Genomic DNA, 57671 nt, shown 5'->3' with positions numbered 1-57671 from the left:
GGTCACCCGTCAGCTTGCGCTGCAGCTGGGCATCGAGCTGGTGCGCTTCGACATGTCCGAGTACATGGAGTCACATTCGGTCAGCCGCCTGATCGGCGCGCCCCCGGGTTACGTGGGCTTCGACCAGGGCGGTCTGCTGACCGAGAAGATCGTCAAGACGCCGCACTGCGTGCTGCTGCTGGACGAGGTGGAGAAGGCCCACCCGGACATCTTCAACATTCTGCTGCAGGTGATGGATCGCGGCGTGCTGACCGACACCAACGGGCGCGAGGCCAATTTCCGCAATGTGATCCTGGTGATGACCACGAACGCCGGCGCGGCCCAGGCTGCGCGGCGGACGATTGGTTTCACCCAGCAGGACCACAGTACGGACGCGATGGAGGTGATCCGCAAGAGCTTCACCCCGGAATTCCGCAACCGCCTGGACGCGATCGTGCAGTTCCAGCCGCTGGCCTTCGACCATATCCTGCGGGTGGTGGACAAGTTCCTGATCGAGCTGGAGAGCCAGCTGCAGGAGAAGGATGTCACCGTTACCGCCACGGCCGAGGCGCGCGAATGGCTGGCCAGGCACGGCTTCGACCCGCAGATGGGCGCGCGGCCGATGGCGCGGATCATCCAGGACAGGATCAAGCGTCCGCTGGCCGACGAGCTGCTGTTCGGCAAGCTGGTGAAGGGCGGCCGGGTCAGCGTGCAGGTGAAGGACGACGAGCTGGTGGTCGAGTCCTGGCCGGAGCAGGAGAAGCTGCTTCCCGCTGCTGTCGACTGAGCCTTCGGCGGGCACGCCCGCAAAGGGCGGATCCGCGAACGGCAGGCACACAAAGAAGGCGGCCAATGGCCGCCTTCTTTGTTTCCGGCGCGCCTGGGCGCTGCTCGGTTACTTCATCCGGTAGGTGATACGGCCCTTGGTCAGGTCGTAGGGAGTCATCTCCACCTTGACCCGGTCACCGGTGAGGATGCGGATGTAGTGCTTGCGCATCCGCCCGGAGATGTGGGCAATGATCTCGTGCCCGTTTTCCAGCTTGACCCGGAACATGGTGTTCGGGAGGGTCTCGGAAACGGTGCCTTCAAATTCAATGACGTCGTCTTTCGCCATGCGTCCTGTGTCGGTTGGCGGGCCGTAGGTCGGCCCATGAAAACAGTCAAACATTATGCCATATGAGCACGGCTCGCGGCAAAGCGGGTTCAGCTGGAGGCAGGGATGGACGGGGCCAGGGCGGCTGCGGGGAGCCGTCCGAACGGCTCACGCCAGTTTCCCACCAGGCCAGGCTCGGCAGCCAGACGCTGCACTTCGTCCTGAAAGCGCGACCTTGGCCAGCGCTCGGCCCCCATGCTGAGCAGGTGCGCGTTCTCCACCTGGGCATCCAGCAGCGGACAGCCGTTGCCGTGCAGCCAGTGGGCAAGCCCGGCCAGGGCCGCCTTCGATCCGCCGGATTCGGCGCTGAACATGCTTTCGCCAAAGAACATCCGGCCGACGGCGACTCCGTAGATGCCGCCCACCAGGCGCTCGCCGTCATAGACCTCCACGCTGTGCGCGTGGCCCAGTTCGTGCAGCTGTTGATAGGCCTGGAGGATCTGGGGGGTGATCCAGGTACCTGCCTGGCCCGGGCGCGGTGCCTGGGCGCAGGCCTTGATTACTTCGGCGAACGCGCAGTCCGCGCGCAGCTCCCAGCCACTGCCACGCAGGGTGCGACGAAAGCGGGAGGTCAGGCGCACGCCATCGGTGTGGAACACCATGCGCGGATCCGGACTCCACCACAGGATCGGCTGGCCCTGCGAATACCAGGGAAAGATGCCGTGGCGATAGGCATTCAGCAGCCGCGCCGGAGACAGGCAGCCGCCGATTGCCAGCAGTCCGTCCGGCTCCCGCAGAGCGGACTCCACCGGCGGAAACGGCGCATCCGGATCGGCAGACAGCAGGGGCGGACGAAAATGCATGCCTCCGATTCTAAGACGCGAAGCCCCTGTCTGTAGGAGCGCGCCATGCGCGCGAAGCCGCGTGAATCATGGCGGCGCCGAATGGCGTCGGATCCCGCGTCGGATCCCGTGTCGTGTCCGAAGGGCTGTGGCGAGGCGATGCGTCACGCGGTTTCGCGCGCATGGCGCGCTCCTACTGCGTGAAGGGCGATCTGGCGTCGAGGAGCGCCTTGTAGCGGTGCACGGAGGCGGTCTCTTCGGCGCACCAGCGGCGCAGTGGTTCGGCAAAGGCGGGATCAGCGATCCAGTGTCGGCTGCGCACGTACGTCGGCAGGAAGCCGCGTGCGATCTTGTGCTCGCCCTGGGCCCCCGGCTCGAACACGCGCAGCCCCTCGCGCAGGCAGTATTCGATGCCCTGGTAGTAGCAGGTCTCGAAATGCAGTCCGGGCACTTCCCGTTCCGCGCCCCAGTAGCGCCCGTAGAGAGTGTCGCCGCCGCGCAGACACAGGGCGCCGGCGATGGGCTCGCCACCTTGCTCCGCCAGCACGATGACCAGGGCACGCGGCATGGTCCGGGCCAGATGCTGCAGGAACCCGAGGGTCAGCGCCGGCGAGTTGCCGTAATCGGCAAAGGTGGCCAGATAGAACCCGTACATCGCTTCCAGGTCCTGCTCGCTGGCTTCATCACCATGCACCACGCGAAAGGTGATCCCGGCGCGGGCCACCTTGGCGCGCTCCTGGCGGATGTTCTTGCGTCGGCGCCGATCCAGCGCTGCCAGAAACGCCTCGAAATCGGTCCAGCCCGCATCGTTATGCCAGTGGTATTGCACGTCGGTGCGCTGCAGCCAGGCGGGGCTGAAGTTGGTGTCCTCGGGCGTGGTATGGAAGTTGATGTGCGCCGATGACAGGCCGAGCTTGCTGGCTGTGGATTCAATGGCCTTGAGCAGGGCCGGCCGGTACTGCGGGTCGCCAAGAAGGCGGGGACCGGTGACGGGAGAGTAGGGCACCGCTCCCAGCCACTTGGGAAAGTAATCGCGCCCGTACTGGGCGTAGGCGTGTGCCCAGGCGTGGTCAAAAACGAACTCCCCGTGGGAGTTCGTTTTCAGGTAGCCGGGCACCGCGGAAACCAGGGTCTCCCCCTGCCACAGGGTCACGTGATGCGGCGTCCAGCCCCATTCGCCGCGCAGGCAGCCGTGGCGCTCCATGCCTTCCAGGAAGGCATGGGTGACAAAGGGGTTGGCACCGTCGTGCAGCGCGTCCCATTCGGTCCGGGAGACGTCCGCAAGTGATTCAACGATGCGAGTAGTCAGCATTGGGACGGAAGGATTGTCCGGACGCGCAGTTACTCGCCCTTGTCCAGGAACTTCTCCGCATCCAGCGCCGCCATGCAGCCGAAACCGGCCGAGGTGATGGCCTGGCGATAGTGCTGGTCGGCCACGTCGCCCGCGGCGAACACGCCCGGCACCGAGGTGCCGGTGGCGCCGCCGGAAAGACCGGAACGGATTTCGATGTAACCGTCATTCATGGCCAGCTGGCCTTCAAACAGCCCGGTGTTGGGCGTATGCCCGATGGCCACGAAGAAGCCGTGTACGGGGATTTCCCGCGTCGACTCGTCAAGCGTCGATTTCACCCGCAGACCGGTCACGCCGGCGTCGTCGCCCAGCACCTCGTCCACCACGTGGTTCCAGACCGGCACGATCTTGCCCGCTTCGATCTTGGCAAACAGCTTGTCCTGCATGATCTTCTCCGCACGCAGGCTGTCGCGGCGGTGGACCAGATAGACCTTGCTGGCCAGGTTGGACAGGTACAGGGCTTCCTCGACGGCGGTATTGCCACCGCCGACCACGGCCACTTCCTTGTCCTTGTAGAAGAACCCGTCGCAGGTGGCGCAGGCGGACACGCCGCGACCCTTGAACTTTTCTTCCGACTCCAGACCCAGGTACTTGGCGGTGGCGCCGGTACAGATGATCAGCGCATCGGCGGTGTACTCGCCGTTGTCGCCCTTGAGCCGGAACGGTCGCTTGGACAGGTCGGCGGTGTGGATGTGGTCAAACACCGTCTCGGTATCGAAGCGCTCGGCATGCGCCTGCATGCGCGCCATCAGGTCCGGTCCCATCAGCCCGTGGGCATCGCCCGGCCAGTTGTCGACCTCGGTGGTGGTCATCAGCTGACCGCCCATTTCTAGGCCGGTCACGACCACCGGTTTGAGGTTGGCGCGGGCGGCATAAACGGCGGCGGTCCAGCCGGCAGGACCGGAGCCGAGGATCAGCAGGGGACAGTGTTTGGGGGTGCTCACATGTATACTCGCGACAGCGGAAAGACGACCTTTCGGGCCATATAGCTTGAGGGCCGGACCAGCGCAAAACAAGGCGAGCAGCAGGCTGCCAGCGCGACACAGCGTCCGCATCCACAGGTATGCAGGGCTGCTCCCGACTGCTGTTGCCAACAGGGAGACGATCTTGCGAATCGGCGTACCGAAAGAAACCAAACCGGCCGAGGGACGTGTGGCCCTGGTGCCCGCTGCCGCCGGCGACCTGGTGAGGTTCGGCCACGAAGTCTGGGTGGAACAGGGCGCGGGCGAGCGTTCCGGCCACGCCGATCAGGCCTATGCCAATCTCGGGGTGCAGATTGCTCCCGATGCTGCCGCGCTCTACGAAAAGGGCCAGTTGATCGTCAAGGTCAAGGAGCCTGTTGGCGCCGAAATCGACTACCTGCGCAGCGACCACCTCTTGTTCTGTTATCTGCACCTGGCGGCCGAACCTGCGTTGACCCGCCGGTTGCTGGAAGTCGGGCTGACTGCGGTCGCTTTCGAGACGGTGGAACTTGAGAGTGGAGCACTGCCGCTGCTGGCGCCGATGTCGGAGATCGCCGGCAAGCTCGCCGTACAGGTGGGCGCCACCCTCATGCACTCCACCAACGGCGGCAAGGGCCGCCTGCTCGGCGGCGTGCCCGCGGCCTCGCGCGGCAAGGCCGTGGTGTTCGGCGCTGGCCAGGCGGGTGGGTCGGCCGCTGCCGCACTCGCAGCCATGGGCACGAACGTGGTGGTGTTTGAAAAGCGCGTGGAGCGGATGGACGCGATGATGCGCCTGGGCGCCAACGTCACCGCCCTGTATCCCTATCAGGAATCGATCGCCAAAGAGGTCGCAGAGGCGGATCTTGTGATCGGCGCGGTGCTGATCCCAGGCGCGCGGGCGCCCCGGATGCTGAGCCGGGAAATGCTTCGCAGCATGGAGCCCGGCAGTGCGCTGGTGGACATTTCGATCGACCAGGGCGGCTGCTTTGAAACATCGCGCCCAACCAGCTGGGACGACCCCACCTATGTGGTCGAGGAAGTGACCCACTTCTGCGTCGGCAATATGCCAGGGGCAGTGCCACAGACTGCGTCGCAGGCAATCTGCGCGGCCATCGCACCCTGGGTGGACGCGCTGGCCAGCGTCAACTGGCGCGACAACCGTGCGCTGATGCGCGGGATCAACCTGGAAGCCGGCAAGCTGGTACATCCTGCGCTGCAGGACCCCGCCTGAGCGGGTTGCACCATCGGCGCGCATCGGATTCGCCGGGTACCCACAGTTGATTTAAGATCAACCGCATAGCCGACACTTTTAAGGTAATGGGCACGGTGGCGAAAGCGCTTACAGAACGGGGCAAGCGGCAACGCGGGGCCGCCCGCAAGACTGCAGGGGACAATCCGCGCCGGCAGCGGCTGTGGCGCGATATCGCGCTGATCCTGATCGCGCCGCTGCTGTTGTATCTGTTCGCCAGCCTGATCACCTACTCGCCAAGCGATCCCGCCTGGTCGAGTCATTCCGGAAATGTGACCGAGCCGCTTCACAACGTGGGCGGGCCGGTGGGTGCCTGGCTGGCCGATGTGCTGCGCTATCTGTTTGGCTATGTGGCGTTCCTGCTGCCGCTGGTGCTGGGAGCGATTGCCTGGATCGCGCTGTTCGGAATGGACAGCGACGGCGATGGCAAGGCCGACCTGGGGCCGGCGCTGCGCCTGGTGGGGCTGTGCGGCTTCCTGATTTCCTCCTGCGGACTGCTGGCACTGGGCGCGTCGAACGCGGCTGATTTCTCGGCCGGTGGCGGCGGCATTCTGGGTCGGCTGGTGGGCAATTCGCTGTATGCGGCGTTTGGCGGCGTGGGCGGCAATTTGTTTCTGCTGGCCTTGCTGCTGACCTCGATCACTCTTGCCACCGGGCTGTCCTGGCTGGCAGTGATGGACAGGCTGGGTGGCTGGGTGATGAAGCTCCCGGAGCTGCTCAAACGCAGCAGCAAGCAGGCCGGTGAATGGAAGCGGGCACGCGACCTGCGCGAGGAGCGCGTGGAAGTACGCAAGGCCGATACGCAGAAGCGGGTGCGCCGCGAACCGGTCAGGATCGAGCCGCCGGCCGCGCCGCAGGTGGAAAAGAGTGAGCGGGCCAAGCGTGAGCAGCAGATCCCATTGTTCACCGGCACGGGCGGCGGTGATTCGGGCCTGCCGCCGCTGTCGCTGCTGGACGAGCCCAAGCCGCAGCCGAAGGGCTACGACGAAGAAACGCTGGAAACCCTGTCGCGGCAGATCGAATTCAAGCTCAAGGATTTCCGCATTGATGTGCAGGTGACCGAGGCCCAGCCGGGGCCGGTGATCACCCGCTTCGAAATGGAGCCGGCGCCGGGTATCAAGGTCAGCCAGATCAGTTCGCTGGACAAGGACATCGCCCGCGGCCTGAGCGTGAAATCCGTGCGCGTGGTGGATGTGATCCCGGGTAAATCGGTGATCGGCCTGGAAATCCCGAACACGCGCCGGGAGATGATCTACCTGTCCGAGCTGCTGCGCTCCAAGGAATACGACAAGTCGACCAGCCCGCTTACCCTGGCGCTGGGCAAGGACATCGGCGGGCGCTCATCCGTTGCCGACCTGGCGCGCATGCCGCACCTGCTGGTGGCTGGTACCACCGGCTCGGGCAAGTCGGTGGCGGTCAACGCCATGGTGCTGAGCCTGCTGTTCAAGGCCACGCCCGACCAGCTGCGGCTGCTGATGATCGACCCGAAGATGCTTGAGCTGAGCGTCTACGAAGGCATCCCGCACCTGCTGGCGCCGGTGGTCACCGACATGAAGGAGGCCGCCAACGGCCTGCGCTGGTGCGTGGCCGAGATGGAGCGGCGCTACAAGCTGATGAGCGCGGTGGGCGTGCGCAACCTGGCCGGCTTCAACAAAAAGGTGAAGGAAGCGCAGGACAGCGGCCAGCCGCTGCTGGACCCGCTGTTCCGACCGGATCCGGAATCGGACGCGGTGGCCGAGCCGCTGGAGACGCTGCCCTACATCGTCGTGATCATCGACGAGTTTGCCGACATGATGATGATCGTCGGCAAGAAGGTGGAGGAACTCATTGCCCGCCTGGCACAGAAGGCACGTGCGGCCGGCATCCACCTGATCCTGGCCACCCAGCGCCCGTCGGTGGACGTGATCACCGGCCTGATCAAGGCCAACATTCCCACCCGCATCGCGTTCCAGGTCAGCTCCAAGATCGACTCGCGCACCATCCTTGACCAGTCCGGTGCCGAAACCCTGCTCGGCCACGGCGACATGCTGTACATGCCGCCAGGTACGGCCATGCCCGAGCGCGTGCACGGCGCCTTCGTGTCCGATGAAGAGGTGCATCGCGTGGTTGAGCAGCTCAAGCAGGCGGGCGGCGCCAAGTACATTGATGGCGTGCTGGAAGAAGTGCAGACCATGGGCGACGGCGTGGTGGTGGGTGCCACCGGGCTGCCTGAAGCCGATGGCGGCGATGAGAGCGACCCGCTGTACGACGAGGCGGTGAAGATCGTCACCGAGACCCGGCGCGGCTCGATCTCCGGCGTGCAGCGGCGGCTGAAGATCGGCTACAACCGCGCCGCGCGCCTGATCGAAGCCATGGAGGCGGCCGGGGTGGTGACCCCGCCTGAAAACAACGGCGATCGCACGGTGCTGGCGCCTCCGCCTCCCAAGTAGTCCGGCTCGTATTCAGCCACGCCTGTGCACACTTTGCGCAACCCGATTGATTCCCGGAGTTCCAATGAACCGCATCCTCAGCGTCATGCTTGTCCTGTTTGCGGCGGCCTTTGCCGGGAGCGCGCATGCCGATGCGCGCGCCAGCTTGGACAGCTTTACCAGCGACCTGCGCGGACTGCAGGGCGACTTCTCCCAGCAGGTGTTTGATGGCAGCGGCCGGCTGCGTGAGAGCTCCAGCGGCAGCGTGGCCCTTTCGGCGCCGCGGCTGTTCCGCTGGGAATACGAGAACCCGTATCCGCAGCTGATCATTGCCGACGGCACCCGGGTGTGGGTCTACGATCCGGATCTGGAACAGGTGACCGTGCGGCCGCAGGGCGAAGAAGAGCAGAACAATCCCCTGGCAGCGCTCATCGACCCGACCATGCTTGATCGCGACTTCGTGATCGGCGAGGGCGGCACCCGTGACGGGATGGAATGGCTGGAAGTCGCCCCGCGCGAGGCCACCGATGCCGGCTTCCAGAGTGCGCAGCTGGGCTTTGCCAATGGGGCGATGGTGAAGATGGAAGTGCTGGATGCCCTGGGCCAGCGCACCACGATTGAATTCTCCAACTGGCAGAAGAATCCGGGCTTCGCCGCGGATGCCTTCAGCTTCACCCCGCCACCCGGCGTGGACGTGGTGGGCGAACCCTGAGTTCTGCCGCCAGACTGCCTGTCTGAATAATTCCGGCCCGCGTGTGAACGCGGGCCGGTTGCGTTGGGCTGTCCTGCAAGCCGCGCGTTCGGCGTATGCATGGACAGACCCGACAGCAAGGAAGTAGCAGTCACATGCAATCAGAACCACAGATCCCCGCGCACGATGGGAGCCGTTCGAACACCGTGATTGATCGGGCGAAGGCGATCCTGCTGTCTCCACGCAGCGAGTGGCCCGTGATCGCCGCCGAGCCGGCAAGCGCTGCCAGCCTGTACACCGGCTACTTCATGCTGCTGGCTGCCATTCCGGCGGTGGCCGGCTTCATCAAGGGCAGCCTGATCGGCCACAGCGTGTTCGGCATGAGGATCACCACGCCGTTCATGTCGGGCCTGATGGGCATGGTGCTGGGCTATGCGTTGGGGCTGGTGGTGCTGTACGTGGTGGCGATGATCGTCAACGCGCTGGCGCCGAAGTTCGAGGGGCAAAAGAACCAGGTGCAGGCGCTCAAAGCGGTCGGCTATGCCTGGACCGCCGCCTGGGTGGCCGGCATTGCCGTGATCGTTCCCGGCATCGGCTGGTTGCTGGCGCTGGCCGGTGGGGTCTACAGCATCTACCTGCTGTATCTGGGCCTGCCGCACACCATGAAATGTCCGCCGGAAAAGTCGGCCATCTACACCCTGGTTACGGTGATCGCGGCGATTGTGCTGGGCTGGATCGTCGGCCTGCTGATCGCAGCAGTGACAGGTATGGGCGCGCTGGCCGGCGGGATGCTGGGCAGCGCGACCGGTGGGGGAGGGAGCAGCAGCAATGTCAGCGTGGATCCTGACAGCAGGATGGGGCAGGTGATGGATATCGGTCGGCGGCTGGAAGAAGCCGGCAAGCAGATGGACCAGGCCCGGGCCAGCGGCAGCGCGGATGAGCAGGGCAGGGCGCTGGGCGCGCTGATGGGAGCGGTGACCGGCAGTACCGATGCGGATGGCCAGGTGGTGGAAGCGGTTGCGGCAGACCGGCTGCGTGCGCTGCTGCCCGATTCCATCGGCAACATGCGTCGCACAAGCATTTCCGCCAGCCGCAGCGGAGCCATGGGCATGCAGATGAGCGAGGCCTCGGCCGAATATGCCGATGCAGGGGGATCAAACCGGATCAGCGTGGAGATCCAGGACATGGCCGCGATGTCGGGAATGATGGCCATGGCCGGCGCATTCGGCGTGGACCAGAGCCGCGAAACCGATGGTGCATACGAACGCACCTTCACCCGTGACGGCCAGCTGATCAGCGAAGAGTGGAACGCCAACAGCAATCGCGGCAAATACAGCGTGGTGATCGGTAACCGGTTCCGGCTTGAAGCCACGGGTCGTGTCGATCGCATCGACGACTTGCGCAACGTGGTCGGCCAACTGGAGCGGCAGGTGGGCGCGCTTCAGTAGGCACGCCGCAGTACGAACGCTTGGTATCGTGGGCACACGTATTCTGTGAGGTGCCCCGTGCAGGAAGACCTGCTTTCCCCTGACCCTGATCTCTCGACCGGACTGCGTCCGCTGGCCGAACGCATGCGGCCACGGACCATTGATGAAATGGTCGGCCAGCAACGCCTGCTGGCGCCGGATTCGGTACTGCGCCGCTCGATCGAAGCCGGGCGCGTGCACTCGATGGTGCTGTGGGGCCCGCCCGGCTGCGGCAAGACCACCCTGGCGCTGTTGCTCGCGCACTATGCCGATGCCGAATTCCGCGCCGTGTCCGCAGTGCTGTCCGGCCTGCCGGAAGTGCGCAAGGTGCTGGCGGAAGCCGGGCAGACCTTTGCCAGTGGCAGGCGCACGGTGCTGTTCGTGGATGAAGTGCACCGCTTCAACAAGGCGCAACAGGACGCCTTTCTGCCGCATATCGAGCAGGGCACGATCATCTTCGTTGGTGCCACGACCGAAAACCCCTCGTTCGAGCTGAACTCCGCGCTGCTGTCCCGCTGCCGCGTGCATGTGATGGAATCGGTGTCGCCCGACGATATCCGCCAGGCGCTTGAGCGCGCCCTGACCGACGATGAGCGCGGTTTGGGCGGCAGGGAAGTACGCATTGAGCCCCCGCAGCTGCAGCTGCTTGCCACAGCCGCCGATGGCGACGTGCGACGCGCCCTGACCCTGCTGGAAATTGCCGCAGAGGTAGCCGGAGGCGAGGGTGGAACCATCACCGATGCCGTGCTGGAACAGGTGCTTGCCGACCGCACCCGGCGCTTCGACAAGGGCGGCGAGCAGTTCTACGACCAGATGTCCGCGCTGCACAAATGCGTGCGCAGTTCAAACCCCGACGCCGCGCTGTACTGGCTGGCGCGTATGCTCGACGGCGGTGCGGCGCCCAGCTATCTCGCCCGGCGACTGACCCGCATGGCGGTTGAAGACATCGGCCTGGCGGATCCCCGTGCCCTGCAGATGTCCATCGATGCATGGGACGCTTATGACCGCCTGGGCAGTCCGGAGGGCGAACTGGCCCTGGCCCAGGTAACGATCTATCTGGCCAGCACCGCCAAGTCCAATGCCGCCTACAAGGCGTGGGGCGCCGCGCGCACCGACGTGCGCAAATACGGCACTCAGGACGTGCCCATGCATATCCGCAACGCGCCCACCGGGTTGATGAAGGAGCTGGGCTACGGCCGCGGTTACCAGTACGACCACGACGCGGAAGGGGGGGTCTCGCTGGACCAGACCGGCTTTCCGGATGCCATGGGCGAGCGCGTGTATTACCAGCCGGTGGCTCGGGGGCTGGAGATCAAACTTGGCGAGAAGCTGGAGCGACTGCGCTCGGAACGATCGCATGTGCTCCAACAAATCCCAAGAAACAACTCGAACAAACAGCCATAACTGTTTGTTTTAAAATAAATCGACCGAGGATGGAAACCGTCGCAGCAAGGTTATATGCTGGTTGGGCAGGGGCGACAGTTATCACTGGAGGCAGTCATGCGTAGCCATGCATCCCCAATGCTGTCAGGTCACCGCCGGCTCTGCGCGCTTTATGCCCGCGAAGCCCGTGATATTTACCCCGGTCGACCGTGGCAGGAGATCGAGCCACATGTTCGCAGCGCATGGGAGCGCACGCCCCATCGGATGGGCTGGCGCGAGGCTGCGCCCATCGTAAGGCGGTTCTGGGCGCAGTCCTGAAGGCACGTTGTTCACGCGCTGTCCCGATCAGACGGACTGAGCGGAGCAGGGGGCTCCGGAACACGCACGCCTCACGCGACGGGTCGCATGTTGGTGACCGGCAACCGCCGATCACCAGTGGAGAGCGACATGAGCAATGACAAACACGATGCCAACCGTGACCCGATCAGCGGCGCCCCCGGTGCGCACCCGGTTGGCACCGGCGTAGGCGCGGCAGCCGGCGGGGTCGCTGGCGCGGCCGTCGGTTCCGTGGCAGGTCCCGCCGGCACGGTAGTAGGCGCGGCCGTAGGCGCGGTGGCCGGCGGCCTGGGTGGCAAGGCCGCAGGCGAGGCGATGAACCCGACGGTCGAAGACGCGTACTGGCGTGAGAACTATTCCAAGGAGCCGTACGCCAACAAACAGTACGGATACGAGGACTACCAGCCTGCTTACCGCACCGGCTACGAAGCCCGTTCGCGCTATGCCGACCAGAGCTTCGAGCAGGCCGAAAACAACCTGCGTACCGACTATGAGCAGGCCAGGGGCAACTCGCGCCTGGAGTGGAACGACGCCAAGCACGCCACACGTGCGGCATGGCATCGCGTCGAACGGGCGCTGCCGGGCGATGCGGACGGCGACGGCCGCTGATCGCGGCATCGGCAGACCCGCCGATCAGCAGCAACCATGAGGCCCCGCTTGCGGGGCCTCTTTAATCTGGACTGGGCATTCCGCCGCAACTGCGCAATGCCGCGCCGCCGCAAGGCGAAGGTGGTGGTTCCATCATCCGATAAGAGCGCATAAGCCGACGCCATTGGCAGAAGACATGGCCCCATGCCAGCACGTCCACCGCTCAAAATGACCCGGGTCTGACGGATTAGGACTGGTTATCGGGGGTAGGGAAGGGATGCCGGGTGCCGGCCCAAGTCGACATCACGGCGTGTCTAGATTCGGGGCCTGCTCAGTGTGGTTCCGGCAGCTTGGCAATCACCTTGATCTCGAACTGGTAGCCGTACAGCCACGTAACACCGATGCCGGTGAGCGAGGGGTGCGGCGCTTCGCCCCAGTACGGCGCGGCGATCTCCCAAACCCGTTCGAAGTTCTCTTCCGCATCCACCATGAAAATGGTGGCGTCGATCACGTCGTCGAAGCTGCATCCAGCGGCGGCGAGGATTGCATTGAGGTTCTCAAAGGCTCGCCGGACTTGTGCCTCAAGGTCGGGTTCCACCGAACCGTCTTCGCGGCTGCCTACCTGTCCCGAGACAAACAATAGACCGTTGGCGCGCACGGCGGGGGAGTACCGGTTGCGTTTGTAGAGCTCCTGCCGGGCGGGGGGGAAAACAACGTCGCGCTTGCTCATCTTCAATCTCCGAGTTGGGGTGTCAGCTTGCTGGGTAACTTCCACACAGTCTGCGAGCAGTAGTCCGGCGGATAAACCTGCGCGTCCGGAGAACTTCGATTATTCATCGACTGGGTGGTGGAACTATTGCGCAAGCCCCGTCCTGATGTCCGCGGAACCCTCCGCAACCGCACTCAGTCCTCCGTCACGGCTTCCAAGAGCTCCCTTCCCGCGCGCCGGGTTTCGCTCTGCGCGGCCGTTGCCGTTGCCGCGGCCGCTTTGGTACCGGCGTCGGCGCAGGTCGACATGGGGCAGTGCCTGGACATGTAGTCGATGTCCAGATTCAAGCGCTCGAGCAGGAAGTCGACGAACGCGCGCACCTTGGGTGACTGCGCATGGCCGCGCGGGAACAGCGCACTGAAGGGGTAGTCCGCGCCCTTCCAGCCGGCCAGCACGCGCTTGACCTGGCCACTCTCCACCGCCGGCTTGACCATCACGTCGGCGGTGAGCGCCAAGCCTTCGCCGCACAGCAGCGCACCTTTCAATGCGGCCGGATCGTTGACTACCAGAGCCGGGTCCACCTGGAACATGCGCGGGCCTGCGCCGTCATCAAGGTTCCACTGGTAACGGCTGCCCTGGCGGTGCTTGGTCAGTGCCAGCACCCGGTGCTGCACCAGCTCTTCCGGATGCTGCGGCTCTCCGTGGCGATCCAGGTAGGCAGCGGAAGCAAACACCTGGGTGTGCAGCACGCCCAGCTGGCGGGCCACCAGGTTGGAGTCGGGCAGCTCGCCCAGGCGCAGGGCCACGTCGATCTCGCCGCCGATCAGATCGAGCGGCTCGTTGCTGAGCAGCATCTCCAAGTTGATTTCCGGGTAGCGCTTGCTGAACTCCCCAAGCAGCGGGGCGATCTTGTCCATACCGATCGAATAGGGCGCGGTGAAGCGCAGCCAGCCGCGCGGCCCGGCCTGCAGCTGGCTGACCGCGCTCTCGGCCTCGCTCAGGTCGCGGGCGATGTTCTGCGAATGCTCGTAGTAGATGTTGCCGGCCTCGGTCAGCCCGAGGCGGCGGGTAGTGCGGTGGAGCAACTGCGCGCCCAGCCGCGACTCCAGTTCCTGCACCTTGCGGCTCACGGTGGTCTTGGGCAGGCGCAGCATCCTCGCTGCACCCACGAAGCTGCCTTGCTCAACCACCTTGGTGAAGATCAGCGTTGCATTGAGGTCCTGTGACATGGCGATTTTCCGGTAGCGGACGATTGGCCCACCTGCTGGACAATTATTCCCTGATTTGACGGCTAAACAAGGCCGTCCGTCGGGAGTAAGTTGTGTCCAACCCCGCTGCAAAGGCCGCATCCATGCGCACCGTCTCCCGTCGCCGTCCCTCCTACCGCTGGCTGGTCGTGGTCCTGGCCATGGACGTACTTGGGGTGGCTGCATTGCTTTTGAATCAATGGCTTGAAGGCCCCGTATGGGTGGCTTGGGCGTTCGCCGCAGGTATCGCGGCAGCGGCCTTCCCGTGGCTGTTGCAGCTCGCCGACCAGGTGTTCAACGCGGCCCAAAGCGTCCGCACCATCCCGCTGGTGGGAGAAAAAAACCCATGAGCGGGATGATCGAAAACGGAACAATCAGACAGGACTCCATCATGCACACCATTACCTCCCCCATTCCCGGTTCTCTCCATCCCTGGCGCCGCCGCCTGGCTGCGCCGCTGCTGGGCCTGTTGGCCGCCGCGATACTGGCCGCCTGCAGCAGCCAGGCTGGCGATGAGATCGCCGCGCCGCCGCCCCAGGTCAGCGTGGCGCCCGTACTCGAACGCGCCGTGGTGCCGTGGGACGAATACACCGGTCGCGTGGTGGCGGCCGAAACGGTGGAAATGCGCGCGCGGGTCAGCGGCTACATCGACCGTGTCGCCTTCGAGGAAGGCGAAGAGGTGCAGAAGGGCGACTTGCTGTTCGTCATCGACCAGCGCCCCTACCGGGCGGCGGTGGAACAGGCCGAGGCGCAGCTGGCCCGGGTCCGCAGCGAGGCGCAGCTGGCCGCGTCGCAAAACAGGCGCGCCGATGAGCTGTTGGAAGTCAGCGCCATCTCCCGCGAGGACCATGAGTCCCGGCGCGCGGCCAGTGCCCAGGCTGCCGCCGCAGTGCGTGCAGCCGAAGCTGCGGTGAGCGCCGCCCAGCTGGACATGCAGTTCACCGAGGTGCGTTCGCCCATCGACGGTCGCGCCGGGCGCGCGCTGGTCACCGCCGGCAACCTCGCCCAGGCCGACGCCACCCTGCTGACCACGGTGGTGTCGCTGGATCCGATGCACGTGTACTTCGAAGCCGATGAGCAGAGCTTCCTCGGTTACCAGGCGCTGGCACGCAGCGGCAACCGCGAGAGCGGCGGCAATTCCGTACGCGTGGGGCTGGCCAACGAACAGGGCTATCCGCATTCGGGGCACGTGGACTTCACCAGCAACCAGGCCGATCCCGGCACCGGCACCATCCGCCTGCGCGCCGTCGTTCCCAATCCGGACCGTGTCTTCACCCCCGGCCTGTATGCCCGCGTGCAGCTGCAGGGGGCCTCGTCCGCCTCCGCACTGCTGATCGACGAGCGTGCCGTGCTCACCGACCAGGACCGAAAGTACGTCTACGTGGTGGGCGAGGACAACCAGGCCGAGCGGCGAGACATCGTCCAGGGCGGCATGGCCGTCGGCCTCCGCGTGGTGGAGGCGGGCCTGGCCGAAGGCGACCAAGTGATCGTGCACGGCGTGCAGAAGGTGTTCTTCCCCGGCATGCCGGTCTCGCCGGTGGCCATCGCCATGGGCGACCCGCCGGGTCAACCGCAGCTCGCCGACGCCGGCGCGCCGTAATCGCAGCCATAAAGAAAGGATTCCGCCGTGAAATTCTCACACTTCTTCATCGATCGGCCGATCTTCGCCGCGGTGCTGTCGATCATCATCTTCACCGCCGGGCTGATCGCCATTCCGATCCTGCCAATCAGCGAGTACCCGGAGGTGGCGCCGCCTTCGGTGGTGGTGCGTACCGCATACCCGGGCGCCAACCCGCAGGTGATTGCCGAGACCGTGGCCACACCGCTGGAGGAATCGATCAACGGCGTCGAGGACATGATGTACATGAAGTCGGTCGCCGGCTCGGATGGCGTGCTGCAGATGACCGTCACCTTCAGCCCCGGGGTGGACCCCGATGAAGCGGCGGTGCGGGTGCAGAACCGGGTCAGCCAGGTGCTCAACCGCTTGCCCGAGGACGTACGCCGCCACGGCGTGACCACGCAGAAGCAGTCACCCACGTTCCTGATGGTGGTGCACCTGACGTCGCAGGACGGCGCTTACGACACCCTGTATCTGCGCAACCACGTGCGCCTGCACGTGCTCGACGCGCTATCGCGCATCCAGGGCGTGGGCGACGCGCAGATGTTCGGCAGCGGGGATTACGCCATGCGCGCCTGGCTGGATCCGGAGCAGATCGCCTCCCGCGGAATGACCGCCGGTGACGTGGTGGGCGCGATGCGCGAACAGAACGTGCAGGTCTCGGCCGGCCAGCTTGGCGCGGATCCGATGCCCGATAGCAGCTTCCTGACCCTGATCAACGCCCGCGGCCGGCTGACCACCGTGGAAGAGTTCGGCGACATCGTGATCAAGACCGGCGGCGAGGGCGAGCTAGTGCGGCTGTCCGATGTGGCCCGGCTGGAGCTGGGCGCGGGCGATTACACCCTGCGCTCGCAGCTGGACGGTTCGGACGCGGTGGGTATCGGCATTTACCAGGCGCCCGGCGCCAACGCGCTGCAGATCCGTGACGACGTGATCGCGACCCTGGACGAGCTGTCCACGCGCTTCCCTCCGGGCGTGAAATACGAGGCGCTGTACGACACCACGATCTTCGTGCGCGAGTCGATCAGCGCCGTGGTCATCACCCTGCTGGAAGCGGTGCTGCTGGTGGTGCTGGTGGTGATCCTGTTCCTGCAGACCTGGCGCGCGTCGATCATCCCGCTGCTGGCGGTGCCGGTCTCCATCGTGGGCACCTTCGCGGTGCTGCACCTGCTCGGGTTCTCGATCAACACGCTGACCCTGTTCGGGCTGGTGCTGGCGATCGGCATCGTGGTGGATGACGCAATCGTGGTGGTGGAGAACGTGGAGCGTCACATCGAGCAGGGCGCGCCACCGCTGGAGGCCGCGCACCTGGCGATGAAGGAGGTATCCGGGCCGATCATCGCGATCACCCTGGTGCTGTGCGCGGTGTTCGTGCCGATGGCGTTCCTGGACGGGGTGACGGGCGAGTTCTACAAGCAGTTCGCCGTGGCCATCGCCATCTCGGTGGCGATCTCCGGGCTGAACTCGCTGACCCTGTCGCCGGCGTTGGCCGGGCGCCTGCTGCAGGCGCACGGTGCGCCGAAGGACAGGCTCACCCGCGGCATCGATCGCGCGTTCGGCTGGGTGTTCCGGCCGTTTAACAGGTTTTTCAACAACAGCTCCAACCGCTACCAGGGTGCCATCGGACGCATCCTTGGCCGGCGTGGGCTGGTGTTCCTGGTGTATGCCGGCCTGCTGCTGGCCACCGGCGTCATGTTCAAGGTGGTGCCGCCGGGATTCATCCCGGTGCAGGACAAGATGTACCTGATGGCCGGCGTGAAGCTGCCCGAAGGTGCGTCGCTCGCGCGCACCGATGCGCTGCTGCGCAAGGTAGGGGATATCGCCATGGAAACCGGCGACGTGTCCCACACCATGGCCCTGGCCGGTCTCAACGCCCTGCAGTTCACCAATACGCCCAACACCGGGGTGGTGTTTCTGCCGCTCAAGCCGATGAGCGAACGCAGCCGCAGCGCGGAGGAGGTGAACGCCGATCTCAACCAGCGCCTGTCGATCCTGCAGGAAGGGCTGGCTTTCTCGTTCATGCCGCCGCCGATCCAGGGGCTGGGAAACGGATCGGGCTACCAGATGTTCATCCAGGATCGCGGGGGGCTGGGTTATGGCGCTCTGCAGGAAGCGGTGGACGGCATGACCGGCGCCATTGCGCAGACGCCGGGCATGGGCTTCCCGATCTCCAGCTACCAGGCCAACGTGCCCCAGCTCGATGCCGTGGTCGACCGGGCCCGGGCCAAGGCCCAGGACGTGCCGCTGACCGAATTGTTCGACACCCTGCAGACCTACCTGGGCTCGGCCTACGTCAACGACTTCAACCAGTTCGGCCGCACCTGGCAGGTGATTGCCCAGGCCGATGCGCAGTTTCGCAGCAGCGTGGATGACATCTCCCGCCTGCGCACCCGCAACGCGAGCGGGGAGATGGTGCCGATCGGATCGATGGTGGAGATGCGCGAGACCTTCGGGCCCGATCCGGTGCTGCGCTACAACGGCTACCCGGCCGCCGACCTGGCCGGTGAATCCGACCAGCGGGTGCTGTCCTCCACCCAGGCCATGAATGCGGTGAGCGGCTTGGCCGACACGGTGCTGCCGCCCGGCATGCAGATCGAATGGACCGACCTGAGCTACCAGCAGGCCAGCCAGGGCAACGCTGCGATGATCGTGTTCCCGCTGGCGGTGCTGCTTGCCTTCCTGGTGCTGGCCGCGCTGTACGAGAGCTGGACCCTGCCGCTGGCGGTGATCCTGATCGTGCCGATGTGCCTGCTGGCGGCGATGTTCGGCGTGTGGGCGACCGGCGGCGACAACAATGTGTTCGTGCAGGTCGGGCTGGTGGTGCTGATGGGGCTGGCGTGCAAGAACGCGATCCTGATCGTCGAGTTCGCCCGTGACCTGGAGCGCCAGGGCCGCGGCATCGTCGACGCTGCGCTGGAGGCCTGCCGCCTGCGCCTGCGCCCGATCATCATGACCTCGATCGCGTTCTGTGCAGGCGTGGTGCCGCTGATGCTGTCGTCGGGCGCTGGCAGCGAGGTGCGCGCCGCCACCGGCGTAACCGTGTTCACCGGCATGGTCGGCGTGACCGCCTTCGGATTGTTCCTGACCCCTGTGTTCTACGTCGCGCTGCGCAAACTGGCGACCCGTGGTCGGGTCCCGGTTGCCAAGCCCGAAGCTTTGGAGGCTGCCCATGCGTAATGCCATCCACATGCCGATCAGCCTGCGCGTGGTGCTGCCGTCGCTGCTGGCGCTGGCCCTGTCGGCCTGCATGGTCGGGCCGGACCACGTGCGCCCAGACCTGCCGCTGTCCGAGCGCTATGGGCAGGTCTCACCGGCCGAGGGGTCGGCACTGCCCGCGCCGGATGCGGCGTTCTGGCAGGAGTTCGCCGATCCACAGCTGGATGCCCTGGTTGAGGCCGCGCTGGCGTCCAACCACGACCTGCGCATCACCCTGGCCAACTACGAGCGCGCCAATGCGCTGCTGCGCGGTGCCCGTTTCGACCGTCTGCCGACGGTCACCGCCAGCGCCGAAGCCGCGGACGTGCGCCTGTCGGCCGATGAGGCGCAGGGCATGTCGCGCGCCGGGCGCGATCACGAAAGCTGGCGGGCCGGCGTCTCGGCAAGCTGGGAGCTGGACCTGTTTGGCCGGGTGCGCCGCGGTGTGGAATCGCGGCGTGCCGATGCCGCCGCCAGCGCCGGGGATCTTGCCGCCATGCAGGTGGTGATCGTGGGGGAGGTGGTGCGTGGTTACATCGAGCTGCGCGGTGCCCAGGAGCGACTGCGCGTAGCCCGCGCCAACGCCGACAACCAGCGCGAAACGCTGGAGCTTGTGGAGGCGCGCTTCGGGGCCGGACGCGGCACTGGCTATGACACTGCGCGCGCCAGCGCCCAGCTCGAATCGACCCTGGCACGGGTGCCGGCGCTGGAGGCGGAAGTGGCTGTCCACCAGCATCGGCTGGCCCTGCTGTGCGGGCGTAGCCCGGACGCCCTGCTGGCTGATCTTTCGCAGGCGCGGCCGTTGCCAGCCGTGCCGGCGGCGTTGGATCCCGGCTCGCCTGGCGAACTGTTGCGGCGGCGTCCCGACATCGCTGCCGCCGAGCACCGCCTGCACGCGGCGACCGCCCGCATTGGCGTGGCCACCGCGGACCTGTTCCCGCGCTTCACCCTGGGCGGGCTTATCGGCAGCCAGGCCATCGACACCGCGCTGCTGTTCGATCGCGACAGCGAAACCCGGCTGATCGCGCTGGGCATCGACTGGTCGTTCCTGGACATCGGCCGGGTGCGGGCACGCATTGCGGCAGCCGATGCGGGCGCCGCCGCGGAGCTGGCCCGCTATGAGCAGACCGTCCTGCGGGCCCTGGAGGATGTGGAAAACGCGCTGGTACTTCACGCACGCAGCCGCCAACAGGACGCGCACCTGCGACGGGCCGCCGAAGACAGTGCACGAGCGGCGCAGCTGGCGGTGACCCGCTTTGAGGCCGGCGCCGCGGACCTGCTCGACGTGCTCGATTCCGAACGCACTCTGCTGCAGGCGCAGGACGCACTTGCCCAAACCCGTACCCGCACCGTCAGCAGCGCCGCGGCGGTCTACCGCGCCTTGGCGGGGGGCTGGCCGCAACACCCGCCCATCCACGAACGCGTTTCCGCCACCAGCCACGAAGGAGTCACTGAATGAATACCATCGGCATCATCGGCGCCGGGGAAGTCGGCAGCCAGATTGCCCGCAAGGCCATCGCAAACGGCTATCAGGTTGTCATTGCCAACTCGCGCGGCCCGCACACGCTTGGGCCGCTTGTGGATGAACTCGGCCCCGCGGCACGAGCGGCGACTGCGGCGGAGGCCGCCGAAGCGGCTGATTTCGTTGTCATCGCCGTGCGGCTCCGGCTGGTCAACGACATGCCCGTGGAACAGCTCGCGGGCAAGATCGTGATCGACACCAATAACTATATGGCTTGGCGCGACGGCCGGTTCCCGATTGTCGATTCCGGGAGAAAGACCGTCCACGAACTTCGCCAGGAACAGCTTCCTGGTGCGAAGGTCGCGAAGGCATTCACCCACATCCAGGCGCCTCGTCTGTTCACTTCAGCCAGGCCCTCCGGTGCCCCGGATCGCCATGCGCTGTCGGTCTCCAGCAATTTTCCCGAAGCGGTGGAGCTGGTGACGCGCCTTTACGACCAGTTCGGCTACGACACGGTCGATAACAGTCCCCTTAGCGAATCGTGGCGCAGTGCGCCAGGTCAGCCTGCATGGCTGGCCCATGCACACCAGACGAAATCCGAACTGTTTACCAACCTCGCGAATGCGTCGCGGGACCAGCCTGATGCTGCCGGCAAACCGGCATGACCTACTCACGGACCACTGTCCGCCCAATCAAGAAGGAATTCACCATGCAGAAAGAATTTTCCGGCAAGACCGTACTTATCACCGGCGGCTCCCGCGGCCTTGGCGCCGGGCTGGCGCAGGCGTTCGCCGAACGCGGCGCGGATGTAGCGATCAGCTACGCGAACTCTTCGGCCAAGGCCGAGGCCGTTGTTGACCGCCTGAAGGCCAGCGGCGTGCGTGCGATCGCCGTCCACAGCGACCAGAGTGACCTTGCGGCCGCCCAGCCACTCGTAGACCGGGTGATCGCCCAGTTCGGCAAGCTCGACATCGTGGTCAACAATGCGGGCATCGCCGTACAAGGCCAGCTGGTCGATGATCCCGACTTCAATGCGCCGGACAATAATCACCAATGGCAGGTCAACGTCATGGGAGTGGTTGCCACGACGCGCGCAGCCGCGGCGAAATTGACTGACGGTGGCAGGATCATCTTCATCGGCTCGCGGTTCGGTACACACGTCCCGGTGCCAGGGGTCGCCGACTACGCCGGGACCAAAGCCGCACTTATTGGGTATGCAAAGGGCGCGGCGCGCGACCTGGGCCCGCGCAACATCACGGTGAACGTGGTGCAGCCGGGAGTGATGCCGACCGACATGTCCGACGCCATGCTCGGTGATCCCGATGCCCGCGCGGCGATCCTTGACCTGCATCCGATCCGACGCATTGCCACGCTGGAAGAGGTCGCGGAAACGGTCTGCTTTCTCGCAGGCCCGTCCGGTAGCTACATCACCGGCGAGGTCCTGAGCGTGTCCGGCGGCGCCGCCATCTGAACAATCTTCGCAATCCCTCCCATCAGGGGGAGGAATCCAGCGTCACCCAGTAGCTACATCACTTCCGAGGACATCGAAATGCTCATTCCTACTCAGAACCACCACGATCAAACTCCTGGCGCTGCTTCGTCGCCGGCTCCCACGGTCAGTTGGACGGACGATCCAATCCACGTGCACCACCGTACCGTGAACATCGAAGGGGTCAGTGTCTTTTACCGTGAAGCCGGCCCATCTGACGCGCCGGCCGTGCTGCTGCTGCACGGATTCGGAGCCTCCTCCCACATGTTCCGCGATCTGATACCGAAGCTTGCCCATCGCTACCGCGTACTTGCCCCCGATCTGCCAGGGTTCGGCCAAACCACCGTCCTGCCTGACACAGAGTTTGAATACAGCTTTCAGCGGCTGACTTCCGTGATTGATGCGTTCACCGCCGTCATGGGGTTGAAGCGTTACGCGATATACGTGTTCGACTTCGGCGCACCCGTGGGCTGGCGCCTGGCGGTGAATCATCCGGAAAAGATCTCGGCAATCGTGAGCCAGAACGGCAATGCTTACGAGGAAGGACTCAGTCCTGGCTGGGCGGATATGCGCCGGGCATGGGCTGAACCAACTGCTTCGAATCGGGAAGCATTGCGCAAGTTCAACACGCCGGAGATGGTCAAGTGGCAGTACACGGAAGGCGTTAGCGACCCCTCGGTGATTCCTCCGGAAACGTACCAGTTGGCGTCCTCGGCAATCGCACGCATCGGCGAAGAGGCGCAAATGGACCTGATGCTGGATTACCGAACGAACATTGAGCATTACTCACAGCTGCACCAGTACTTCCGGCGCTACCAACCGCCCACGCTCGTGATCTGGGGCGACAAGGATCCGTTCTTTACGCCAGCCGGTGCGCAAGCGTTCAAACGAGACAACCCCAATGCCGAAGTTAAGCTCCTGGACAGCGGTCACTTCGCCTTGGAAACACATGGTGCGGAAATTGCTGCGGCGATGCTCAAGTTGCTGGACCGGAGTGGAGCGGGCGCGTCTCATCGATGACGGGAACCGGGCTTGAGGAAATTGTGCTGTCTTATCACTCCGTGCTATGCGGCGCTGATTAGGCCAAGTTATCGGGGGTACGCGATAGCGGCCTCACGGTGCGGGGCCGCACGGACACTCGGGGCTGATTCGGTCGCGGGCACAGGGGGCAGCCTCGCCCCGCGATTTGTCGCCGCTGGAAAAGCACGAGCCGGAAGCCGTCGCCGAGTACCTGGCCAACCTTCAGCCGCGGTCGCCATCGTTGCCGTGGCCCGCGCCGATCTACGACGGGCGCCAGGCGGTGGCGCAACCCCGCGTGTTCGGCATCGCCAGCGATGAGGGCTACAACGGGCGCGGGGAGTGGAAGGAAGCCTCGTACCACTGCCAGACGGAGCAGGGCACCCGCGTGGTGACGGACGAGCGCCAGGCGCGCGGCATTGCCCGGTGGGGCGAATCTTACAACCCGTTCATGCAGCCCCTGCCGGAAGGGCACGGCACGCGCATAGGGGAGGGCATGGAGCCTGCCGGGCCCGCTGCTGCAGTCGGTGCCGAAGTGTTCGGCGCCGTCGGTACGGTTGGGCGTCCAGACGTTGCCCCGGAGTTCGGCACGCTCACTCGCCCGGTTCTTTAGCGAAGCCTTCGGCGGTGCATTCGTGTTCGGTGCCACCGACCACGATCACCGCCGATTTCATTTCGGTGTTTTGCGCAGCGGCTGCCGCTGCCGCCGCCCTGCACGCGTCGAAGAAGCGTTTCAGCTTCGGATTGGCGTCGAGGTCGAGGGGTGGCGAAATGCAGTCAACGATCTTGCCCCATTCGTCGGGATAGAGCTGGATGCATTCGGCCTCGGTTTTGCCTGGCGGCGCGGGTGTGGTGATAAGCGAAGTCGCAAGCACGATGGCTGCAAGCATGATTTCCCTCTGGTCGCAGCCGTCCGGGGCCGCGTCTGGGCATTGTGGCCGATGTAGTGGGTCCGCTGTCCAGCTTGCCCACGGCGACCGCTTCGGCCTGGTGAGTGTCCGGTGGGTCGCCCCTGGTCACTCACGCGCAGGCCGGCAGCCAGTCCCGCTCCCACGCCAAACCGCTTTGATTAGCTCCGACGTCGGGACAATGGAGCTCGCGCCCGAGCTGGGTCGCTCTGTCAGCGGAACATCACCATGTGCCGCCACATCTGGTCACCGAGCTCTAATGTGCCCTCGGTAACTATTTGATTGTATAGAGCTAGTGTGGAAAAAGAGCAGACGAGTCTGCGTAATTCAACGCACTATTATGGGACCACATTTCAGCGCTACGCACTCTAGAGGCACTTTTTTCGGAGTAACGCACTCAAACGTGCCTTCCAGTGCAGATGATGCAGTCAGTTATGCATCCTTTTGCACGGAACTTCTTGGACGGCTTCCCCTGCCGACCCGTTCACGGCGCTGATTCGACTCGTCGGCCTCCTCCAAAAGGTCTGCTGCGGAGTGGAAGGAGTCCATCGAAAGCCAGACAACATGCACCTTGATCAGATGACCCTGGTCTCGAACAGCCAGCATCCACGGTTGAGTCAAGTGGGGTGAATCTCGACCCATGTCGAAGAGCTCAGGGATGTGTCGGGACAATGTCGCCCTCAACCCCTCAGCGTAACCGCGCGCGAGAAGGCATCCGCACACCCGGATCAAGAGGTTTAGTTCGGCGAGGCTGGATTGTTCATGAAATTCGGAATCCGACCTTCCATTCAAAGCGAGGTCGATCAGATTTGGGATCGGGCGATATGCGACCGGATGTAGGCATGCCATGTTGAGAAAATGGCGACCAGCTACATCCCACGGGGGAAGGGCGGATAGTCGCCCAGAGAACCCCCGCATCGCGGGCTGGAACATTTTTGGTGATTGGATGCCTGCCCCCGCCAAGAACAGGGTCATCTCTCGATCAGTGAGCGTGCTGGCCGGAAGTTTGAGAGCGAGATTCGCAGCGACGTGCACGATGGATTTTTTCATTTGCGCCGGAACAGTCAAGAAGCCCGGCCGAACCCGCCGCAACACCTCAAGTTGTTCCAACGCTTCTCTATCTAGCAAGTGAGAGCGAACGTTTGCATCGTACGCTTGCCGGAAGTATCGGCAGTGGCTGACTCCCACATGCTTGTACCATTTATAGGCCAAGCTACTCGGCAACTGAACTAAACTGGCCAATGCCGCTTGGGGGGCGGCAGGTAGCTCAGGTATAACGAGCAGGGTGCGCGCGCGCTCCTTAGCGGCCCACGCCAAGTAGCGGGCAATGAACTCAGTTGCCCCTTCGGGTGGTCCAGCAGATCGCTTGAGAGCCGCTTTCGTGGAAAGCAGTACATGGCCACAGGGGCAATTAAGATTCTGGTCGAAGCACCAGTCTGCGTAAGCAGGAGGCTTATTACCACAACGTCGGCAGGTGGTCTGCAACGTGACGCCGTGCCAAGGACATCCTTGAATCCAAGGAAGTTGATGTAACAGTGTGTGGTAGCCAGAGTACATACATTGTGGGCAGTACCGCAGCGACCAGCCTGATCTGAGGATGTCTGACGGTGCCTGAAAGGGGAACCATGTCGTCAAGTTCCATACTCGAGGCACTTCCGGTAGTCGCATCGATCTAGCCAATGCCGATTGGCGTGCCTCCGAGAATGTCATCACCTCTGAAAGGTCGTCCGCACGCCGGGTGCGGATACCGAACTGTCGAAACAGGTCTACAGGCTTTAGGGCATTTAGTCGCACCATTCGCGCAAGGACCCCGAAGCTTGATGTTGCGGGGAGGACAGTAATATCGCTGCCAACGAATGGTGCTGTCAGTGAAGAGGCAAATGGAGTCAGAGTGGTGCGGGCCACCGTACTCAAGAGATTTGCCGGACGGCTCGTCTCGCGAGGTGGTGGGGTCACGCCGGCACCCCCCGGTAGCCTGGCTCGATCTCCAGGTACCCAGCTCTCAGCAAGGCTTCACGGATGTTTGCTTCACTCAACTCTACAAAGTCCGGGTCTTCGTAAGCCACTCGAACAAGAACGAAGTACACGAAGCGCTCAAAGGATTGCATCGGCCATTCTTTGACGTCGGAGAGACCATGTTCAGATCGCAATGAATTGATCACGGAGTGAATTAGGTCGAGCTGGGCGCCGATCCTCCAGCCAGCAGCGTAGGCCTTCGGCGCAAAATACTGGGTAAAAGGAACTCCGGATCCTTCAGGCCAAGTCAATTCTTGATCATATTCGCGTAATGCAAGTGCTACATCCGAGACAAGTTGATCTTGTTTGTCGGCTTCCGGAATATCCCACAACAGCCCAGTGAAGTGATGAGACGTGGTAAAAAAACGCCCGAAAATGTGCCTCGGCGGACGCTTATCGATTGCAGACGGCCCATATCGACCCGAGTCAGATTGATTGATGAAGAAGAAGAAAATGCGCCCAGTCTTCTCGCACTCATTTACAATCGACATGGCATGTTCATATTCGTCTGAAGAGAAACGATTAGCTTCGTTAACGCCTACACCTAGTACCTCCGCTCCCTGGCGGTAACCTTCCTCTTGGAGCATTCGTATGGCGCGCATGAGTGAACCGTTGCTTGCTGCGCTCGATGGGACTTTCTGTCCTTGTTGCAGAAGAAGCGATGTGGCGAAATAACCTTCTCCTGGTTTCGCAGGCTTGGTGTAACTGAACTCACTCATATGCATGGGGTATGGACGCCACTCATCAGTCTGGGAAAGCTGGCGAAAGCCAAACGTTTTTCCGATTCGGCCAATGCCATCAATCCAGATGGCATCGCAGCCCATCTCAATGCTGTTCCTACAGTCTCCAGCAAGCCGTTCACCAGGACGTGTAATGATCATCGGGCGCTTGGAACGGAGCATCGGATGGCGAGGATCATTGGTCATGGCGTGGCTCCTCTGATGATCACGAGGCATGACCGAACAGGGCCTCTGTCAATCCTGCTATGGGCTTTGATCTCGGCGTTACGATCGATCATTACTCTCGCATCGCTGCGGCCACTGCCGAATATCGGATCTGAGTTCGTCACACCTAGTTCCCCTATGGCGTTAATTAGGTCATAAGTTTTCTGCCGGTGGAGATGCCGTGCAACCGTTTCCAACGGACGTGAAAAGAAATATGAGGTCAGCGTCGGCGCAGCCTTACTGGTCCACCCCGAGGAGCAAGTCCGGTCAAAGTTCGAGCAGCGCCGCTTGACGTGCTACTAGGCAATTCATCAGACTTCCGCGGTTGCTTCGCGCTCGCGACTTCATTCGCCGCCCATTTCAGTCGTCGGGCACAGTCACGGACATCGGCGTGATATGCATCGATCATGTCGTCGATGCCCTCCCAGCGGGAGGGACTGGATTTCCTAAGCTTCTCGGCTCGCTTGCGTTCTACCAACGTGTGCGGTGTCGACGCATAAGGGTGTAGCGCCGTTAGTGTGACGTAAGGTAGTCCGCGATCGTCGAGCAATGTGAGGAACCTGGCATCGTCGTCTTCGATGAACCCATCAAATTTGCGACCGATTAGGTCAGTACGAGGATTTAGCTTCTCGCTACGATACGTCCCGTAGCAGTAGTTGACATGGGGAAGCACGCCGTTTGCAGCACTGCCACGAATCGTGACTTGAACTCGAACACGCCGCATGTCGCGAGCGTCATCCGCAGTCCGAGAGGAACGCAGCGGCATACCACCAAGTTCTATGAAGGTCTCAGTTATTTCCCGCGGACTACGCTGATGCATTTCAGCGTGAGGAGTTACATTGTAGGCGCTGACTGTAACGTCTATAAAGTCTTCCAACAGGTCGGTAAAGATCGGATAGTTGGATGCTTGTTTTGTAGAAATTCTCTGTTTAATTCGGTGTTTCGTTTCCGGTTCGAAACCACCAGCCAGAAATCTAAGCACCTTGTGCTCGATCACTTTGAAGAACGCCTCGATCTCTCCTCGTTGCTCAGGAATGCCCGCTACCCCGAAGCGGTACATGCCGAGATGGTGGTGTAGCATGGTCCGGCGGGCATGCTTGGCGATATGGCCGGAAAAATTGTCCATCGACAACTTGAGCGCACGCGGAGCATAGCTATGGTCAGCTGTAGGCATCCATGCATTCGGGACGTAGTTGAGCCGCCGCTCGCCGAGGTTTCGAGGCCGCCAAGCAGTGAGACTTCCTGCAAGAGTTCGCAATAGGTCAAATTGATCGTACGACTTGCCTATGATCAATTGCCAAGAGATACAAGATCGAGATCCTACGTCGATCTCAGCCAGTATCAGCAGCCCAGAAATGGCCGCAGAAGCGTATGTTCCATCCGGCAAGGGGATGGCAACTGTCTGATCCTCCAGATCGATGTAGTGCCCATCGAATTGGACTTCGTCAAAGGGTCGGATAACTGCCAGGTCCTTCCACTTCGTCAGAGTCATCGGAGCGGCGAAAGCTGCGGCCTGCTCGGTAGTGCGTGTATGTGAGCGTCTGATGAAGTTCACCAGCGCTCGGCGGCCACCATCTCGTGTATTGAGTGGATAGCAATCGTCCAAATCCTTTGCCGTGAGGATCCGCTTCATTTCTTTGTAGAGCCGATTGAACGCAGGGCTTGATTGCTTACGGGTCGGGAGCGCACCTGCAAATTTGCCAATAAGAGTGCCGATCTCCGGAATGGCGAGCACGAGCCTCGCCATGGCGTGTGCCTTGCCAAGAATCGGGAGCCCCGTCTCCCTGGGCTGAGGATCGACCAGCCGCATTCTTGGGGTGCAGACGGCGAAGCCATTTATCCCGCCCTTAGGTGCGGGCCCCGCAACGAGGTTGAGCATTCGGCGCAGGGTTTTTGGATGGAGGTTGTGTGCATCGGAAACCTGCTTAATGGAGGTCCCTTCCAACAGCGCTACCAGTGCAGCGACCCTATTTTCGATAGCAAGTTTTTCGTCTTCGCTACGATCCTTCATAGCTTTCGTGTCAGGTCTTGGCAGTGCCAGAAGGGCCTTGGCTTCAGTCAAGGTGAAGCGCACAGTCATGATCAAGCCCTCCGCCCCACTACGGTGCGCCGGGTGAGTTCCTCGCCTCGATCGAAGTCAAGTTTTCCAAAGTAGATCAGCTCGCATGTCACGGCTTGGACATCAGCTGGATCAAAAGGTACGAGCGCAGCCTCGATCTGGTCGATTCGTGCACGGGATTGCTTTTCAAAGAGCGTGAGAACTCTGGCGCCCAATGCCAGCCGGTTCCCCAAGGTCTGGGCTACTTGGGTAAAAGCCAGGATGCGGTTGTGCTGTGCGATGGCCCCGCCGGCAACGCGTACATCGTGTTCAGTTATGAAGCGCAGATGCAGCCCAAAGTCCTTTGCAGTGGCGAGCCAACGCTCAGCCTCGCGTGGTCGCAAGGTCCCGCCGGCGACGTGGACGCAATCGGCATCAGGGACCAGAAGTAGGTACTCCTCCGCACCTGTCACATGACGGACCCAAAAATGGAGCTCTACATTTTTGTCACCTATGGCTAGAAAACGAGGTCGCTCCGTATAACAGGCGATAAGGGGGTTGCATTCAAGATCAAGAGCTACCGCTATTGCAGGTAACCCATGAACTTCAACAATGCGCCGCTCTTTCACGGACAGAAATCCGTAGATGTCTTTTTTCTCGAACTCGCGTCTCTTGAACACTCTCGGATTAAATGGACGGGAATTGAGTTGATGGGACGGTGCGAGCTCTAACTCGAGATCTTGATCTGCGTGCATGGGCTTTCCTTAGGCGAAAGCCCGCCCGTCGCCCGGGGAGAGGGGCGCTTGCAAACGCAACAGCGTGGGCGCTATGATTGGTTCGTGAGACGCCAATCAGTGGCACCTAAACCCTCTCGGATTGCAGTCCGCGGGGGTTTTTTATTCCGTACGGGCGGGTGTGAAATTTCTAGGTTTGGCGTGCTTCCATCATTGTTATTGAGTGGATTGGGTTTGGATCGGCCCTAGGGCACTTGGCTACCCATGGGTACTCTGTTCAGCTTGCCAGTTTTCCTGGCTACGTTGGAGGCGCTGCTCCGATCTCGATCAGTGTCGCTTTGTCTTCGTCTGAACGCTGCTTTAAACCGAGAGCCAGTGCGATCCTGTGCGCTTCACCTCTGCGGCCTTTTGTTCGGCCGGATAGGACGGAGTACACATTTGCCTTCCGGAAACCGTTCTTATCCGCCCAGTGAGCGATTGATAAACCGTTCGCTTCAAACGCTCGCTTGAGTTTTAGGTGCTGATCGGGCATGTCCGGGGCCTATGCAGTTTTCCGGACACTATGCTCCTCGATCGTCAGGGTCAAGCCATGTTAATCAACGTGTAACGTTTCATCCGCTTTAGATACTCAGCACGTAATCCCCGCGAGCCGTCTCGATCGGACTCCCTGATAGTTCGTTATCCACGCCATCAATTGACCGCGCATAACTATCTCAATTGGCTGGATATTCAAAAATCGGCGACGGGCTGCGATTTCGGCTGACGCCGGTCATGCCTCCGTGCGTGAATGACGACCGGAATCGAATTGGCCGGCACATTCGATCTGACATAGTCCGAGGCCCTTTCTTGAGTTTATATTTTTGTGCCCGGATGAACGTTGTGTGCTGTGGCAAATGAGAGAAAATGCGTCTCACGCGCCTTGCGACACGCGCTCAGCGGAGTCGGCTTCCGTGGCGTGTGAGGAACGCCCCCATGACGGTCCGGTCCTGCAAGATCCGGTCCGGAAGAGAAACGCCCAACTTTTCGGAAATGTCGAGAGCGAAGCGTATTTGTGCGCCGGTTGGGCGGCGCGGATCAGGCTCCATCGCCGTCACCAGAGTCCCCAGGATGGCTTGCGCTGAGAGCTGGCCGAGACGTTCCTGTCCGATTGCTGGCAACGCCTCTCTCAGTCGCAGCGATATTTCATCTGCGATGTCTGCCCGAATCGGCAGTAGGGTCTCTTGACCTCGGCTATCAACTACTAGCAATCGCATATCTGCGCCCGGGTAGATATATCTAGCCTACACATATGGTGGTAGCGATGGAACTAGCGTTCTTCCTAACGTGTTCAGGATGGACGAAGCCTCCGAACTACGGCAATTGGGCGCAGCGATGCGCGTATTCAGGTCTGGGCTGGGTCTCAGTCAAGAGCTCTTTGCAGACAAAATAGGGATGCACCGGGCCTATTACGGTGCGATCGAACGAGGGGCTCAGAACATCACTGTCAGTACACTGACGAAGATCTGTAGCGGCCTCGGCGTGAGCGCTTCGGAAGTGCTGGGCGAAGCCGGACTTTAGTTGCGATCGTCCGACTTAAGCGGCGTTAAAGCGACGAACTGATGCCAAGTACAAGCGGGGCAGGGCGCGGGAGATCTTGGTGACCTGATGCTCGAACACCGAGTAGGGACCGCTGCGCTGGCCGACAGAGATCAATAGCCCGCCATCGACACTGGTCCGCTATCTTGCCCCACCTTGGTGGCGGACCCCGGGGAATTCGGCTTGCGAAAGCTGCCATGAGCTCACAGCGGGGGTCATTGTTTTTCCGGGTTTTTCGGGGCGCTGTGTTTTGGCGGAGTTAGCCCCAGCGGCGCATCGAACGCCGGTCTGAAAAGACTGGCCAACGCATCCAACTCGTTCTGCGTCAACGTTTCCCGCACCTCTTTCGCGATTCTGGCCCGTTGGGCTTCGCGGCTTTCTCGCGGATGACCGGAACTGCCTGCACTCTCCGCTTGCTGTGCAGTGACTGCTTGCCGCGCCTGGTCGCCAACTAAGGCAAGCTCTTCTGCCAGAAATCGGAGAACTTGTTCAAAGGGCCCGGCTTCGACGACCACGCGTTCGCGAATGTACTCGCCAAGAGTCTGGCCGGCAGAGCGTGCGCGGAGCATAAGCATGCGCTTCTCGGCAGCGCTGAAATTTACGCTGACCGGAGCGGTCTTGGTGACGCTGGAGAGGGTCATGTGGTGATCTTAGCTCCTTGTGCTCGTGTCGTTGTACATTGCACAAACCGGATGATCGTCAGCAATGCAACTCGCTTTCAATCGGTCCAGGAAGGGCGTGCATGGATACAGGCTCCCAGAGCCGGGTCTCAGGTTTGAAGACGGGCAGGGAGAGTAGGCCGGCAAGAAAAACTTGTCAGTTAGTATTTCGCTGAACGGGCGAAGCACTGGCTGTTGAGCGTCTACCATGGGGCGCATGGATACGAAGCAGCCAGCAGGAGTGTCTGACACATTCACGCAGCGCCTGGATGCCTTGGAAGTCGCACTTCCCGACCTCATCCAGGCCAACCCCGAGCCTTCCGACTTCTGGGAAGCGTTCTTGGCCGTGGCGGACCCGTTGGAGGGCGAGGCCGGGCCGCATCAAGGCCTGGTCCAGCAGCGCATCGCCACCATGCTTGCACGGCACGGGCGTTACATTTCCTTGGCCCCGCTAGGAGAGGAGTGACCCATGTGCTACTCGGCCCAGGTATGGGCGGACTACGACGCATATGTGCGCGCGCGTTTAGCCGATGCCAAGCGAAAGTTCGCGACTAAGCCCACGAAGACCGCAGAAAAAGACGCCGAGATCGCCCCGCGCAAGATGGAGCAGCTCAAGGGACAGCTCGCCACCCTCAAGCGCAAGGAGGACCGCCCGAGCGACCACCGGATCTTCCCCGGCATGTATGCGCCGGTCATGGTCTGGGAGGAGAGCAAACGCGTCATCAAGCCCATGCGCTACCAGTGCCGGCCCGCCGGCAAACCGGCCTCGGGTTCTACCCCGAAATCTCGGCTGGCAGATTAGGACGTTCAGTTCGATTCGTTTGGCAGCGTCGAGGGCTCAAATGGAAGACATGCAACCAGAGACAACTGCGACAGATGCTGAGAGGGCCGCAGCGATCATCAGCGCGGTGCCGCTAGATCGACGCTCCGGACGCTGCCGGTAGCGGAGGCCAACATAGACAGCTGCAGCTGCGACAATCGCGACAAGATAGTGACCGCTTGATGCAGTCACCATGAAGATGCATGCCGCGGCAATGGCCGGTGTCTTATGCAGCGGATTGGAGGGCTCGACCATAGTGAGTGCGCTTGGGGAGACGCACCTGAGTCTAATTGAAGTGGAGCATGGCTCAGTCGCGACGCTGACCGATAGCGACTGGCAACTGGCGCGTTCTATGGAGATTAGGGAGCGTTATCGGGGGTAGGGCACGTGTTCGTTCCAGCCCCCGCGGATAGCTGACCATCGCTTATACCGGTTCGCGGCGGCCGCTCTGTGCGAGGCGGAACAAGTGTCACCAAGATGCCGGCCGGGCTACGGTTCCCCGCAGCCCGGGACCTCAGTTCCATCGGTACCCCACTGGGCACCTGTACGAAGGATCCGTTACAGCTCTGATCGCCGCAGCAGCTGCGCATTGATCGCCACAATCACCGTGCTCGCGGACATCAGGATCGCTCCAACCGCGGGTACCAGCAGGATGCCCGCCCATGCCAGCACGCCGGCGGCCAGCGGTATCGCAACGATGTTGTAGCCCGCCGCCCACCACAGGTTCTGGACCATCTTGCGGTAGCTGGCCCGGCTGAGGCTGACGATGCGGGCGACGTCGCGCGGATCGGAGCGAACCAGCACCACGTCTCCGGCTTCCACAGCCACGTCCGTGCCGGCCCCGATCGCGACGCCCACGTCCGCCGTCAGTAGGGCAGGGGCGTCATTGACGCCGTCGCCCACCATTGCAACCTTCCTGTCCCCCTGCTGGAGCTCCTGGATCTTGGCAACCTTGTCCTCGGGCAGGACTTCAGCAAAGACCTTGTCGATATTCAGTTCGCGGGCCACGGCCTCGGCGACAGCCCAGGAATCACCCGTCAGCATGGCGACCTCGATGCCGGCGGCGTGGAGCCGTTCGATGGCTTCACGCGACTCGGGCCGTACAGCGTCGGCGATGGCGAACGCGGCGATCACGCGGTCATCGGCGATCAGGTAGCTGGCAGATTGTGCATTTCCAGCGGCAACGTCAGCAGCTTCCTGGATGACTTTTCCGGGTTGGACGCCCAATTGCCTGAGCATGCCCGGGCCACCGACGTGAAGCGTCCGGCCTTCCACCTCGGCGCGCACACCAACGCCGGGCATCGACTCGAAGCCTCTCGAGGCTGGCACATCAAGCCCGCGTTCGTTCGCACTCGTGGTCAGCGCATTCGCAATCGGGTGTTCCGCGTCCCGCTGCACGGCTGCAGCCCATCGCAGGGCGTCTTCCTCGCTCGTCCCGTCTTCGACCGTCATCGCCACCACCCGGTGCGATCCCAGGGTGAGCGTGCCGGTTTTGTCGAACACAACCACATCGAGATTGCGGGCCTCTTCCAGGCCACGACGATCACGTACCAGCAATCCGTTGCGCGCCCCCATCGTCGTCGAGATCGCCGTTACCAGCGGCACCGCCAGGCCCAATGCATGCGGGCAGGCGATCACCAGGACGGTAACGACGCGCGTAATGGTGAAATCCAGCGTCGCACCGAATGCCCACCACGCGATGAAGGTCACGACGCCGGCGCCGATGGCGACGAACGTGAGCCAGAATGCCGCACGATCGGCCAACGCCTGGGCACGCGAGCGGGATGACTGGGCCTGGGCGACCAGGCGCATGATCCCGGCCAGGGCAGTGCGGTCCCCAGTGCCGGTCACCTCGACCCGCAACGAGCCCTGGCCATTGACCGTCCCCGCGATCACTTCATCGCCTTCGTGCTTCTCGATGGGCTCTGACTCGCCGGTGATCATTGATTCGTTGACGCTGCTTCGCCCTTCCTTCACGACGCCGTCGGCGGGGATGCCGGCTCCCGGCCTGATCAGCAACAGGTCTCCTTCCCGGAGCGCGTCGATCGATACCGACTCGGTCTGGTCCCCGCTGGTGATCCGGACCGCGGTATCAGGCAGCAGCTTGGCAAGCTCATTGAGGGCACCCTGGGCCTGGAAGATCGAGCGCATCTCGATCCAGTGACCCAGGAGCATGATCGTCACGAGGGTCGCCAGCTCCCACCACAACGCTTGTCCCGGATACCCCAAGGTGACCGCCGCGCTGTAAATGAACGCGACGCCGATCGCCAGCGAGATCAGCGTCATCATTCCCGGGAGCCGGTTCGAGAGCTCGTCCCACGCGCTACGCAGGAACACCCAGCCGCCGTACAGGAAAACAGCGGTACCGAAGATGGCGGGAATGTAGGCCGAACCGGGGAACCGCGGCGCGGTGTACCCGAACCATTCCTGGAGCATCGGTTCCCACACCAGGGCGGGGATCGTCAATGCCAGGCTCAGCCAGAACTTGTCGCGGAACATCTCCACGCTGTGGCCGGCGTGCTTGTCGTGCCCCGCATGAGCGTCGGCGTGCTCGCCATGCGCTTGATGATCGTGCTGATGATGGTCGTGTTGCGTCATGAGTCTGCCTTCCAGGATGGGCTAGCGTAATACTGCATCAGTAGGGAAACGGATCCGATGTTCTACAGGTGCCCGGATCTGGCGATGGCCAAAACCAGCCGAAGCGAGAGCAGTCCTGCAGCGGCAAAAGCCAGGATCGCCAGTAACGACAGGTGACCGAACACTTGCGGGCCGTCCGAATGCAGGCTCAACAGCGCGCCGCTCAGGTACAAGCCCAAGGTGACCAGCGCCAGCGCAAGCCGGTTACCCGTGCGGGCAAGTGTCTCCTGCGTGGAACTCAAGCCGTGGTGGTGTACAGAAAAGGCCGGGCGACCGTCACTCAGCTGCGCCTGCCGCAACAGATCAGCGGCGATCTGCGGCAACTGGCGTGCAGTGCGGGCCAGCCGCATGGCAATCGGTCGACTGCCGCCAGGGCGGCTGGAATCGGCGATATGGGCGATGTCCGCTGCCCGGGCCGACAGCGTCCCGAGCAGGTCCAGGTCCGGGTCCAGTGCCCGCAGCGTGTTTTCGACCAGGAACAGCGTCCGGATCAGGGACAGCAGGTGGGCCGGAAGCCGGAAGCCGGCGCCCTGTCCAATCCGTGCCACGCGCCAGATCGCCTCGGCAATAGACCACTCCGCCAACGGGCGGCTGGCCATCTCGGCCAGGATCAGGTGGATCTCGCGCACATGCGATCGACGATCCACCTGCGGAGGGAAGAACCCCAGGGCGATTGCCGCATCCAGCACGCCTTCGGCATCGTCTGCTGCAATGGCCTCGACCATGCCGCCGAGCGCTAGCCGGGATGCGGGATCAAGCACGCCAATCGAGCCGAAATCATGCAGGCACAGACGGCCATCGTCGAAGAAGAACAGGTTGCCCGGATGGGGATCGGCATGGAACACGCCGGCCCCGAAGAGCTGGTGCACATAGGCTTCGAGCAGCCCATTCGCCAGCGCTGGCGCGGCCGTGGTTCCGTATGCGGACTCCAGGCGGGTCCCGTAGCTGCGGTCCTGGACGATCACGTCGCGAGCAGCATACGGCTCGACGACGTGCGGCTGGGTAATGGAAGGCAGGGAATCGAGCACCTTGGCCATGCGCCGCATGTTCTGCGCCTCGTGACGCATATCGACCTCGTTGCGCAGGAACGCACCCAGTTCGTCCACGAGCTCGAGCGGGTGGTGGCGCCTGAGCGGTGGCCAGAGCCATTGGGCCACCCGCACCGTGCGCCGCAGCAGCCGCAGGTCAGCCTGCACCTGCGCATGGATGCCGGGGCGAGTGACCTTGACGACCACATCCCGACCGTCATGCATGCGCGCCGGGTGGATCTGCGCCACTGAAGCCGCAGCCAGCGGCCTGTCATCGAAGCTGGCAAAGAGCTCATCGACAGGTGCCCCGAACGCCTGTTCGACAATGCGCCTGGCCTGGTCCGCAGGAAACGCCGGCACGTCGCTGTGCAATTGCGACAGCGCCTCGCGATAGGGCGCAGGCAGCAGGTCCCAGCGCAAGCTCAAGCCCTGGCCCAGTTTGACGAAGGTGGTGCCCAGCCCCACCAGGGTGGTGCTGATATAGGCGGGAAGCCGGTCGGGTGCCCGCCGGCGCAGCCGAAGCACGGTGACTCCGAGCTTCAGTCCGGCCCAGGCTATCTGGCCTCCGCGCCGCACCGTGCCAGCCATCAGCGCAAAGCCCCGGCCGGCCGGCTCACGACGCCGACCCCGTTTCCGGGCGCAGGATCGTGTCCGGGTCACCCCGGTCCTCCAGCGCCGCCAACTCCGCTTCGGACAACAGACTGTCGCGGGACTCGCCAAGGACGCCCGCGGCCGCGTCGACCACGTGTGCCCAGGTGCTGCGGTTGGCAAATAGCAACCCCGGCACGTCCAGCGTGCCTCCGCGGTTGACGAAGCCCAGCGCCGCGGTCGTAGCCGGACCTGTGTCCAGCCGGCGCAGGGCGCCGAGGAAAGGATCCGGGCGGGTGTGTGTGACAAATACGCGGGGCCGGCCGACCGGAAACAGCGCCTGCACCGCGCTGTCCGGATGCGAGTACCGTGCTTCCTCCGGATCGCGGGGCTTGCGGAAGCGGCCGGGCTCGCTGAGATAGATGATTGCTGCCGACACGCCGCGTTCGACCAGACGCGCCTGCGCGCGGCGTACTTCCTGCAACTGGTAAGCCCCGGTCGCGACCAGCAGGATCGGCGCCGTCTCTGGATCGCCGTCCAGGCACAACGCACCGTTGGCTGCCAGCGCCTGTGCCTGGTCAGGCGTCAGTTCGTGGGGCAACGGGCGCTTGGGGACGACCAGGGTGGTGACGGTGCCGCGCTGCGCGTAGGCGTGGGCGAGGGCGGCTGCGGCGCCGTTGGCATCAGGAGGGAACACCACGCGCGAGACGTCGGCCATTTCGCCCAGGAGCGCCTCGGCCATGGTCGGATCCTGGTGGGAAAGCTCGTTCTTGGCGTTCTCCCAGGTATGGGACGTCAGGACGAGCGGAACGCCGAGCCAGCCGGGTGGCCGGCCGGCCTGGGCCTGGTGCCGCCCGAAAATCAGCTCCTGGCGGATTGCGCCCAGCATCTTCGGGGCAAACGCTTCATACGTCACTACCAGATTCAGCCCGCCCTTGTTGCCGAGCGCGGCGCAGACCACCGCTTCCTCGTTGAGCGCCGTAATGACCGCGCCCGTGGTCGATTCTGCGACGCCGGGCTCGGGCTCGTGCACCCGGTGCTTCATCGCGTCCAGGGTGCGGTCGAGCTTGTTGCTGCGCAGTTCGTCGGGATTGCCCACGCGCACGCGCAGCCCGGGATTCGCTTCGGCGATGGCGACGAACTGTTCGTCGAGCGCGGTCATCGGCGAGCTTTCGCCCCCGACGCCACGGTCGGCGACCATGGGAACGCGGGGCGGCTCCACCTGGCGATCGGCCAGCGCATGGTCGCGCTCGCGTACCCGCTGCTGGTCATCGTGGCTGTTGAGGGCGGCAATGGCTTCTTCAAGCTCGGACATGGCCACGAACAGCGCCGCGGCACCTTCATTGAAGAGCGTGCGTGCCTCGGCGTCCTTCGCCGGATTCCCCGGCAGGGGCAGGTTGTGAGAGGCGTTGGTGCCGGCGCCGGGGAAACCAAAGCCCTTGACGGTTTCGGCGATGCCATAGGGCAGCTGCACGTCGGTATCTGGGAGGGCGGCGCCCGCCTGCAGGCGCGACTCCATCACGTGGATCCCCCACGCGATGCTGGCCGGATCGCGGCCGTCCAGCGCGACCGGATCAAAGCCGTTCAATCGCAGGTGCCTGTCCAGCCAGCGCTCGCCGCCCTGCTGGGTGATCTGGCTGCGCTGTTCGATGCGCCGGCCGTTGAGGATGATGATGGGGCTGACGAGCCCGCTGTCCTCGGCACGCCACCAGCGCGGCGCCCAGTCGCTGCCACGCTGCTCCTCGAATGCACCGTCACTCAGGAAGGCGACCAGGCGTTCGTCCTTCAGCGGCGCATGCACGTACTGCAGCTCGGCAAAACCGAGATAGCCGCCCTCCATTACCCCGCCGGCGGTGTGCGCATTGACGTGGGAGCCAAGAGGCGAGGCCGGCGTTCCGTCCGGATTGAGGGTGTAAGCGTAGAAGTCGCCGACGAACCGGCTCAGCCCCGCGTCGGAGCGGTCGTAACGTTCGGCGTGCCTGTCGGTCATGTTGCCAACCAGCAGGTTCAGCGCGTCGATCGCGGCCACGCAGTGTCCCTGGCCCATCATCCACGCGCGGGTGACCCCATCCAGGGCGTCCATCAGCAGGTAGCCGGCATACGCGGGCACCATGTTGAGGGACCCGCCGGTGTGACCTTCTGGCGTGATCTTGAAATCATCGATCTCCAGGGCCGCACCGTCGGTACGGACGCGTTGGCTGTAGGTCATGTGCGCCACCAGCCACATGCCGGCACTGGTGACGCGGTCGGCCGCGGCGAGCCGCTGCCAGGCGGTGCCGGCATCGGGCGTGCGCCCAAGGGCCACCAGTTCGTCCACCATCTGGCGGACCCGAAGCTGGGTGAGCGGGTCATGCCGGATCACGCCGTAGCCGGCAGCCCAATGGGCGAACGCGGGATCGGCCTGGCGGTGGGCGTCGGCCAGTTCAAGGATCCGCTGGCGCTCGGCGGCCGACAGCTGGTCGGCGGTGCAGCAGTTGAGATGCAGGTTCATGTGCCCTCCCGGGTATCGATCGAAGCGGTCATCGCGCATCCTCCAGACCAACGCGCTCCAGGTGTTCAGGCACGCGTGCGCGCCAGCCCAGCTCGCGCTGCACGCGCCCGCGCAGCGTGTCGGCTGCGTCGGGCTCACCGTGGGTGAGATAGACCATGCGCGGTGCGGACGGCGCGGTGCGCATCCAGTCCAGCAGCTCACCGGCGTCGGCGTGGCCAGAGAAGCCTTCAAGCTGCACGACTTCGGCGCGGATGGGAACCTCGCGGCCGAACATGCGCAATGTGCGCTTGCCTGCCGCCAGCGCGGCACCGCGTGTTCCGCCAGCCTGGTAGCCGGCGAGCAGGATGGCGTTGCGGTCATCGGGGCCGAACGCCTCGATGTGGTGCAGTACCCGACCGCCGGTGATCATGCCGCTGGCCGAGATGATGATCATGGGACCGCGCTGGCGGTTGAGTGCCTTCGACTCTTCAACCGTGTTGACGAAGGTCGCCAGGTCGAACATCCGCTCGCAGTCCTCGTCGGACACATGGTGTTCGGAGTGGTGGGCGTGGTAGTGCCGGGTGGCGTTGATGGCCATCGGGCTGTTGAGGTAAACCGGGACGCGAGGTATCTCCCCGCGCTCACGCAGACGTGCGATATGAAGCATGAGGCCCTGGGCACGACCAATGGCAAATGCGGGGATGACGATCACCCCCCCACGGGCGGCGACACGGCGGATGATCGGGGCCAGCTCCGCCTCCTGATCGACTGGAACGTGCTCGCGATTGCCATACGTGGATTCGCACACCAGTACGTCACAGGCGGGCAGGGGCGTTGGCGGATTCATCAGGGATTCCTGCTGGCGTCCGAGGTCGCCGCTGAAGTGCAGGCGCTGGCCGTGGACATTCAGGCTGACGTGCGCAGCGCCCAGGATGTGGCCCGCAGGATGGAACTGCACCGTGAAGCCCGGAGCCACCTCGACTCTGCTCTGGTAATCGTGCCCTCGGAGTTGCTTCAGGCTGTGTCGCGCATCGGCCTCCGTGTAAAGCGGGCGAGGCTCTTTGTGCCGGGAATATCCTTTGCGCGCTGCGTACTTGGCTTCTTCCTCCTGCAGATATCCGCTGTCGGGCAACAACAGCCCGCACAGCGCGACGCTCCCGTGGGTGCAGTGGATCCGCCCACGAAATCCTTGTTTCACCAAGGCAGGCAGATATCCCGAATGATCCAGGTGGGCGTGGGTAAGGACTACCGCGTCGATCGAGGCCGGGTCCACGGGAAAGGGCGCCCGGTTGCGCTCGCGCAGCTGCTTGTAGCCCTGGAACAGCCCGCAGTCCACGAGCACACGCTGGCCATTGGCCTCGATCAAGTAGCGCGAGCCGGTCACCGTGCCGGCGGCACCCAGGAACTGCAGGGTGGGGCGGGAAGGAATGGACATGGGGAACTCCAGTTCAAAAAGGGATGCACGCGAGCAGCACCAAAGGTCGGCGAACCGGCCACGATGCGGTCACGGCCGGACCAACTCCACTGTGTCGTTCACCCGCGGGGTTCCCGAGAGGATCTCCGCCGCGGCGTAGTGGGTATCAAACAACTCGACGATGCGGACCTGCCCAACCGCCTCACGCCGGTAACGAACCCTGCCCGTTCGGGAGCGACGTATCTGTCGCACGTGGCGTACTACGTCCAGGACCTGTCCAACCTGGGCCCCGTCGGCCCGTCCGACACACACCACCAGTGATTCGTCCTGCTGCTCCAGTACTTGGCCCCGCATCCAGATGCTATGGCGAAAGCCGCCATCGTTCGCCCAAGACACGCCGGGCGCCACGAGCGCCATCGCGAGAGCGAGGACAAGCGCAATCCAGCGGAAATTGGTGGGCGGGGCGATTTGGCGGAGGGCAGAGATTTGCGCGTTCATTGAGTTTCCCCTCGTGAAAAAGGCAGTCACGTTCTTCTCCTGCGCAGTTGCCGCTGTTTGATCAACGAATACAGCGCCGGGATCACAGCGAGCGTCAGGATGCTTGAGGACACCATGCCCCCGACCATGGGCGCAGCGATCGGACGCATGACTTCCGAGCCGGCACCGGAGCTCCACATGATTGGGAGCAGACCGGCCATGATGGCGATCACCGTCATCATCTTCGGGCGCACGCGATCCACGGCGCCTTCGACAATGGCATCGCGCAGGTCATTGGCGTCCAGCGAACGCCCTTGCTCGCGACGTTGCGCAGCGCGTGCCTCTAGAGCCTGATCGAGGTAAATCAGCATCACCACGCCGGTTTCCGCGGCCACACCCGCCAGCGCGATGAACCCGACGATCACAGCCACGCTGACGTTGTACCCAAGCGCCCACATCAGCCAGATCCCGCCGACCAGCGCGAACGGGACGGACAGCATCACGATCAGCGATTCGGTCACGCGGCGGAAGTTGAGATAGAGCAGCAGGAAGATCAGAGCTAAGGTGACCGGGATCACGACCCGCATCTTCTCCGCTGCACGTTCCATGTACTCGTACTGCCCGCTCCAGGTGATGAAGTAGCCGGGAGGGAATTCCACGTGCTCGGCCACGGCTTCCTGGGCCGCCTGGACGTAACTTCCCAGATCGCTTTCCCGCGTGTCCAGGTAGATGTAGGTCGCGAGCATCGCATTCTCGGTGCGGATGCTGGGGGCTCCGGTCCGGGCCTCGATGTGCGCCAGTTCCCCCAGCGGTACCTGGGCACCCGACGGGGTGTGCACCAGGACCTGCGTGCCGATCCGGTAGGGATCGTCGCGCAGCTCGCGTGGATACCGCACCACGGCATTGAACCGCTGTCGCCCCTGGATCATGGTGGTCACCACCTCGCCGCCCAGGGCAGCGGCGATCACGTCCTGCACCTCCCCCTGGGTGACGCCGTATTGCGCCAGTGCCTGCGGGTCAGGGGTGATGTCCAGGTAGTAGGCACCGGTGAGCCGCTCGGCAAATGCACTTGTGGTTCCAGGCACCTGGCTGACCACGCCCTCGATCTCCGTGGCCAGGGCATCGAGTTCCTCCAGGTTGTCACCGAACACCTTGATACCCACCGGCGTGCGGATGCCCGTGGCCAGCATGTCGGTGCGGGCCTTGATCGGCATGGTCCAGGAATTGGCGATGCCCGGGAAATCCAGCGCCGCGTCCATTTCCGCAATCAGCTTGTCGACGTCCATCCCATCGCGCCATTGATCCTCCGGCTTGAGGTTGATGACGGTCTCGAACATCTCCATCGGCGCCGGATCGGTCGCGGTCAGGGCCCGGCCGGCCTTGCCGAACACGGACTCGACCTCCGGAAAGCTCTTGATGATCCGGTCCTGCTGCTGCAACAGCTCCGCCGCCTTGGTCACGGACATGCCGGGAAGCGACGTGGGCATGTACAGCAGCGTCCCCTCGTTCAAGGTGGGCATGAACTCGCTGCCCAGCCGGGACGCGGGCCACAGGCTGATGGCCAGGGCCAGCACGGCAACGGCGAGCGTCGCCACGCGATGGCGCAACACCACGTTGATCACGGGCCGATAGACGGCAACCAGGAAGCGGTTCACCGGGTTCTTCTGCTCGGGAACGATCCTGCCGCGCACGAACAGCAGCATCAGCACCGGGACCAGGGTGACGGAGAGCAGGGCGCCCCCGGCCATCGCGAACGTCTTTGTGAATGCCAACGGCTTGAACAGTCGTCCTTCCTGCGCTTCAAGGGCGAATACCGGCAGGAATGAGACGGTGATGATCATCAGGCTGAAGAACAACGCGGGACCGACCTCGCGGCAGGCGTCGATGATCAGCTGTGCCCGGCTGCGCGAGCCGTCGCTGCGCTCGATGTGTTTGTGCGCGTTCTCGATCATCACGATCGCCGCGTCCACCATCGCGCCAATGGAGATGGCGATGCCGCCCAGGCTCATGATGTTTGAGTTCATGCCCAAGGCGCGCATGGCGATGAACGCGATCAGCACACCCACCGGAAGCATGACGATGGCCACCAGTGCGCTGCGTGCATGAAACAGGAACACCAGGCACACCAAGGCGACGATCAGGCTTTCTTCAAGCAGGGTCGTACGCAACGTGCTGATCGCCCGCTCGATCAGATCCGAACGGTCGTACACGGCCTGGATGCTGACCCCTTCCGGCAGCCCGCTTGCCAGTTGGGCCAACTTCTCCTTGACCCCCTGGATCACGGCTCGAGCGTTCTCGCCGTACCGCGCCACGGCAATGCCGGCCACGACCTCGCCTTCGCCATCCAGGTCGGCGAGGCCGCGGCGCTCGTCAGGGACCAGTTCCACGCGTGCAACATCCCGGATCAGGACCGGGGCGCCACCATCGGCTTTCAGCACGAGGGTCTCGATATCCTCGATGCCCTGCAGGTAGCCACGACCGCGCACCATGTACTCGGTTTCGGCCATCTCGATCACGCGGCCACCCACGTCCCGGTTGCTCGCGGCCATCACTTCGCCCACTCGCGACAGGGGGATGTCGTACTCGCGCAGCCTCGCCGGGTCGACCGTGACCGAGTATTGCCGTACGAACCCGCCGACACTGGCCACTTCCGCCACGCCCGGAGCGGTCGTGAGCTGGGTGCGCAGATACCAGTCCTGCATGGCGCGCAGCTCATCCAGCGAATGCTGATCGCTCTGGAGCACGTACTGGTACACCCAGCCGACACCCGAGGCGTCCGGTCCCAGCGCGGGGACGACGCCCGGGGGCAGGTTCTGGGCGGCGACATTCAAGTTCTCGAGCACCCGCGAGCGTGCCCAGTACAGATCGGTGCCTTCCTCGAAGATGACGTAGACAAACGATGCGCCGAAGAACGAAAAGCCACGCACGTCCCTGGAACCGGGGACCGCCAGCAGCGTGCTGGTAAGCGGATAGGTGACCTGGTCCTCCACGACCTGGGGGGCCTGGCCGGGGTATTCGGTGAAGATGATGACCTGCACATCGGACAGGTCAGGCTGTGCGTCCACCGGGGTGTTCATCAACGCGTAGATGCCACCGGCGACGACCGCAATGCCCATCACCAGCACCAGGAACACATTGCGCACCGACCATTCGATAAGCCGTCCGAGCATCTCAGTGCTCCCCGTGGTCGGAGTGGTCGTCGTGGCTGCCGTGGCCCCCGGGGGATCCATGGTCCGCGTGGTCGGCGTGGTCCGTGTGGTCCGTGTGGTCCTCGTGGTCCCCATGGTCTATGTGGTCTATGTGGTCTATGTGGCCTTCGTGGCCTTCGTGGCCTTCGTGGTCGGGGTGGCCTTCCGGGCCCTGCATCTCGTGATCACCGTTCAAGTGGGAATCATCCATCGCGCCGTGATCATGCTCACCGTGCGCGTCATGGCCCTCGACCGGCACCACGTCGTGATCCCCATGTCCGGTCATGCTCTGCAGCGCCGCCTGCAGGTTGCTCTCCGCATCGATGAGGAAGTTGGCGGACACCACGACGTCTTCGCCTGCCTCCAGGCCGTCCAGGACCTCGACCCGATCACCCCCGCGACGTCCCAGCGTGACTTCACGGGGCGCGAAGCGACCCGGGCCATCCTGCACCAGCACGATCTGGCGCAACCCGCTGTCGAGCACTGCCGAGCGCGGGACCGTCAGGACAGGCTGCGCCGACGGATCCTGCAGTTGCACGGTGCCGAACAGCCCCGGCCGGAGGAGGCCGTCCGGATTGGGAAGGGCGACCCGCACATCCACGGTGCGGGACTGGGCATCCAGCACCGGCTGGACGAACGTCACCTCACCATTGAAGGTGTCGCCGGGCAGGGCCACGGACTCGAAGCGGGCAGTTTGCCCGACCGTGATGTTGGCCGCCTGCGCCGCAGGCACCTTGGCCACCAGCCAGACCGTTGAGAGGTCAGCCAGGCGCAGGACCGTCTCACCGGGCTCGAATCGGGCCCCCTGGACGATGTTTTTTTCCACGACCACCCCGTCCACGGGGGAAGTCAGCACCATGTTGTGGGTGCTTCCCGAGCCGCTCCGGCCAAGCTGCACGTCCTGGATTTCCCAGTTGCGCAAGCGCGTCCGGGCGGCATCGCGCAGTCGGGCCATCGAGGCGGCGCCGGCGGGATCCGTCTCCGCCAGCTTGCGCGTTGTCTCATCGGCCAGCCGGTATTCCTGCTGGGCCGCCGAGAGCTGCGGGCTGTACACCGACAGCAGCGGCTGTCCCGCGCGCACCCGCATGCCGCTCTGGTTGGCGTGCAGGCGTTCCACCCAGCCCTCGAAGCGTGGGGCGATCGCGTACTGGCGGGTTTCGTCCACCTCGATCGTGCCGCTGGTACGCACCTGGATCAGCAGCGGCCCGCTTTGCACGGCTTCGGTGCGCACCCCCAGCGACTGCACCCGGTCAGGAGACATCACGACGGTGCCCGGCGCGCTGGGGGGCGCATCGCCCGCATACACCGGCACGTAGTCCATCCCCATGGAATCCTTCTTGGGAACAGGCGAGGTGTCGGCCAGCCCCATGGGATTGCGGTAGTAGAGGATTTCGCGTTCAGCGGGGGCGGCTGCCGCACCCTCCGCGGTATCCGGCGTGCCGGAACGGCCGGCGATAAAGCCTATGGCCATCGCTGCCAACGCGGCGGCGATCGCCAGTGACAGGCCCTTGGTACGGCTCATGGCATTTCTCCTTCGATGGCGCGCACGGCCGCGGCGCCGGTCAATTCGTCACGTAACGCATCCACCCGGGCCAGGTCGGCGCCTTGCCACTCGTTGAGGGCTTCAAGCAGGGTGCTGAAATCGACCTCGCCGACCTGGTAGCTGGCCAGCGCGGACTGATAGGTGGCGTCCGCCTGTGGCATCAGGCGGTTCTCGATCAGCAGGCGCTGCTCACGGGCGCTTTGCCACTGGGCCCACGCCGAGGCGCCGCGACCCTGCAGCACGCGCTGGGCCTGGTTGGCGCGCGCCAGCGCGGCGTCGTGGAGCAGGCGTGCCTCGCGCTCCCGTTCGCGCCGGGCCCGTTGCTGGAAGGGGATTTCGACTTCCAGCATGAGCTCCGTGCTTTCAACGCCGTTGCCCATCTGCATTGCCCCCACGCCCAGGGTGATGTCCGGGAAGCGGTTGCGCCGCTGCAACGCGGAACTTGCCCGTGCCGCGTCGGCGATCTCACGCTGGGATTGCACGGCGGGGTGGGCATCCACTCCTTCCAGGGCCACGCTCAGCTCCGCGCTCAGCACGTGCAAGGCGGGAACTTCAGCCGGCGGGGCGAGCGGCGCATTGGGGTCACGGCCGAGCAGCGCGTTGAGCCCGGCGATTGCCTCGTTCTTCGCAGAAATGCGCTCGATCCGCTCGCGCTGGAGCGTGGTCTGTTCGACCTGGGCGCGAATGGCGTCCTGCTGCGGTGCCCGACCCAGCGCGTACCGCACGCCTGCCATTTCCTCGATCTGGCGCAGCAGTGCGATGCGTCGATCCAGCACGGCGACGGCTTCGTCCGCGTGCCAGTACCGCACGTAGGCTACTTCTGCGTCGGCCATCAGATCCCGCGAGGCGGCGCCCCGGTCCAGGTTCGCCGCAGCCGCCTCGTGGCGTGCAGCGGTCCGCGCGAGCTCGCGCTTTCCCCACAGCGGAAAGCGTTGGCGCAGCGCGTAGTCGACTTCGCGACCCCCGTCGGCTCGTCGCCAAGGCGCGTCGGGGCCGCGAAAAATGACGGATGCGGACGGGTCGGGCAGGGCGCCTGCAGGATGGATCCGGGCCTGGGCGGCCTCGGCTTCCAACCCAAGGGCGCGAAGCTCCGGGCTGTGCTCAATGAGCCAGGCACGCACCGAATCCACGGTTTGGCCGGGAACCGGTTTTGCAGCGATCGCCGGCAATGTGAGTGCCCAAAGCGTGGCGGCGAGGGCGAGCTGTAGCCACGCAGGGCGGGGTGATCGCCAATACATTGCTTTGCAATCCCTGGACTTCGTGATTGATGCCATTTCGTTCATGCTCTGCCGCGCTCACTCGGAAGGCGGTACGGGAAGGTGGGGACATGCCGTGCGCGGCACGGCCGGTACAAGCACCAGGATTCACCCATTGAGGACGGACCCTGGTATTCAATGCTTTACGCGGCAGCGGCCATCTCACTGCAGCTCTCAGCACATCGCCGGCACATCTCGGCGCAACGTTTCATCTGCTCGTCATTGCCAAATGCCTCGCAGCTGTCCGCACACCGACGACATATCTCGGCACAAGCGTTGCAAACGACGTGATGGGCGCTGGAACCACGCAACATTGCATCCGCGCTCGTCGCGCAGATGTCCGCGCACGTGGAAAGCAGGTTGATGTGATCCGACGCGGCATGGTCGCCGCCTTTGCCCAAGCAGTAGCTGATGGTTTCCAGGCAGATCTGATGACATTCAGTGCAGTTTTCGATGCACGAATTCATCGCCTGGGTTCTGTCCTTCGCGGTATGGTGACTCATGTTGTTGTCCTCTTTACTCGCGGGCAGATAGTCGGCCTGCCCGAAACACCGCCCCTGTTTCGCGCAGCCCTAGTGATTGGAGAACGGTTCGGTCGTTCCATCTCGCCTGACGAGCTCGACGGTGAAGGGTTGTTGGCGAGCGTCGGGCGACTCCATGCCGGGGGAGCCCATTGGCATCCCTGGGAGCACCAGGCCTACGGCATCCGGCTTCTCCTGGAGCAGGCGCTTGATGTCTTCGGCCGGTACGTGGCCTTCAACCATGTAACCGCCAATCTCCGTGGTATGGCACGAGCCCTTCGCGTAGGGCACGCCCAATCGGTCCTTTACCGGCCCCAGGTCCTCCATGTCGTGGATCTCGACCTGGAAACCCGCGTTCTCCATGTGCTCCACCCAGTCGCCGCAACACCCGCACCAAGGTGTCTTGTGGACCACCATCAGGGGGAACTGCGCCGCGGCCACTACCGGCTCGGGTGCGGAATCCGGGGCTGCTGACATGCCGGTTACGGTTTCGCCGCTAGGCACCGTCGTGGCGGTTTCCTGGGAGCAGGCGGCCAGAGAAAACAGGATGGGTGCCAGCCATAGGACGGACTTGGTCAGACGGGTTTTCATGGGTTCTCCAAGGGGCAACGTGGGGTCATTGATAGGGACTGAGCAAGCCGAGCACGGAAACGATCACCAGGATCAGAAGGGCAATGACTCCTTCCAACCCGATGCTCAGCTGCAAATGTCGGATCGGTCGATCGGGTTCGTGTTGGAGCCGGTCCAGCCGGGGCGCCAATCGCCAGCGATGCAGGGCCGCCAGGACAAGCATGGCTGTGAAGAGCGCGAGCTTGAGCGCCATCAGCCGCCCATAGTCACCGGCAAAAAGCGAAGTCATCGACCAGCCGAGAAGCTCTGCGTAATGGAACGCGCCAGTCACGACCAATAGACCGACGAAGATGGTGCCGGGCAGGGCGAACGCGTGAAGCACCGGTCCGAGCGGTGTTGCGCGCCGTCCCTTTCGCACCACGAGCAGGCCCAGCAAGGCTGCGATGGCTCCGATCCACGCACCGGCGGCCAGCAGGTGCACGACCCCGGCGGCGAGCCTCGCACCACCTGAAACTCCATCGCCCGCCGCGGCGTGTCCGTTCCAGGCGAGCGTAGCCAGCGCCACACCAGCCGTGATGCTGATAGCCCGGATCGGAAGCTGTTTGCCAGGCCGACGCTTCCAGACCAGTGCCAACACAAGGAAGAGCAGCGCTGCCAACCGGCCTAATGCGGCGCGACCCGAGGAGGTATCGAGCAAGTACCAGGCAAGGTCTTCGCGCGTCAGTTCAAATGCCCCCATCCCCAGGATGGCTGCCGGAGCGCGCACGACCTCGGTGGCCAGCAATCCCAAGCCCAGCAACGCGCCGCCAAACAGAACTGGGCGCAATGGGACGCCGGGCAGCGGTTGCGGCTCTGGCCGACCTCGGGTCGTTGACGCCGAGGCGTACCAGACGAACAGCGGCAGACCGAACAGCAGCATCAGATCCAGATACTGGAAGAACCGAAGCGCGTAATCGACCTGGCTGCTCATGGCGGCGATCATTCATTCGATAGAGAAGAAAAATTCGCCTGTCATGGGGTGGTTGTCTTCCCCGACGGCCCGCCAATGCACGCGGTAGGTACCCGCATCCAGTGAGTGGTGCGGTTTGGCACGCAGGTTGGTGCCTCCGTTGACCACCTGAACGTCCACATGCGGAGTGGTCGCCCCAGCCGGGTCTGCTTCGTTGACCCGCTCCAATCGGACCGTTGACGCGCGGGGGACCAGTTGCTCGTTGAACACGAGATCGATCTGGGTCGGCGATGCGACGACGTCATCGGCAGCCGGGGAGGACTCGATGAGCGTAATATGGGCTTGGGCAACTGTTGAGATCAGCAGGCCGGCGACGAGGCCGGCACCAATGCCCCAGGAGCGGAATCTGGAGTTGTGGTTCATGGCGGAAACACCTGGGTTCGCCCATCGGGGCGGGACTGCGCGACACCACCATTGGTGCCACGGTCTCCAGCCTATGAATGCGCCGCTGTCAGGTCGGTGACCCGTTCATTACGTTTCTGTCATGTAGCGCTCATTTATCCACATGGCTGTCGCGGGGGTCGGCTGCGCGCGCCGTTACAGCAAGACCAGGAAAATGACGCAAATGTAATGTTCGGGTCATTGCGGCGACAGTCTCGGGCAATTAGGTTCTAGAGCCTTGCGCGCTCCTCCGTAGGCGCACCAGTTCTGGAGATCTTGATGTCCTTCATTTCCCGCGGCTCCGCCGCCCAAAGCCTTGGCCTGAGCCGGCGGCAGTTCGTCCAGGGCCTGGCCGCCGGTGGAACCCTGTTGGGCCTGGGTGCATGGCCCAGGCAAAGCTGGGCATTGCGCTCACCGGGCCAACTGGAGGTACTCGCGGGAACGCAGTTCGATCTGAGCATCGGCGAAACGCCCGTCAACTACACCGGCAAGGTCCGACCAGCCATCACCATCAACGGCTCCGTACCTGGCCCGATCCTGCGCTGGAAGGAGGGCACGCGGGTCCAGCTGCGGGTCCGCAACGACCTGCCACGTGGATCGATCCACGGTGACACGACCTCGATCCACTGGCACGGCATCCTGCTGCCTTCCAACATGGACGGCGTCCCCGGCCTGAGCTTCGATGGCATCGATCGTGGGCAGGGCTTCCTGTACGAGTTCGATGTCCGCCAGGGTGGCACGTACTGGTACCACAGCCATTCGGGGTTCCAGGAACAGGGCGGGATGTACGGCCCGCTGATCATCGATCCGATCGACCCGGAGCCCTTCACGTATGACCGCGATTACGTGGTCTTCCTGTCCGACTGGACGGACATGGATCCGGCCCGGCTGTTCGACCGGCTCAAGAAGTTCTCGGAGTACGACAATTACTACAAGCGCACCGTCGGCGACTTCATCCGCGACGCGCGCGAGGACGGCCTGCGTGAAGCGCTGCGGGACCGCGGGGAGTGGGGGCGCATGCGGATGACGCCCACGGACCTGTCAGACGTCAATGCCCACACCTACACGTTCCTCATGAACGGCGTCACGTCGCTGGGCAACTGGACGGGACTGTTCCGCTCCGGCGAGAAGATCCGCCTGCGCATCATCAATGGGTCGGCGATGACCTATTTCGACGTGCGCATTCCGGGCCTGAAAATGACCGTGGTGGCCGTTGATGGCCAGTACGTGCACCCGTTGACCGTCGACGAAGTGCGGCTGGGCGCAGCCGAGACCTTCGATGTGATTGTCGAGCCAACCGGGCAGGATGCGTTCACCATCTTCGCCCAGGACAATGCGCGCACCGGATACGTGAGCGGCACGCTGGCCGTGCGGGAAGGCCTGAGGGCTCCGGTTCCCGCAGTGGATCCGCGACCGCTCCTGACCATGGCCGACATGGGCCATGGCGATCACGGTGCGCATGGAGGCGGACACGCAAGCGCACCCCCGACCGGTGGGCACGCCGGTCACGGAGGCCACGACGACCATGCTTCCCATGGGGCGAACGCCCAGCATGGGAACGGAGGAATGCAGCAACACCCGGACAGTGAGACCAACAATCCACTGGTCGACATGCAGACCATGACGCCTGAGCCCAGGCTCGCCGACCCTGGCATCGGGCTGCGGGACAACGGACGCCATGTGGCCACCTACGCCGAACTGAAAAGCCTGTTTCCCGATCCTGATGGACGGGAGCCGGGGCGAACGGTGGAACTCCACCTGACCGGACACATGGAGCGGTTCTCCTGGTCATTTGATGGCATCCGGTTCAACGATGCCGAGCCGTTGCGCCTCAACTACGGCGAGCGCATGCGCATCGTGCTGGTCAACGACACCATGATGAGCCACCCGATCCACCTGCACGGCCTGTGGAGCGACCTGGAGGACGAGCAGGGCAACTTCCATCTGCGCAAGCACACGGTGGACATGCCGCCCGGGACCAAACGAAGTTATCGGGTCAGGGCGGATGCGCTCGGTCGCTGGGCGTATCACTGCCACCTGTTCTATCACATGGAAGCGGGCATGTTCCGCGAAGTGAGGGTGGAAGAATGAAGCCGATTCGATCCGCGCTGTGGCTTGCCCTTGCCGTGGCTCTGACGGCAACCGGGACGGCCAATGCCCAGCAGTCCCCCCCAAACGATCATTCCGCCCACGCCCCGACCCCACCTTCCACGGAGACGGCCGACAGCCACGGGGAACACCACACATCGACTGAAGATTTGCACGGAGAGGAGACCGGGCATTCCCAGGCGCATCATCAGCACGATCTCGACCATTCCCCGATGGACCACCATCAGCACGACGGCGACCATTCCCGGATGGACCACCATCAGCACGACGGCGACCATTCCCGGATGGACCAGCGTCCGGGCAATGTCGACCATTCCCAGATGCAGCACGATCCTGATGATGTCGATCATGCGCAGATGGACCATGGTCAGCACGGGGACCAGACTGATGGTCAGGCGCACGCGGACCACTCGCATGCGGCGAGTCCGATGGATTTGAACCACGGTCTGCACGATCCCATCCCCCCGGTCACGGACGCCGACCGCGCCGCCGCGTTCCCGGACCTGCGGCACCACCACCAACATGGGTCCAGCCGCCACTCCTTCTGGCTTCTGGACCAGCTTGAAACCTCAGACGCCAGCGGCGGCACGGACATCAGCTGGGAAGGAAGCGCCTGGGTTGGCAGCGACCTCAACCGCATGTGGCTGCGTACCAAGGGCCACGCCCTGGACGGGGACGTGGAAACGGGGCGGATCGAGGTGCTGTACGGGCGGCCGATCCGCCCCTGGTGGGACCTCGTCGCGGGAGTTCGCCAGGATTTCGGCGACGGTCCATCACGGACATGGGCCGCGTTCGGGGTCCAGGGAATGGCTCCCTACTTCTTCGAGATCGAGGCCACCGGCTACGTCGGTGAGGGCGGCCGCACGGCGCTGAACCTGGAAGCCGAGTACGAGATGCTGCTCACCAATCGCCTCATCCTGACCTGGGAGGCAGAGGCCACGGCATTCGGAAAGTCCGACCCGGAGCAGTTGGTTGGATCCGGACTGAGCACGATAGAGGCCGGCCTGCGGCTGCGTTACGAGTTCAGTCGCCGGTTTGCGCCGTACATCGGGTTCGAGCGCGAATGGAGCTACGGGCGCACGTCGGATCTGCGTGCACTCGCTGGCCACGACAGCGGCGACAGCAAATGGGTCGTCGGGGTACGTCTATGGTTCTGAGGAGACTTGATCATGAACGAACAGCGCGGATCTGGGCCGGACAATAGCGCCGACGTATCGCTTTATCGCCTGGCAACGAGCGATCACCTGTGCCCCTACGGCCTGAAGGTGAAGTCGTTCCTGAAAAGACGTGGATTTTCGGTTCAGGACCACCTGTTGAAGACGCGGGACGAGGCTGATCGCTTCATGCGCGAGCATGGGGTCAAGACCACGCCCCAGGTGTTCATCGATGGTGCGCGAATCGGTGGCTATGAAGAAGTCCGCGCGCATTTCGGCAAGCCGCTTCCCGGTCAGGATGAGACGACGTATCAGCCGGTGATCGCGATTTTCAGCGTCGCCTTGCTCATGGGACTGGCGATCAGCTGGTTTCATGACGCAACCATCTTCAGCATCCACGCCATTGAAGCCTCGATCGCTGTTGCGATGTGCCTGTTGGGTGTCCAGAAGCTCCAGGACATTGAAAGCTTCTCGACCATGTTCCTGAACTATGATCTGCTGGCGCGCCGTCATGTGCCCTATGCCTACTTCTATGCGTTCGGCGAAACGCTGGCAGGCGTGCTGATGCTGGCCGGCGCCCTGATGTGGATCGCGTCACCGCTGGCGTTGTTCATCGGCACGGTAGGGGCGGTGTCGGTAATCAAAGCCGTCTACGTGGACAAACGAGCGCTCAAATGCGCATGCGTGGGCGGAAACAGCAAGGTGCCGCTGGGGTTCGTCTCGCTGACAGAGAACCTGATCATGATTGCCATGGCCATTTGGATGCCTCTGCGCATGGGTTGGTCGTAGCAAGGCACCCAATCATTTTTCCTCTCTCCCCGTAGACGTGCAGGAACTGTGCGTTGTAGAAGGAGCGGGCTGTCGGTCTAGTGACGCGAACATTACATAGCCGTAATGTACGCGTCATGTGTGCGGCAGGATCGTCGGGCTATCGTCAGCCAAGCGCGTCGTGGCCACAGCAGCAGTTGCGGGCATACACCAGGTATAAAGCATGAAACTTCTCGTCGTCGAAGACGAAAGCAAGACCGCTGATTATGTCCGCCAAGGCTTGATGGAAGCCGGGTTCGTCGTGGATCTCGCCCGCACTGGGCTGGACGGCCACCACATGGCGATGACGGAGACCTACGACCTGATCATCCTGGATGTCATGTTGCCGGACATCGACGGGCGCCGGATCCTGAGTTCCGTGCGGGCTGCGGGCAACCAGGTCCCGGTGCTGTTTCTGACCGCGCTGTCGGACGTGGACGATCGCGTCCAGGGACTTGAACTGGGCGCAGACGACTATCTGGTCAAACCCTTCGTCTTTGCCGAGTTGCTGGCTCGCGTGAGGAGCCTCCTGCGCCGTGGTGCGTTGCCCACCCACCACGACCGGATGCAGGTGATGGATCTGGAGCTGGACCTGCCTCGGCGGCGGGCGATCCGGGCGGGCAAGCGCATCAACCTGACCAACAAGGAGTTCGCACTGCTGGAACTGCTGGTGCGGCGGCAAGGGGAAGTACTGCCCCGTTCGCTGATCGCATCCCAGGTCTGGGACATGAACTTCGACAGCGACACGAACGTCATCGATGTGGCGATACGACGCCTGCGCGCCAAGATCGATGACGACTTCGAGCCCAAGCTCATCCATACCGTTCGGGGCATGGGATACACGCTGGATGTCCCGGATGACGAGTGAAAAGAAACTGCTTTCTCGGCGACCGGTCTCGCTCGCATGGCGTGTCACCTGGCTGGTAGGCGTCGCCATGCTGCTGGTCTTCCTGGTCTTCAACTGGATCAGCGTCAGGTCCCTCGACCTGCATTTTGCTGAGATGGATGAGGAAGAGCTGAGCGTCATCTCCAGATCGGTTATCAAAGCCTTGGGAGAAATGACGTTGGAGCAGGACGTGCAGGCGCTCCAGCGGGCCGTACGTGGACACCACGGCGTCTACTACTTTGTTGCCGACTCCTCGGGAAGAACGTTGTACGCACCGGAGGAAGGCCCTGACCTTGGCTACTTCGTTGAGCTCCAGGATCCAATTCGTCTGGGGGCAGGTCAGCGGATGACGGTGTGGCAGGAGGCTGGGAAGCATTACCGCGGGGCCGTGTTGCGGGTTGGCGCCGACCGGCAACTGGACGAGGATTACACGATCGCCGTTGCGATGGACATCGGCGTGCACCTGGGCTTCATTCGGGACTTCAAGCGCATCCAGTGGTGGACCATCCTGGTCGTCATGTGCCTGGCGATCCTGGTGGCCTGGATCGCGGTGCGATGGGGTCACATCCCTATCAGGAAAGCCAATGAAAAGATCCGGGCGATCACGTCATCGCGGCTACACGTCAGGCTCGATCCCGGTGAGGTTCCCATCGAGTTGGAGGAGACCATCGCTTCCTTCAATTCAATGTTGGGCCGGATTGAGGACGGCTACGCCCAGCTGGCCAATGTGTCCGCCGACATCGCCCATGAACTGCGGACGCCCGTCACCAACCTGACGACGCAGACCGAAGTCGCCGTCGGGCAGGCCCGGTCGGCCGAAGAGTACCGGGAGATCCTCTACTCCAACCTGGAGGAGTTGGGTCGACTGAGTCGCATGATCAACGACATGCTGTTCCTGGCACAGACAGAGAACTCCCCGGAGAACATCCGGGTGGAGGAGCTGGATGTTGCGGAGACTGTCCGGGGTCTGTTCGAGTACTTCGATGCCTGGGTGGAAGAGCGCGGCGTATCACTGGAATTGCTCGGCACATCGGCGCGGATCCATGCGGACAAGGAAATGCTCCGCAGGGCGCTCAGCAACCTGCTCTCCAACGCGATCCGCTATACGCCGGCGGGCAAGACCGTGACGGTGCAAATCGATCAGGGCAGGGACGCCACGAGGATCCGCGTGGAAAACCCGGGTCAGAAGATCGATGCGAAAGACCTGGCGCACCTCTTCAGCCGCTTCTACCGCGCCGACCCTTCCAGGCAGCGCAAGGGTGAGGGGGCTGGCCTTGGGCTGGCAATCGTCAAGACGATTATTGACGCCCACGGGGGGGAGGTTTACGCGGAGTCGGATGACACCTCGACCCGGTTCTACATGGTTCTCCCGGCCCCGGATGGGGGAGGGCGCACTTAGACGGACCGCATTATTGATTCATCATATCCATCGCCTGACTTTGCGGCGATAGGCCTCGAAACGGTCACCGAACTTCGCGGCAAGAAGCCGTTCCTCCGGTTCAATCTGGTACTTGCCGAGGTACAAGACGTACATCGGCAGAACGAGGAAGGGCAGCAGGTTACCCAGGAACACAGCCCAGCCCGTCAGGACTACCAGCAACCCGAGGTACATCGGGTTACGGGTGAACCTGAAGATTCCGGTATCCGCCAGGGAAGACGAGCGTTGTGGATCGCGAGGGTCAACGGTCGTCCCGTGTCGCCGAAATTCGGTGATGCCGGCGCCAATGCAAACAGCTCCAATCACCGCTAACACCACCGCCGGCACTGCACGGGCCGGAATGTCGATCGCAGCGCCTGGGAACGCGTAGGCCATCCCGGCCATCAGCGCTGCTGCGACGAAAACCACCAGTGGTGGAGGAATTTTGAGCTGCAGTGACTCCATGGGTTCACGGGTCGCGGAACAACGCGTGACAGGAATAGCAGGAGTTGAGCGTGTCGCCGATAGCCAATGCCATTGCGGGAACGTCGTCCGCGCGGCTTGCGTCGATCATTGCCTCAAGCTGGTGGTGAAAGGCGTCGTCCATCGCAAGGAAAGCGGAGAGCTGGTCGCTGTTATAGGGAAGTACATAGCTCCCGTCCTCTATCGCGGCCTCGGTGGCGTGCTTGGCCGCGTCCAGCTGGTGGAGCTCATCAGCGATGTGGCTGACTTCACCATCGCCAACTCCGCGTACGGCGTTTTCAAGGACCGTGGTCAGGAGCTGCATCTCGATCTGGACGACGTTGAGCTCGACTGCGCTCGTCTCGCCCTCTGTGGGCGCTGGGGCTTCGACGCTTTCGGCCACTTGCTGTGCAGGAGGCTCGGCGGTACAACCCGCAGCGAGCAGCAGGATCGACACTGTCAGTGAAATCAAACGGATCATGATGTGGTCCTCGGCTGGCAAGGGGGTGGCACCCGCGAATCAATCAAAGCGATGCGTGCGCATTGCATGCTAGCAGGAGTATCCGGGGCGCGAGGTCCCGGGCCTGGGCACACGACAGTACCTTTTTTCGCAAGCACACCGGGCTTGCAGCCACCCTGTTCTGGGAGGCCTGCTTCGTGGAATTGTATAACTGGCCACCGGGAGGCTAGGATTACGGGATGACCCAGCTTCACCGTCGCCAGCCTTGGTTTCGAGCAGTCCTGCTGGGCCTGTTCGCGCTGTGCATGGTGATGCAGCCGGTGCTCGCGGCGACCGGCGACGTTCACGAGATGCTTGACCATCCGGAACAGGTCGCGCTGCATCTTGATGGCTCCGGACACCATGACGCGCCAGAGCCCCATGACGGTGAACCTGCAGAAATCCTGCACGCGTTGCTTCACGTCGCGCACTGCTGCGGGCAGACCGTCAGTTTTGACACGATGAGCCTGGGAACCCATTGGGCTCCCGCGAACGAC

The 57671-nt window shown here is 63.6% G+C and carries 51 protein-coding genes (2 of these 51 cut by a window edge); 25 read left to right on the top strand and 26 right to left on the bottom strand.

Going from position 1 to position 57671, the window contains the following annotated elements; genetic code table 11:
• On the top strand, positions 1-766 hold the end of the coding sequence (clpA, locus tag WCE59_RS02045) for an ATP-dependent Clp protease ATP-binding subunit ClpA (protein ID WP_343257025.1). It extends 1517 nt beyond the left edge of the window; the window shows 766 of its 2283 coding nt (coding positions 1518-2283); its start codon lies beyond the left edge, outside the window; its stop codon occupies positions 764-766.
• A 108-nt stretch (positions 767-874) separates the two neighbouring features.
• Here clpA and infA read toward each other — a convergent pair whose 3' ends face one another.
• The 4 genes from infA to trxB form a co-directional block, all read right to left on the bottom strand.
• Positions 875-1093, bottom strand: coding sequence for a translation initiation factor IF-1 (gene infA / locus WCE59_RS02040; protein ID WP_095209467.1), 219 nt, complete (start codon positions 1091-1093; stop codon positions 875-877).
• Positions 1094-1182: 89 nt separating this feature from the next.
• On the bottom strand, positions 1183-1935 hold the full coding sequence (aat, locus tag WCE59_RS02035; protein WP_343257024.1) for a leucyl/phenylalanyl-tRNA--protein transferase: 753 nt from the start codon (positions 1933-1935) through the stop codon (positions 1183-1185).
• Positions 1936-2107: 172 nt separating this feature from the next.
• Positions 2108-3226 carry a GNAT family N-acetyltransferase gene (locus tag WCE59_RS02030; RefSeq protein ID WP_343257023.1) on the bottom strand — a complete coding sequence of 373 codons (1119 nt, stop codon included), beginning with the start codon at positions 3224-3226 and terminating at the stop codon, positions 2108-2110.
• A 29-nt stretch (positions 3227-3255) separates the two neighbouring features.
• Positions 3256-4209: a thioredoxin-disulfide reductase gene (gene trxB / locus WCE59_RS02025; RefSeq protein WP_343257022.1), complete on the bottom strand. Its 954-nt coding sequence runs from the start codon at positions 4207-4209 to the stop codon at positions 3256-3258.
• A 163-nt stretch (positions 4210-4372) separates the two neighbouring features.
• Here trxB and WCE59_RS02020 point away from each other — a divergent pair, with 163 nt between their 5' ends.
• The 6 genes from WCE59_RS02020 to WCE59_RS01995 all read left to right on the top strand — a co-directional run bounded on the left by WCE59_RS02020 (position 4373) and on the right by WCE59_RS01995 (position 12348).
• Complete coding sequence (locus tag WCE59_RS02020; RefSeq protein ID WP_343257021.1) at positions 4373-5437, top strand: alanine dehydrogenase; 1065 nt, start codon at positions 4373-4375, stop codon at positions 5435-5437.
• Positions 5438-5532: 95 nt separating this feature from the next.
• Entirely contained in the window at positions 5533-7884 is a 2352-nt protein-coding gene (locus tag WCE59_RS02015) for a DNA translocase FtsK (RefSeq protein WP_449284077.1), read from the top strand.
• A gap of 64 nt (positions 7885-7948) precedes the next feature.
• The gene (gene lolA / locus WCE59_RS02010; RefSeq protein ID WP_343257019.1) at positions 7949-8575 is read left to right on the top strand and encodes an outer membrane lipoprotein chaperone LolA; all 627 of its coding nucleotides are present in this window, start codon (positions 7949-7951) and stop codon (positions 8573-8575) included.
• A gap of 134 nt (positions 8576-8709) precedes the next feature.
• Positions 8710-10002: a Yip1 family protein gene (locus tag WCE59_RS02005; RefSeq protein ID WP_343257018.1), complete on the top strand. Its 1293-nt coding sequence runs from the start codon at positions 8710-8712 to the stop codon at positions 10000-10002.
• A gap of 123 nt (positions 10003-10125) precedes the next feature.
• Entirely contained in the window at positions 10126-11424 is a 1299-nt protein-coding gene (locus WCE59_RS02000; RefSeq protein ID WP_343257104.1) for a replication-associated recombination protein A, read from the top strand.
• A 426-nt stretch (positions 11425-11850) separates the two neighbouring features.
• On the top strand, positions 11851-12348 hold the full coding sequence (locus WCE59_RS01995; RefSeq protein ID WP_343257017.1) for a glycine zipper domain-containing protein: 498 nt from the start codon (positions 11851-11853) through the stop codon (positions 12346-12348).
• A gap of 310 nt (positions 12349-12658) precedes the next feature.
• Here the strand turns inward: WCE59_RS01995 and WCE59_RS01990 are convergent, their stop codons facing one another.
• Together WCE59_RS01990 and WCE59_RS01985 are read right to left on the bottom strand one after the other, a co-directional pair.
• Positions 12659-13057, bottom strand: a complete 399-nt coding sequence (locus WCE59_RS01990; RefSeq protein ID WP_343257016.1) for a RidA family protein — start codon at positions 13055-13057, stop codon at positions 12659-12661.
• A gap of 173 nt (positions 13058-13230) precedes the next feature.
• On the bottom strand, positions 13231-14265 hold the full coding sequence (locus WCE59_RS01985) for a LysR family transcriptional regulator (protein WP_343257015.1): 1035 nt from the start codon (positions 14263-14265) through the stop codon (positions 13231-13233).
• 122 nt (positions 14266-14387) lie between these two features.
• Here WCE59_RS01985 and WCE59_RS01980 point away from each other — a divergent pair, with 122 nt between their 5' ends.
• The 8 genes from WCE59_RS01980 (at position 14388) to WCE59_RS01945 (ending at position 23677) form a co-directional block, all read left to right on the top strand.
• Positions 14388-14633 (top strand): hypothetical protein, encoded by a 246-nt coding sequence (locus tag WCE59_RS01980; RefSeq protein WP_343257014.1) that lies wholly within the window; start codon positions 14388-14390, stop codon positions 14631-14633.
• A gap of 41 nt (positions 14634-14674) precedes the next feature.
• Positions 14675-15883, top strand: a complete 1209-nt coding sequence (locus tag WCE59_RS01975) for an efflux RND transporter periplasmic adaptor subunit (RefSeq protein WP_449284076.1) — start codon at positions 14675-14677, stop codon at positions 15881-15883.
• A gap of 27 nt (positions 15884-15910) precedes the next feature.
• Complete coding sequence (locus WCE59_RS01970; protein WP_343257013.1) at positions 15911-19078, top strand: efflux RND transporter permease subunit; 3168 nt, start codon at positions 15911-15913, stop codon at positions 19076-19078.
• Positions 19071-20555, top strand: coding sequence for an efflux transporter outer membrane subunit (locus tag WCE59_RS01965; RefSeq protein ID WP_343257011.1), 1485 nt, complete (start codon positions 19071-19073; stop codon positions 20553-20555). Before WCE59_RS01970 ends, WCE59_RS01965 begins: the two co-directional genes overlap by 8 nt.
• Complete coding sequence (locus tag WCE59_RS01960) at positions 20552-21223, top strand: NADPH-dependent F420 reductase (protein ID WP_343257010.1); 672 nt, start codon at positions 20552-20554, stop codon at positions 21221-21223. Before WCE59_RS01965 ends, WCE59_RS01960 begins: the two co-directional genes overlap by 4 nt.
• A gap of 44 nt (positions 21224-21267) precedes the next feature.
• Positions 21268-22029 carry an SDR family NAD(P)-dependent oxidoreductase gene (locus WCE59_RS01955; protein ID WP_343257009.1) on the top strand — a complete coding sequence of 254 codons (762 nt, stop codon included), beginning with the start codon at positions 21268-21270 and terminating at the stop codon, positions 22027-22029.
• Between the two features lie 186 nt (positions 22030-22215).
• A complete protein-coding gene (locus WCE59_RS01950; protein WP_343257008.1) occupies positions 22216-23067 on the top strand; it encodes an alpha/beta fold hydrolase in 852 nt (283 codons plus the stop codon).
• 166 nt (positions 23068-23233) lie between these two features.
• Complete coding sequence (locus WCE59_RS01945) at positions 23234-23677, top strand: hypothetical protein (RefSeq protein ID WP_343257007.1); 444 nt, start codon at positions 23234-23236, stop codon at positions 23675-23677.
• Here the strand turns inward: WCE59_RS01945 and WCE59_RS01940 are convergent.
• The 6 genes from WCE59_RS01940 to WCE59_RS13735 all read right to left on the bottom strand — a co-directional run bounded on the left by WCE59_RS01940 (position 23658) and on the right by WCE59_RS13735 (position 30236).
• Complete coding sequence (locus WCE59_RS01940; protein WP_343257006.1) at positions 23658-23954, bottom strand: hypothetical protein; 297 nt, start codon at positions 23952-23954, stop codon at positions 23658-23660. The genes WCE59_RS01945 and WCE59_RS01940 overlap by 20 nt on opposite strands.
• A gap of 450 nt (positions 23955-24404) precedes the next feature.
• Complete coding sequence (locus WCE59_RS01935; protein WP_343257005.1) at positions 24405-25022, bottom strand: hypothetical protein; 618 nt, start codon at positions 25020-25022, stop codon at positions 24405-24407.
• 902 nt (positions 25023-25924) lie between these two features.
• Complete coding sequence (locus WCE59_RS01930) at positions 25925-26914, bottom strand: hypothetical protein (RefSeq protein WP_343257004.1); 990 nt, start codon at positions 26912-26914, stop codon at positions 25925-25927.
• Between the two features lie 238 nt (positions 26915-27152).
• Positions 27153-29012, bottom strand: a complete 1860-nt coding sequence (locus tag WCE59_RS01925; RefSeq protein ID WP_343257003.1) for a hypothetical protein — start codon at positions 29010-29012, stop codon at positions 27153-27155.
• A gap of 2 nt (positions 29013-29014) precedes the next feature.
• Complete coding sequence (locus WCE59_RS01920; RefSeq protein ID WP_343257002.1) at positions 29015-29725, bottom strand: hypothetical protein; 711 nt, start codon at positions 29723-29725, stop codon at positions 29015-29017.
• Between the two features lie 277 nt (positions 29726-30002).
• On the bottom strand, positions 30003-30236 hold the full coding sequence (locus tag WCE59_RS13735) for a hypothetical protein (protein WP_449284075.1): 234 nt from the start codon (positions 30234-30236) through the stop codon (positions 30003-30005).
• A gap of 800 nt (positions 30237-31036) precedes the next feature.
• On the opposite strand from WCE59_RS13735, the gene WCE59_RS01915 reads away from it, so the two are divergent.
• Positions 31037-31261 (top strand): helix-turn-helix domain-containing protein, encoded by a 225-nt coding sequence (locus WCE59_RS01915; RefSeq protein WP_343257001.1) that lies wholly within the window; start codon positions 31037-31039, stop codon positions 31259-31261.
• Positions 31262-31494: 233 nt separating this feature from the next.
• Here the strand turns inward: WCE59_RS01915 and WCE59_RS01910 are convergent, their stop codons facing one another.
• Positions 31495-31920: a hypothetical protein gene (locus WCE59_RS01910; RefSeq protein ID WP_343257000.1), complete on the bottom strand. Its 426-nt coding sequence runs from the start codon at positions 31918-31920 to the stop codon at positions 31495-31497.
• A 235-nt stretch (positions 31921-32155) separates the two neighbouring features.
• Here WCE59_RS01910 and WCE59_RS01905 point away from each other — a divergent pair, with 235 nt between their 5' ends.
• Both WCE59_RS01905 and WCE59_RS01900 read left to right on the top strand, forming a co-directional pair.
• A complete protein-coding gene (locus tag WCE59_RS01905; RefSeq protein ID WP_343256999.1) occupies positions 32156-32404 on the top strand; it encodes a hypothetical protein in 249 nt (82 codons plus the stop codon).
• A 3-nt stretch (positions 32405-32407) separates the two neighbouring features.
• Positions 32408-32740: a hypothetical protein gene (locus WCE59_RS01900; RefSeq protein WP_343256998.1), complete on the top strand. Its 333-nt coding sequence runs from the start codon at positions 32408-32410 to the stop codon at positions 32738-32740.
• Between the two features lie 576 nt (positions 32741-33316).
• On the opposite strand, the gene WCE59_RS01895 is transcribed toward WCE59_RS01900, so the two are convergent.
• From WCE59_RS01895 to WCE59_RS01880, 4 genes are all read right to left on the bottom strand, one after another.
• Positions 33317-35356 carry a heavy metal translocating P-type ATPase gene (locus WCE59_RS01895; RefSeq protein ID WP_343256997.1) on the bottom strand — a complete coding sequence of 680 codons (2040 nt, stop codon included), beginning with the start codon at positions 35354-35356 and terminating at the stop codon, positions 33317-33319.
• Between the two features lie 62 nt (positions 35357-35418).
• Positions 35419-36948 (bottom strand): ABC1 kinase family protein, encoded by a 1530-nt coding sequence (locus tag WCE59_RS01890; protein ID WP_343256996.1) that lies wholly within the window; start codon positions 36946-36948, stop codon positions 35419-35421.
• An 88-nt stretch (positions 36949-37036) separates the two neighbouring features.
• Positions 37037-39502: a phosphoketolase family protein gene (locus tag WCE59_RS01885; protein ID WP_343256995.1), complete on the bottom strand. Its 2466-nt coding sequence runs from the start codon at positions 39500-39502 to the stop codon at positions 37037-37039.
• Between the two features lie 28 nt (positions 39503-39530).
• On the bottom strand, positions 39531-40916 hold the full coding sequence (locus tag WCE59_RS01880) for an MBL fold metallo-hydrolase (RefSeq protein WP_343256994.1): 1386 nt from the start codon (positions 40914-40916) through the stop codon (positions 39531-39533).
• Between the two features lie 138 nt (positions 40917-41054).
• Between WCE59_RS01880 and WCE59_RS01875 the strand changes: the two genes are divergently transcribed.
• The gene (locus WCE59_RS01875) at positions 41055-41216 is read left to right on the top strand and encodes a hypothetical protein (protein WP_343256993.1); all 162 of its coding nucleotides are present in this window, start codon (positions 41055-41057) and stop codon (positions 41214-41216) included.
• Positions 41217-41419: 203 nt separating this feature from the next.
• On the opposite strand, the gene WCE59_RS01870 is transcribed toward WCE59_RS01875, so the two are convergent.
• The 6 genes from WCE59_RS01870 to WCE59_RS01845 all read right to left on the bottom strand — a co-directional run bounded on the left by WCE59_RS01870 (position 41420) and on the right by WCE59_RS01845 (position 49822).
• Positions 41420-44542, bottom strand: coding sequence for an efflux RND transporter permease subunit (locus WCE59_RS01870; protein WP_343256992.1), 3123 nt, complete (start codon positions 44540-44542; stop codon positions 41420-41422).
• Between the two features lies 1 nt (position 44543).
• Complete coding sequence (locus WCE59_RS01865) at positions 44544-46082, bottom strand: efflux RND transporter periplasmic adaptor subunit (RefSeq protein ID WP_343256991.1); 1539 nt, start codon at positions 46080-46082, stop codon at positions 44544-44546.
• Positions 46079-47224, bottom strand: coding sequence for a TolC family protein (locus WCE59_RS01860; protein WP_343256990.1), 1146 nt, complete (start codon positions 47222-47224; stop codon positions 46079-46081). Before WCE59_RS01860 ends, WCE59_RS01865 begins: the two co-directional genes overlap by 4 nt.
• Positions 47225-47931: 707 nt before the next feature.
• Entirely contained in the window at positions 47932-48357 is a 426-nt protein-coding gene (locus tag WCE59_RS01855) for a DUF411 domain-containing protein (RefSeq protein WP_343257102.1), read from the bottom strand.
• A gap of 139 nt (positions 48358-48496) precedes the next feature.
• The gene (gene copD, locus WCE59_RS01850) at positions 48497-49420 is read right to left on the bottom strand and encodes a copper homeostasis membrane protein CopD (RefSeq protein WP_343256989.1); all 924 of its coding nucleotides are present in this window, start codon (positions 49418-49420) and stop codon (positions 48497-48499) included.
• 12 nt (positions 49421-49432) lie between these two features.
• The gene (locus tag WCE59_RS01845; RefSeq protein WP_343256988.1) at positions 49433-49822 is read right to left on the bottom strand and encodes a copper resistance protein CopC; all 390 of its coding nucleotides are present in this window, start codon (positions 49820-49822) and stop codon (positions 49433-49435) included.
• A 297-nt stretch (positions 49823-50119) separates the two neighbouring features.
• Between WCE59_RS01845 and WCE59_RS01840 the strand changes: the two genes are divergently transcribed.
• Entirely contained in the window at positions 50120-51931 is a 1812-nt protein-coding gene (locus tag WCE59_RS01840; RefSeq protein WP_343256987.1) for a copper resistance system multicopper oxidase, read from the top strand.
• Here WCE59_RS01840 and WCE59_RS01835 read toward each other — a convergent pair.
• Positions 51886-52350 (bottom strand): hypothetical protein, encoded by a 465-nt coding sequence (locus WCE59_RS01835; protein ID WP_343256986.1) that lies wholly within the window; start codon positions 52348-52350, stop codon positions 51886-51888. The genes WCE59_RS01840 and WCE59_RS01835 overlap by 46 nt on opposite strands.
• 27 nt (positions 52351-52377) lie before the next feature.
• Between WCE59_RS01835 and WCE59_RS01830 the strand changes: the two genes are divergently transcribed.
• The 4 genes from WCE59_RS01830 (at position 52378) to WCE59_RS01815 (ending at position 56195) form a co-directional block, all read left to right on the top strand.
• Positions 52378-53106 (top strand): copper resistance protein B, encoded by a 729-nt coding sequence (locus WCE59_RS01830; RefSeq protein WP_343256985.1) that lies wholly within the window; start codon positions 52378-52380, stop codon positions 53104-53106.
• Between the two features lie 12 nt (positions 53107-53118).
• Positions 53119-53892, top strand: coding sequence for a glutaredoxin family protein (locus tag WCE59_RS01825; RefSeq protein WP_343256984.1), 774 nt, complete (start codon positions 53119-53121; stop codon positions 53890-53892).
• A gap of 202 nt (positions 53893-54094) precedes the next feature.
• A complete protein-coding gene (locus WCE59_RS01820) occupies positions 54095-54778 on the top strand; it encodes a heavy metal response regulator transcription factor (protein ID WP_343256983.1) in 684 nt (227 codons plus the stop codon).
• Positions 54768-56195 (top strand): Cu(+)/Ag(+) sensor histidine kinase, encoded by a 1428-nt coding sequence (locus tag WCE59_RS01815; RefSeq protein ID WP_343256982.1) that lies wholly within the window; start codon positions 54768-54770, stop codon positions 56193-56195. The genes WCE59_RS01820 and WCE59_RS01815 overlap by 11 nt, the downstream gene beginning before the upstream one ends.
• 21 nt (positions 56196-56216) lie before the next feature.
• Here WCE59_RS01815 and WCE59_RS01810 read toward each other — a convergent pair whose 3' ends face one another.
• Positions 56217-56678 (bottom strand): methyltransferase family protein, encoded by a 462-nt coding sequence (locus tag WCE59_RS01810; protein WP_343256981.1) that lies wholly within the window; start codon positions 56676-56678, stop codon positions 56217-56219.
• Positions 56679-56682: 4 nt separating this feature from the next.
• Positions 56683-57156, bottom strand: a complete 474-nt coding sequence (locus WCE59_RS01805; RefSeq protein ID WP_343256980.1) for a hypothetical protein — start codon at positions 57154-57156, stop codon at positions 56683-56685.
• Positions 57157-57374: 218 nt separating this feature from the next.
• Between WCE59_RS01805 and WCE59_RS01800 the strand changes: the two genes are divergently transcribed.
• Positions 57375-57671, top strand: the 5' portion of a protein-coding gene (locus WCE59_RS01800; RefSeq protein ID WP_343256979.1) for a hypothetical protein. 81 nt of this gene lie beyond the right edge of the window; 297 of the gene's 378 nt are visible here — the first part of the coding sequence; it begins with the start codon at positions 57375-57377; its stop codon lies beyond the right edge, outside the window.

This window comes from Luteimonas qiangzhengi, assembly GCF_039548515.1.
In the GTDB taxonomy this organism is placed as follows: Bacteria; Pseudomonadota; Gammaproteobacteria; order Xanthomonadales; family Xanthomonadaceae; genus Luteimonas.
Note: the sequence above shows the minus strand (reverse complement) of the source record. Positions and strands in the feature narration are given on the sequence as shown.

Coding starts and splice junctions, on each gene's coding strand:
- copD (WP_343256989.1), bottom strand. CDS start 49,420: ATGAGCAGCCAGGTCGATTACGCGCTTCGGTTCTTCCAGTATCTGGAT.
- WCE59_RS01985 (WP_343257015.1), bottom strand. CDS start 14,265: ATGTCACAGGACCTCAATGCAACGCTGATCTTCACCAAGGTGGTTGAG.
- WCE59_RS02000 (WP_343257104.1), top strand. CDS start 10,126: ATGCGGCCACGGACCATTGATGAAATGGTCGGCCAGCAACGCCTGCTG.
- WCE59_RS01960 (WP_343257010.1), top strand. CDS start 20,552: ATGAATACCATCGGCATCATCGGCGCCGGGGAAGTCGGCAGCCAGATT.
- WCE59_RS01845 (WP_343256988.1), bottom strand. CDS start 49,822: ATGAACCACAACTCCAGATTCCGCTCCTGGGGCATTGGTGCCGGCCTC.
- WCE59_RS01810 (WP_343256981.1), bottom strand. CDS start 56,678: ATGGAGTCACTGCAGCTCAAAATTCCTCCACCACTGGTGGTTTTCGTC.
- infA (WP_095209467.1), bottom strand. CDS start 1,093: ATGGCGAAAGACGACGTCATTGAATTTGAAGGCACCGTTTCCGAGACC.
- WCE59_RS02030 (WP_343257023.1), bottom strand. CDS start 3,226: ATGCTGACTACTCGCATCGTTGAATCACTTGCGGACGTCTCCCGGACC.
- WCE59_RS01885 (WP_343256995.1), bottom strand. CDS start 39,502: ATGAACCTGCATCTCAACTGCTGCACCGCCGACCAGCTGTCGGCCGCC.
- WCE59_RS01940 (WP_343257006.1), bottom strand. CDS start 23,954: ATGCTTGCAGCCATCGTGCTTGCGACTTCGCTTATCACCACACCCGCG.
- WCE59_RS13735 (WP_449284075.1), bottom strand. CDS start 30,236: ATGCCCGATCAGCACCTAAAACTCAAGCGAGCGTTTGAAGCGAACGGT.
- WCE59_RS01910 (WP_343257000.1), bottom strand. CDS start 31,920: ATGACCCTCTCCAGCGTCACCAAGACCGCTCCGGTCAGCGTAAATTTC.
- lolA (WP_343257019.1), top strand. CDS start 7,949: ATGAACCGCATCCTCAGCGTCATGCTTGTCCTGTTTGCGGCGGCCTTT.
- WCE59_RS02005 (WP_343257018.1), top strand. CDS start 8,710: ATGCAATCAGAACCACAGATCCCCGCGCACGATGGGAGCCGTTCGAAC.
- aat (WP_343257024.1), bottom strand. CDS start 1,935: ATGCATTTTCGTCCGCCCCTGCTGTCTGCCGATCCGGATGCGCCGTTT.
- WCE59_RS01975 (WP_449284076.1), top strand. CDS start 14,675: ATGCACACCATTACCTCCCCCATTCCCGGTTCTCTCCATCCCTGGCGC.
- WCE59_RS01935 (WP_343257005.1), bottom strand. CDS start 25,022: ATGAAAAAATCCATCGTGCACGTCGCTGCGAATCTCGCTCTCAAACTT.
- WCE59_RS01905 (WP_343256999.1), top strand. CDS start 32,156: ATGGATACGAAGCAGCCAGCAGGAGTGTCTGACACATTCACGCAGCGC.
- WCE59_RS01990 (WP_343257016.1), bottom strand. CDS start 13,057: ATGAGCAAGCGCGACGTTGTTTTCCCCCCCGCCCGGCAGGAGCTCTAC.
- WCE59_RS01855 (WP_343257102.1), bottom strand. CDS start 48,357: ATGTCAGCAGCCCCGGATTCCGCACCCGAGCCGGTAGTGGCCGCGGCG.
- WCE59_RS01830 (WP_343256985.1), top strand. CDS start 52,378: ATGGATTTGAACCACGGTCTGCACGATCCCATCCCCCCGGTCACGGAC.
- WCE59_RS01995 (WP_343257017.1), top strand. CDS start 11,851: ATGAGCAATGACAAACACGATGCCAACCGTGACCCGATCAGCGGCGCC.
- WCE59_RS01815 (WP_343256982.1), top strand. CDS start 54,768: ATGACGAGTGAAAAGAAACTGCTTTCTCGGCGACCGGTCTCGCTCGCA.
- WCE59_RS01955 (WP_343257009.1), top strand. CDS start 21,268: ATGCAGAAAGAATTTTCCGGCAAGACCGTACTTATCACCGGCGGCTCC.
- WCE59_RS01930 (WP_343257004.1), bottom strand. CDS start 26,914: ATGACCAATGATCCTCGCCATCCGATGCTCCGTTCCAAGCGCCCGATG.
- WCE59_RS01825 (WP_343256984.1), top strand. CDS start 53,119: ATGAACGAACAGCGCGGATCTGGGCCGGACAATAGCGCCGACGTATCG.
- WCE59_RS01880 (WP_343256994.1), bottom strand. CDS start 40,916: ATGTCCATTCCTTCCCGCCCCACCCTGCAGTTCCTGGGTGCCGCCGGC.
- WCE59_RS01870 (WP_343256992.1), bottom strand. CDS start 44,542: ATGCTCGGACGGCTTATCGAATGGTCGGTGCGCAATGTGTTCCTGGTG.
- WCE59_RS01895 (WP_343256997.1), bottom strand. CDS start 35,356: ATGACGCAACACGACCATCATCAGCACGATCATCAAGCGCATGGCGAG.
- WCE59_RS01920 (WP_343257002.1), bottom strand. CDS start 29,725: ATGCACGCAGATCAAGATCTCGAGTTAGAGCTCGCACCGTCCCATCAA.
- WCE59_RS01965 (WP_343257011.1), top strand. CDS start 19,071: ATGCGTAATGCCATCCACATGCCGATCAGCCTGCGCGTGGTGCTGCCG.
- WCE59_RS01980 (WP_343257014.1), top strand. CDS start 14,388: ATGCGCACCGTCTCCCGTCGCCGTCCCTCCTACCGCTGGCTGGTCGTG.
- WCE59_RS01820 (WP_343256983.1), top strand. CDS start 54,095: ATGAAACTTCTCGTCGTCGAAGACGAAAGCAAGACCGCTGATTATGTC.
- WCE59_RS01925 (WP_343257003.1), bottom strand. CDS start 29,012: ATGACTGTGCGCTTCACCTTGACTGAAGCCAAGGCCCTTCTGGCACTG.
- WCE59_RS01805 (WP_343256980.1), bottom strand. CDS start 57,156: ATGATCCGTTTGATTTCACTGACAGTGTCGATCCTGCTGCTCGCTGCG.
- WCE59_RS01865 (WP_343256991.1), bottom strand. CDS start 46,082: ATGAGCCGTACCAAGGGCCTGTCACTGGCGATCGCCGCCGCGTTGGCA.
- WCE59_RS01915 (WP_343257001.1), top strand. CDS start 31,037: ATGGACGAAGCCTCCGAACTACGGCAATTGGGCGCAGCGATGCGCGTA.
- WCE59_RS01840 (WP_343256987.1), top strand. CDS start 50,120: ATGTCCTTCATTTCCCGCGGCTCCGCCGCCCAAAGCCTTGGCCTGAGC.
- WCE59_RS01900 (WP_343256998.1), top strand. CDS start 32,408: ATGTGCTACTCGGCCCAGGTATGGGCGGACTACGACGCATATGTGCGC.